Raw genomic sequence first — 57671 nt, 5'->3', positions numbered from 1 at the left:
GTGAGGCGTCGCTCGTCGACCGTATGGAGGACGCTTTGGACGGTGAGATCAACCGTCGCCAGGAATTGCTGCGTGATGCCGGCAATTTGGCGAACATCACCGAATACGAGGATCTGCGCGTCAACGGGGGTCGGGGCGACCTCAAGCCGTTGCCGTCGCTTGTCGTGGTGGTGGATGAGTTCTCGGAGCTGATGAAGGCGAAGCCGGACATCGTGCAGTCGTTCGTGCGCATCGGCGCGGTGGGCCGTTCGCTCGGCATCCATCTGCTCATCGCGTCGCAGCGTCTTGAGCAGGGCAAGCTGCGTGGCCTTGACGAGCATCTGTCCTACCGCATCGGTCTGAAGACGTTCTCGGCGAGCGAGTCGCGCGCCGTGCTCGGTGTGACGGACGCCTTCGAGCTGCCGAGCCTGCCGGGCATCGGCTATCTCAAGAAGCCGGACGGTACGATGTCGCGGTTCCGTGCGTCGTATGTATCAGGTGTACCGGATGGGCTTGGTGGGGATATGACGACGTTCCAGTACGCCGTCGAGCAGATGCGCGGCAAGGGCACGCCGGCACATCAGGTATGGCTGCCGCCGCTGGTTACGCCGAACACGCTCAATGAGTTCATGCCGGATCTGCAGGTCGTTGAGGGTCTGGGATTGATTTCGCCGAGTTGGCGTAAGCGAGGAACGTTGCTGGCTCCATGTGCGCTTGAGGATCGCCCGCGTGAACAGCGACGCGACGTCATGGCTGTTGACTTCTCCGGTGCGGGCGGCCATATGGCCGTTGTCGGCGGTCCGTTGAGCGGCAAGAGCATGATGCTGCGCACGATCGTCATGTCGTTGGCGCTGTCGCATACGCCATTGGAGACGCAGTTCTTCATCGTCGACTGTGGTGGCGGCACCTTCACGGCCTTCACTGATCTGGAACATGTCAGCGGCGTCGCTTCCGGCAATGAGGAGGAGCGCGTTCGGCGCACCCTTGCGCAGATCGGTGGCATCATCGACCTGCGCGAGCGGTTCTTCAAGCAGCAGCGGATCGACAGTATGGATACATATCGGCGCCTGCGTGACGCCGGGAAGATCGATGACGGCTATGGTGACGTGTTCCTCGTCATCGACGGTTGGGGCAACTTCCGCGCCGACTACGAGGAACTCGAACCAAAGGTGCAGCAGATCGTGGCGCGCGGCCTCACCTATGGCGTGCATGTGCTGCTCAGCGCGAACCGTTGGATGGAGATCCGTGCGAACATCGCCGATCTGATTGGCACGAAGCTTGAACTGCGGCTGGGTGAGCCGAGCGATTCGCAGATCGATAGGAAAGTGGCCTCGACAGTGCCGAAGGATATGCCCGGTCGTGGCGTGAGCGTCGACCGGCTGCACATGATGGCCGCATTGCCTCGCATCGATGGCGATGATGATCCGAAGACCGTGTCGAACGGAATCGCCGATCTCATCGCGAAGGTGCATGACGCGTGGAATGGTCGGCAGGGCCCCAAGCTCATGTTGTTGCCGACCAAATTGGACTACACCTCCTACATCGAACGAATCGTGGGCATGGAGAACGCCGACAGGGCATTGTCTCGTGGCGTCATGACCATTGGCGTGGACGAGAACAATCTTGCTCCCGTTTTGTTCAACTTCAATGCTGAACCCCATTGCTACTTGTTAGGCGAATCGAAGTCAGGTAAGTCTTCGTTCCTGCGCCTGATGATTCATGAAATCGAGCGGAGCTATCCGGATGGCAAGGCGAAGATCTTCATGGTCGATTACCGACGGGCGAATCTTGCCCAGATTCCAGATTCCCATCTGGGCGCGTATCTGACGAACGCGGAAATGGCCCAAAAGAGTTTTGAGGATTTGGCGGCCTTCCTCAAGACGCGCATGCCCGGCCCGGATCTGACGGCGGAACAGCTGCGGAACCGTTCCTGGTGGACGGGATCGGAAGTGTATGTGCTCGTGGACGACTACGATCTGGTCTCCACGTCATCAGGCAATCCGCTGCGCCCGCTCGTGCCATTCCTCGCGCAGGCGGCCGATGTGGGTCTGCATGTGATCCTCACCCGCCGCACCGGCGGCGCGAGCCGTGCGATGTATGACCCGGTCATTCAGGCGTGTCAGGATCTGGGCATGCCGGGCATCCTACTTTCCGGTGACCCGAACGAGGGGCAGCTGATCGGTCGCGTCAAGCCGAAGCGCGCCGTTCCGGGACGCGCACAGGTCGTCACACGAGACGAGGGGCTCTTCGTCGCACAGCTCGCCTACACGCCGTTGCGTGACTGAAAACGGCACGTGCGGGATTGTGAATTGAACAGAAACTAGCTAAGGCGAAGAGAAGGAATCGGATTATGGTGGATGAGGGTGATGGCATGCTGCGTGCGGCGTGGTGGCGTCGTGGTTTGGTGGCGGTGTGCGCCTTTGTGGCGGCTGTTGTGTTGGTGTTGGTGCCGTGTGTGCAGGCGTCGGCTGGTGAGGCTGGTTTGTGGTACATCGACGATACGGGTGTGCGTGATGCGTGGGCTCAGGGGATTACGGGCAAGGGTGTGAAGATCGCGGTGCTGGATTCGGATGTGGTATCGGATTATCCGGCGTTGGCGGATGCGGACATGTCCTACAGGCTCGTTCTGCCGAATAGCGCCACGAGATGCCATGCGGACTCGGATTTGGTTGTGGTGTTGACGGTGGAAGATCCATCGAAAAAGAGTTCGTCAGGCATTCTGTCGACGCATGGCACGGAAGCGGCGGCCATGATCGTGGGGTCGGGCAAGGGCTATGACGGCAATCCGGGCATGGTGGGCGTGGCCCCGGACGCGAGCGTCACTTCGTATCCTGTTGGCATCTCCAGATCGAGTTCCTCACTAAACGATGCAACCTGTGTGACCGATACTAATCGTGCGATAAAGCTGAAGGATGTGTTATCGGCGGCGGTTGATGATGGTGCGCGTGTGGTGAACATGTCATTTACTTCAATGCAGGATCCGGATGTGGACACGTATGTCAAGGCGTTGCGCAAGGGCGTGATCATCGTGAACGCGAGGTCGAACACGACTTTGCCGGGTGCCGATGATCTGGTGGGCGAGCCGATGGATATGACGTATTTCCCCGGCACGGTGACGGTGAGCGCTGTGGGTCCGGAAGGCAAGTTGAGCGAAGGGCCGTCGGATACGAAGGACGGCAACGTGTCGCTGGTGGCTCCGGGTGTGGACGTCGCCATTCCCGACTGGTCCGATCCCAAGGAGTTGGATGCGAACGGTAGGGGTAATTCGTTGGGGGCGTCGATGGTGGCGGGGTATGTGGCGTTGGCGATGCAGAAGTGGCCTGATGCGACGGGTAATCAGATTCTGCAGGCGTTGGTGCGTTCGACGAAGGATAATGCGTGGGGTGCGGGCAAGCTTGATCCGGAGCACAGGTACGGGTATGGGCAGCCTGATGTGGCGAAGCTGTTGTCGACGGATCCGTCGCAGTATCCGGACATCAACCCTCTGTTGGAGGCGGCGGTGACCAACAGCGACGCGCATGAGGAGACGCAGGGCATGTACACCGACCGCACCGACCCCATCTGGAAGAAGACGTTGTGGGCGGATACGCAGCCGTTCCCCGACAAGATCAATGTGCAGCGTGATGCGGTGAAGGTCGGTGTGGAGTATGAGCGTCAGAAGACGGCGTGGGCGAAGGTGGAGCAGTGCCGCAAGGACGGCGGTGCGGATTGCATGCAGTATTCGGCGACGGCGACGGCGGATGAGGCGGATGAGTTCGTGCCCAAGGAGGTCAAGCCGGGCTCGTTCACCGAGGACGACTATCTGCATGATTCTGATGAGAGTGATGGGGCGCAGGGGGCTTCCTCGGATGCGTCCGCGTCATCGCAGACTCCAGCACAATCGGTATGGGAATGGGCGTTGATCATCGTGGCGTTCGTGCTGGGACTGTTGTCCATCATTTTGATGGTCGTCTATCGTGGCGGCAGAACCGGCCGGTGACGGAGCGGAAAAGTTGGGAGCAATGGCAAGGGTGAAGCGTATGTGCTTGCGGATGCGTGCCGTGTGTGTTGCGGTGTTGGCGGTGGCGTTGGTGGTGACGCCGTCGGTGTGGGCGGTGGAGTTGGATAAGGGTGATTTGTACGGACATCTTCGCCTATAACTTCGAAGCGCTGGAGCATTCAAGCATCTACGAGCTGCAGGTGGGTAAAAACGTTGCCGGCACGGGAGATCAAGTTGAAGGAGAAGAGGCCAGCCTTGCTGGCCGGCGAGTGAAGCATGCCGTCGTCCTACTGATCATCATCGGCGCGTTTTGTCTTTACTGCATTCCCTCAATCCGAGAAGCCGTTCTATTGGATTGCCATTGTCGTAGGTTTTTTCGTGCTGATGCTCATCTACCGCTATGCTGACTGCTACGCGCAGGCCAAGTATGAGAACAAGGGGCACTTGTCGGCGGTGACAATGAGCTGGTTGAAGGGCTCTGCCATTTCGCTGACCGTGATATGCGTTCCGTCAACATTTATTTGATACGATAGCCTCCATTTCATATCTATACAGAAAGGCCGGATACGTATGGCACCGCAATTTCGCAACGATGACCGTCCGCATGGCGGTAGCGAGCCGCAACAGCCGAGTCGTCCAATCCCGCCAAGCCAGTTCCATACGCAGCAGCCGCAACCAGCTCAACCAGCGCATTCAGGTATGCCGCAGCCAGCGCCGCAACCATATCCCAACCAGTCCCAGAACGGACCGCAGCCTAACCAATACAACAACTGGTACGGCCAACACAACCAATACAGCCAGCGCGGCCCGCAAAACCCGTACCTGACAACGCTGTACCCAGCCGCACCCGCCCCAACACCGACGGCAGCCGCAATCCAGACTCAACCCAAGCGCAAGTTCGGCTGGATTATCGCGGTCATCGCCGCCGTGCTGGCCGTCGTTCTGGCCGTCACGGTGACGCTCGTCCTCAGGCGCAACGACTCTGCGCCGTCTGCAAAAGACTCTGCGCCGTCTGCAAAAGATATTGAGGAGATCTACGGCACCACGCTGACCTCGGAGCATTACGATCTGCAAAAACCCATGCTGAACGTGGCCAACAGCAAGGACTTCACAATGCACGTCACAAGCAAGGCCATTGACGGCGTCGCCAAATCCACAACGATCAACGGCTGCTCGTTTTTCTGCGTCTACACCGATCCAACGCTGAGCATGCCCGCAATGGTGAGCCACACCTTTGACCGGAAGCATGAGACGCTGCGCATGCACGGCGTGAGCCAGCCGGACGGCTCAACCGATTCGTGGCTGTCGAGCGACGTGTCAATGAACCTCGGCTTCTCCGGATTCCCGGCATATTGGCTCGTGCAATGGCGCGACGAGAACGGCGGCAAGCTCGCCAAGCCGCGCGTCACCTATTTCACGGTCAAGGACAGCCAGCGCGCCGACGTCGCCACGCCGCAGAACCTCGTCCTCGCCGTCGAAGAGGATGGTGTGCTGCGCATCTCATGGGACAAAGTGTCCGGCGCCAAAGGGTACCGACTGCATGTCTTCCAGCAAAACACCGCCCATGACCTCATGCTGGACAAGGTCCTTGTTGACACAGACAAGACCTCCATCCGGATGGATGAGTTCGACGACATCAAGAAATGCGGCGGACTGGGCCAGAAGGAGTGCACGGTGGATGACAGATCCTCAACGCGCAACGGATCTCTAGGCTCGCTCGTGTCCCAGAGCGAGGACGGCGCCATGCATTGCAAGGCTTCCAAGGAGCTCGATCTTGACGAGGCTTACTGCAGTGACTACGACCTCAAGGAGCTCTACGGTGGAGACCAGGAGCTGGCGGACAAATTCATGACGCAGTTCGACCCCCAGATGGATGTGTCAAATGGCTGGATCGGTGTCACTGCCCTCGATGACGACAACCACGAGTCCTATGTTGCCGCCAAGTCTTTGGAGCCGCTGAAATCCAGCATCGTCATTGGCGAGGCTACATGGACGAACCGCAAGATTGACAGCATAGTGAAGATCGGCACGCCGTGGGGCACATTGAACGATGAGACCAAGCGTATGCGTGCCAAATACTACGTCACCATGCTTGACGGCTATGTGCATGAGATCTACGAGGATTGCAGCCAGGACACGCTCAAGGACAGTAGCTTGCAGGAATACGAGTGCAAGGTTCCTGGCACATGGTTCACCAATCTTCGCTTCTTCCAGGACGAGGGGGATTACCACCAGTACTCCCAGCAGGTCGCTGCGTTCAAGCGCAGCGAGCCCAAGACCGGCCTGGCCAACAGCGCATTGGTCAAAGCCGTAGGCGAGGCCAAGGCCATCGACAGCAAGCCGCTTGGCCAGAACGGCGTGGAGAAGTACAAACCTTTCGGCTCGACCCCTTATGTGCGCTATGTGGCCGAGAACATGCTGGCCATGCACGAGAGTATCGATGTCAGCGAATACGCCTCGTCGCCATCTGCGCCAACCATTGATATGGTCGTGGAAGAGGCCCTCGGCCAAAACGCCTATCTGTACGCTATGCGAGGCGCTGGCGCCGACGGCATGCGTTTTGACTGCCGAAACGACGGCGATCGCTCTGTGCTTGTCGTTGAATACGCAGAAAACGCGAAAACGCGACGCGACGAGCTATACACCGCCGTCATGGACGCGGCCGAAGAGATCAACGCGGACAATGATGCCGATCGCGTCAAACAGATCGAGAACCTCTTGGCGGCAAGGGCCGAATACGATTACGAGGCTTTCGACGACTCGAAACAGCTCGGCTACGTCGAAGCGGTCACGCGCCATCCAAGGTCCTGGGGCGGTGGCGTGCTGCTCGACGGCAAAGGCGTGTGCGCGTCATATGCGACCTGCTTTGACGCCATAGCCGATCAGGTGGGGCTGACATCGCTGACGGTGATCGGCTTCGTCGAGTCAAAAGACGCGATGTCTCATATGTGGAACCGCGTGCAGATCGACGGCACCTGGATGGATACCGACCCCACTTGGGATGATGATGGCGATCATGCGGGAAGCGCGTACCAGCTCAAACGAGCCAACGGTCTGGATTTACACGACACGTTCGCAAGCGGAGGATGGATGCTCGCAAGCAGTATGGCGGCATATGGCGGCTCTGGCGAGTGACCACGGCACAACCGCTCGCCGAATCCCGCAACCCCATTTGTTCACCTCTGGCTATTTCCATCACACAACCATGAAGGTGCCCAAGAAGCAATGATTGCGCTGCTTTCGAACACTGTGGATATCGACGCGAAGCGGGAGGAACCTGAGTATGCGGAGGCGGTCGAGTTTATCGAAAGCCTTGATGATCAATCATCCGCGCCCCATACAGGGACGCGATGACCAACAGGCGATTCACATACATGATGCAATCGAACACAGTAGCGAAGCAGAAGTAAGGGGTTTCCATGACCTATCCGCCGCAATACCCGTATCCGGGCTCCGGAGAACAAGGACCGAAACGCGGACCTCGGATTCCGCGTGGCCGGAGTCGGTCGGCGCGTCAAACTGCCGCCAAACCCGCATTAGGGACGCCTACGAAGATCGTCGTCGCGATTTTGGCGGCTGTCATCGCCGTGCTGTCGGTCATGGCCGTCATGACGACGGTCGATCTGTGGTCGAAGGCGATCAGCAATGAGACAGCCTACGGCACGCAGCTGAGCGCCGACCACTATGATCTGCAACATCCGCTGATCGATCTCGATCCCAAACAGGAATTCACGATGACGGTGAGCCCTACGGTCGATCGGCAGCTTCGTGAGCGTTCCGACGCATGGGGATGCACGTTCCTGTGCGTCTACGCCGATGCCGACCTCACGCTTCCCGTCAACCTCAAGCACAAGATGCGTACCATGAGTAGCACGTCTTCGCGCCATAATCGCGGTAAGTCCAGAACATATGATCTGGTCGTCAACGGCAATGAGATAGGCGGATGGGGCGGTTACGGGCAGTACTGGCTCGTGCAATGGAAGGACGGTGACGGCGAAGCGCTTGCCAAGCCGAAGGTGACGTACTTCACCGTGGAAGACAAGCGCGGCGCCGCATTGGACAAGCCTCGCAATCCCATATTGTCGGTCGGCGAGGACGGCATCGTGACCGTCTCATGGGATGCGGTCGACGGCGCGAAGGCGTACCGCGTGCAGCGAATCACATACAATCCCATCCACGACATCTACGAGACGGCTTCGCTCGCCGATACCGATGCGACGTCGCTGCGCATGGACTCCTACGACACAGACGGACCGTGTGGGGAGGACGGGCAGCCGCAATGCGACGCCGAAGAACAGGCGCGAGACATGAACGATAGCCTTGACGGTCTGGTCGAGCAAAGCGAGGACGAGGCGACGGAATGCGCCGACGCCGACGCGGATACCTCGGAATACCTCACGTGTCTGAGCTGGAGCATACCCAATGGATATTCCAGAGAGCAGATGGATCAGTTGCAGCGGCAGTTCGACCCGGCGATGGACGTGTCCCGAGGCTGGATCGGCGTCATGGCGCTTGACGAGCAGAAGCATGAATCGCCGCTCAGCATCGTCTCGTTGGATTCGGTCGCGGCCGATGTGCCCATCGACGAGGCGACGTACGCCAACGTGGCCGCCAAGGCCGTGCTCTCACAACGAAACGTCGCCAGAAGCTCATTGGACGAAGAGACGCAACGGGCGGCCGCAACATACCATGTGACGATGCTGAACGGGCGTACGAAGGCGATTTACAAGGAATGCCGGCAGAAGGACCCGGAACGCTACGACGAGGCGATCGCGGCGGCGATCGGCATCCAGGCGACATGCACGGTGCCGGGCACGAAATACACGACGGAGGAATGGTTCCAAAGCGTCAAGGACCTCGAGCATTATCAGGACAAAGTCGCCGCATGGAACAGGACCCAGACCTCGACGCTGCTGCAACCGGCCATCGCGAGGACGTCGGAGGCTGCCGGCGCCGTGGACAGCCGGCCCATCGGCGGCAACGGCGTGGAACAATACAAACCCTTCGGCTCGTCGGAGTACGCGCGTTACATCGCCGAGAACCTGCTCGCGATGCATACGAACATCGACATCACGCAATACGCCGACGTCCGCAGCGCGCCGGGCTGGACGGACGTCGTCGAGGAGGTGCTTGTCCAGAACCCGTATCTGAGGGTCATGGCCGGCGCCGACCTCAGCGGCATCGCGTTCGCACAGACGGATCAGGACGGCAGCCAGATCCTGCATGTGCACTACGACCCGCAGGCGCAATCCAGACGTGACGCCTTCCATACGCGTGTCATGCAGGCGGCCGCCGAGATCACCGCCGGTCCCACGAGTGAAGGCGCAGCGCAGATCGAAGCGTATCTGGCGCGGCATGCGGCGCCGGACGCCGACGCCTCGGCCGCATACATGTCCGGCGCGAGCCTTGCGAGTCTCGCCAAGGACCATCCCGACGCATGGACCGATGGCGCCCTGACGACAGGCAAAGGCACGGACAGCTCATATGCGCTGTGCTTCGACGCGATCGCCGACCAGATCGGCCTGTCCTCCGTCCTCGTGACCGGATGGATGGCGGGCGGTCCGCACATCTGGAACCGTGTGCTGCTGGACGGTCAGTGGCGGGACATCGACGCCGCTCGTGACGACGCCGGCGATCATGCGACGGACACCTACCGGTTGAAGGACGCGAACACGCTCGACGGCCATACGACCGATACGCGTTGGCTGCTGCACGCATCCATCGACTCCTGCGGAGGCACCGGCAGCAAGCTGGAGGGCGATGACTACCAAACCGCGTTCGCCGACCTCTATGACGCCGCGAAGCCGCCGCAGCACACCTCCGGGCCGTCCTGGACCGTGCCGTCGCTGCCGCCGCGTCTCGCTCTGGAGATCATGGCGATCGCATACCTCGCGTTCACGATCCGCTTCATCCTCGAACGCCGCAAGGGCGGCGCTGCGGCCAGGCAGGCGTTCCGCAGACGCATGGTGGCGCTGGCTTTGGCCGCCATATGCTTCTCGGTGGGGTTCTGCAAGTACGGCGACATGAGCAATACGCGCGGCATCGTCGCGCTGCTCGTCGCGCTGGCCGTCCCGCCGCTGGCGGCCTTGTGGTCGAAACCCGATGCTGAGGACGACGATCGCCACACCTTGAGGCGCATGCGGCGCCGTGGATGATTCCGTCCTGACGGCGCGAGCCGCCGGGACGGAATCATTGCCCCCGCCACCCGAGGCGTCCTCAACCGCATGCCTTTCGCCGCCCACGGCAAACGCCGAGGGCGCAGCGGGCGGGTGCAGTAGAATCGTGCACGTATGGTCCGGTCGCGGATAATCGGCCGGATCGGTGGTCTGATGCATATCAAGTGAGGATGAATATGCCACGTATGTTTGGAACCGACGGTGTCCGCGGCCTTGCCAATCGTGATCTGACGGCGCAGCTCGCGCTCGACCTGGGGGACGCGGCCGTGCGCGTGCTCGGCGACGACTCCCCGAAACCCGACCAGAAGGCGGGACGCCGGCGCGCATTGATCGGCCGCGACACGCGCGTCTCCGGCGACTTCCTTTCGAACGCGCTCGCCGCGGGCATGTCCGCAGGCGGCTTCGACGTCATCGACGCGGGCATCATCCCGACGCCGGGCGTCGCGTATCTGACGAGCGTGCTCAACGTCGAGATGGGCGCCGTCATCTCCGCCTCGCACAACCCGATGCCGGACAACGGCATCAAGTTCTTCGCGCGCGGCGGCTTCAAGCTGCCCGACGCGAAGGAGGACGAGATCGAAGCCGTGCTCGGCCAGGACTGGGAACGGCCCACCGGCGCCGGAGTCGGCCGCGTCAGCCACGACTCGAACACGGCGACGAACATGTACATCGACCATCTCGTCGCCACCGTCGCGCCGATCGTCGACGGCACGCAGACGAAGCCGCTCAAGGGACTCAAAGTCGTCGCCGACTGCGCGAACGGCGCGACCTCGGTCGTCGCCCCGGAGGCGCTGCGCCGCGCCGGCGCCGACGTCATCGTCATCAACGCGTCCCCCGACGGCTACAACATCAACAAGAACGCCGGATCGACGCACCCCGAGCAGCTGCAGGCGATGGTCAAGGCCTCCAACGCCGACCTCGGCGTCGCGTTCGACGGCGACGCCGACCGCTGCCTCGCCGTAGACGAGGACGGCACGCTCGTCAACGGCGACCAGATCATGGGCATCCTCGCACGCGCCAAGCAGCGCGAAGGCAAACTCAACCACGACACGCTCGTCGTGACGGTGATGAGCAACCTCGGCCTCAAACTCGCGCTCAAGGAGATGGGCATCCGCACCGTGCAGACGAACGTCGGCGACCGCTACGTGCTCGAGGAGATGCTGCGCGGCGACTACAGCCTCGGAGGCGAACAGTCCGGCCACGTCATCAACCGCGAGTTCGCGACGACCGGCGACGGCACGCTGACCGCGCTGACGCTGTGCAAGGAGATCGTCGATTCGGGACGCTCCCTCAAGAGCCTCGCCGCCGACTTCCCGCAGCTGCCGCAGCAGCTCATCAACGTGCCGAACGTCGACAAGATGGCCGCGAAGACGAACCAGGCGGTCCTCGACGCCATCGCGCGCGAGGAGGCCCTGCTCGGCGACGCCGGCCGTGTGCTGCTGCGCCCGTCGGGCACCGAGCCGCTCGTGCGCGTCATGGCGGAGGCCGCGACCCAGGAGCAGGCGGACGAGGTCACCGCGCGCCTCGCGCAGGTCGTCGCCGACGAACTCGCGCTGTGAACCGGCGTACGCATCATCATCGGAACCCGAAAGAGGAGGACAATGTTCGGAACGAACAAGCGCGTGGACATCGCGCTCAACAGGGACGTGGAACGACTGCTTAAGTCGGCGGAACACGGCGTGCTGCCGATCGTCGAGGCGGGCGAACCCGTCCTGCGCGCGCAGTGCGTGCGCTACGACGGCCAGCTGAGCAGGCACACGTTGACGAAGCTCATCGAGACGATGCGCACGACGATGCTCGACGCGCCCGGCGTCGGCCTCGCGGCGACGCAGATCGGCCTCAACCTCGCGCTCGCCGTCGTCGAGGACCATGCGGACGCCGACGACGATCCGCGTGAGATCGCCGAATTCCCGTTCCATGCGATCATCAACCCGTCGTACACGCCGGTCGGGGAGGAGACGCGCTCGTTCTACGAAGGCTGCCTGAGCGTCGAAGGCTACCAGGCGGTGCGCAGGCGCTGGCTCGACATCATCGCCCGCTGGCACGACGAGGACGGCAAGCCGCACGAGGAGCGGCTGCACGGCTGGCCGGCGCGCATCTTCCAGCATGAGACCGACCATCTGAGCGGCGAGCTGTACATCGACAAGGCCGAGATCCGCAGCCTGACGACGACCGAGAACCTCGAGGACTTCTGGTGCGAGGACCCGGTGCCCAGCGAAGCGGCGAAGGTGCTCGGATTCGACCTGTGAGCGCTTGCGCCCCGACGCTTGGACGGCGGCCTCCACACGCGACGCGAGTGGAGGCCGCCGTCCGACACGGCGCATAATTGGTGGCGATGACGCCGCCGCAACCGTTTTCCGGTGCCGGAATTATTTCGAAAGCGGAATATTTTTTCAAATAAGCTCGAAAAACTCCGTTTTTCCGTCTTTTGCGCATGTCGACGGAAGAAAATGTTATGCCCTGATGAAAACACCGCCGCCCGTCACGACCGCGAACCTAACGTATGCCTTAACGCACAACGAAAGGACGGCGATCAATCATGACGGAGCTTACCGACGCGCAACGCGCGGCGCTTGCCAAGGCCGAGCGGAAGGACATCAACGGCTGGCATTACATCACGGTGCAGGGGGAGCCGTACGAGATCGGATTCGAACACGGCTACCTGCTCGTAGACGAATTCAAGGACGCGATCCGCGTCTACACCCATATGACGCTCGAGACGATGGGCATGGATTATTCGTTCTTCGTCGAACAGGCCGTCAAGCTGCACAAGGACAAGATCCCGCAGGAGTACCTCGAGGAGATGCAGGGGATGGCGGACGGCTTCACCGCCGGCGGCTTCCCGACGACGCTCGACGACGTGATCGGCTGGAACGCATGGATGGAGCTGACCGGCTACTGGTGGCCGCAGGTCGCCGCGCAGTATTCGAACAACCCGCCGATGGGCCCGAAGGGCTCGCACTGCACCGGGTTCGTCGCCACCGGCTCCGCCACCGTGGACGGACGCCCGGTCATCGCGCATGAAAGCTTCGACGACTTCTGGAGCGGCCAGTACTTCAACGTCTGCGAAATGATCAAGCCAGCGCACGGCTATGCGATGAAGATGCAGACGATCCCCGGCTACATCAGCTCGATGACCGATTTCTACGTGACCTCCGCGGGCCTCGGCATCACCGAGACGACGCTCGCGGGCTTCGTCGGCTACGACGTGGACGGCATCCCCGAATACGTGCGGTCGCGCAAGGCCTCTCAATACGCGAAGACGATCGACGAATGGGTCGAGATCGAGAACGACGGCAACAACGGCGGCTACACGAACATCTGGATGCTCGTGGACGCCAACACGAACGAGATCGCGCGCTACGAGCAGGGACTCAAGCACCAGGAGCTGCTGCGCACGAAGGACGGCTGGTTCTACGGCTGCAACGCCGCGCACAATCCGCGCATCCGCAACCTCGAATGCGTCGACAACGGCTACAACGACCCGCGCCAGCAGACCGGCGGCCGCCGCACGCGCCTCGAACGGCTGATGCCCGAGGTCGCCGGACATATCGACGACGACATGGCCAAGAAGATCCTCGCCGACAAGTTCGACCCGTATCTGGGATACGAGTGCGCGAGCTCGCGCGACATCTGCGCGCATTACGACGTCGATCCGCAGTACTACGCCGACGATCCGCATGGCGTGTGGAACGTGCCGTTCTTCCCGGGCGGTTCGTGCGACGGCAAATGCGCGGACGGCGAGGACATCGCGAACATGAGGATGTGGGGCATCTTCGGGCGCGCGGACGGCGAGCCCTTCGACGCGGACGCGTTCATGGCGCAGCATCCGCAGTGGAACTGGCAGCAGGGCTATCTCAAGAGCCGCCCGAGCCAGCCCTGGACTTTGTTCGAGTAAGGAAACCAAGGAAAAGGTTAGCAGAAAGGATCCATCATGGAACTAACCAAGGAAGATCTGTCGAAGATGGCAGAGGCCTACAGAAAGGACGCCGCCCAGCAGATCGCCGAGCAGGCCGTCAAGAACAACGGCATCCATGCCTCGAGCGAGTGCGAGAACGTCGTCGTCACCAAGAACAACTTCGTGTTCTCGGTGGACGTGGACGACGAAGCCGTCGCCAACCAGCGCCAGTCCGGCCGCTGCTGGATGTATTCGGCGCTCAATTTCCTGCGCTTCCACATGGAGAAGAAGCTCAAGCTGCCGAAGGGCAGCTTCCAGCTGTCCCAGGCCTACAACTTCTTCTACGACAAGCTCGAGAAGGCCAACTTCTTCATGGAGAACATGGTCAAGTACGCCGGCAGCGACCTTGACGACCGCCGCATCGACTTCCTGCTCGCCACGCCGCAGCAGGACGGCGGCGACTTCGACCCGATCGTCGCGCTCGTCGAGAAGTACGGCGTCGTGCCCGAGGAGGCGATGCCGGAGACGGCCGTCACGAAGAACTCCTCCGAACTGGACTCGCTGCTCAACCGCATGCTGCGCGAGGACGCGTACACGCTGCGCACGATGGTCGCCGAAGGCAAGTCGGACGCCGACCTCGACGCCGCGCGCCGGCGGATGCTCTCCGACATCTACCGCGTGCTGTGCGTGAGCTTCGGCGAACCGCCGAAGACGATCGACTTCGTCTACCGCGACACCGACAAGCACTACCATGCGGACCGCGGCCTGACCCCGCTCGAGTTCTACAAGAAGTACCTGGGCGACGTCAAGTTCGAGGACTGCATCGGCGTCATCAACCTGCCGGTTGAGGGCATGGAATACAACCGGTCCTATGAGATCGACATGACCGGCGAGGTGCTCGGCTCCAAGCGCCGCTGCCGCTACGTCAACGTGCCGATCGACGTGATGAAGCAGGCCGTGATCAGGCAGCTCAAGGCCGGCGAACCGGTGTGGTTCGGCTGCGACGTGCTGCAGGACTCCGACTTCCAGAAGGGCATCATGGCCCTCAACCTCTACGACGTGCAGAAGATGATGGGCCTCGAGTTCAAGCTCGACAAGGGGCAGCGCTTCCAGTACGACCAGAGCATGCCGACCCACGCGATGATGATCGCCGGCGTCGACCTGGACGCGGACGGCAACCCGCTGCGCTGGAAGGTCGAGAACTCGTGGGGCACCACCGCGCACAACAAGCCGGTCGGCCATGAAGGCTACTTCATCATGGACGACTCGTGGTTCACCGAATACAACTACGAGGTCGCCATCCGCCGCGAATACCTGCCGGACGACGTCGTGAAGGCCTACGACAGCGAGCCGCGGATCCTGCCGTACTGGAACACCTTCAATCCGGAACCGTGATGCCTCGAGGCCTACACGGGTCCCGTCCATAACCGATGGCGCATCGCCGCCGCCCGGCCCCGGCCGGGCGGCGCGGCGCATGGACGTAAGTCAGGGAAAAACATGAGTGATAACACGAAATCCAAATCGGGCGCCGTAGTCAAGGGCGCCAAGGGAGGCGCCGGCAACCTTACGACGCTGGCGCTGATCATGATGAACGTCACCGTGATCGCCGGTCTCGCCAACGACGTGCAGCAGTCGTTCTACGGGCTCTCCTCAGTAACCTTATTCCTGCTCGGCGGTCTGCTGTTCTTCCTGCCGACGGGCCTTGTGGCGGCCGAGCTCGCATCCGGCTGGAGCCAGCGCGGCGGCATCTTCCGCTGGGTCGGCGAAGGCATCGGCGTGTTCCCGGCGATCGCCTGCCTGCTGATCCTGTGGTTCCAGACCACCTTCACCTTCGGCTCCGGCATCCCGTCGATGTCCGCGACGATCGGCTTCTTCACGACGAAGTACGACTGGGCCGTCGACTTCGCGAAGAACTCGCACACCTGGAAGGTGACGCTGCCGATCATGATCGGCTGGCTCGCCTACTACTGGTTCTGCTGCTTCCTCGCGACGAAGGGCGTCAAGACCTTCAGCAAGATCGCCCAGTACGGCGTCATCCTCGGCACCTTCCTGCCGCTCGGCGTCATGACGATCCTCGCCGTCGTGTGGCTGTGCCAGGGGCATGCCCCCGCCATCGACATGGCGCCGAGCGCGCTGGTGCCCAAGTGGGAGGGCATGTCGACCCTCGCGTTGGCCGCGGGTGTCTTCTTCTCCTTCGCCGGCATCGACATGAACGCCGCCCACATCAAGGACCTGAAGAAGCCGAACAAGCAGTTCCCGCTCGCGATCTTCGTCTCGATGATCCTCGCGCTGCTCATCTTCATCGTCGGCACGCTGATCATCGCGATGGTGATTCCGAACAAGCAGATCAACCTGCTGTACACGCTGTTCGCCACCTACCGCGCGCTCGGCGCGACGATTGGCTTCCCGGACCTCTATCTGGTGTTCTGCTGGCTCGGCATGCTCAACAGCTTCGCCGCGCTGATCACGAACCTCGCCGGGCCGTCCTACATGCTCGGCCAGGCCGGACGCTCCGGCTTCCTGCCGAAGTTCCTGCAGAACAACAACAAGCACGGCATGCCGAGCCGCCTGATGTACACGCAGATGGCGCTGATGACGGTCATCGCGTTCATCGTGTTCCTGCTGCCGAACGTCGAGGGCTTCGTCGCGCTCATCACGCAGGCGATCACGATCCTGTACCTGGCCTACTACGTGCTCATGTTCATCGCGTTCCTGCGCCTGCGCTACCAGCAGCCGAACCGTCCGCGCGGCTTCAGGGTCCCCGGCGGCATGGCCGGCGCATGGATCGTGGCGGGCATCGGCATCATCGCATCGGTCTTCGGCATCGTGCTCGCGTTCTACCCGCCGGCGCAGCTGAAGGCCGAGGTCGGCTCCGGCGCCACCTACGATCTGATCATCATCGGCCTGCTCGCCTTCGTGTTCATCGCCTGCGTGCTCATCTACCGCGCGTCGCGCAAGCATGACTGGGCCGATCCGACGAACCAGTTCGCCCCCTTCACCTGGCAGATCGAAGGCCTGAAGAAGCCGGCGAAGGCGCTGTCCAACATCCCGACCGCGCTGCTGTCCGAAGGCCAGAACCCGATGGGCCTGCCGATCAAGAAGCATTACGACAAGGACGAGATGATGACGGACCTGCCCACCGGCAAGGATCCCAATCAGGGCGAGGCGGCCGCCGCGCTGCTCAAGCAGCAGGGCATCACCGAACCGTCCGAGCCGGCCAAGGTCGCATTGGTCGGCGACCCGACCGTCGGCGTCAAGACGGTGTCCTACGAAGCGCAGCCCGTGCACACGAACGTCGCCGGCGACATGATCCCGAAGCCCGCGGCGGCCGACGTCGCCGCGGCGCCGGTGCCCGCCGACGCGGCCGCCGACGCGCGCCGCGCCCAGACCGAGGCGCAGGTGGCCAGCCGAAACGCCCGGGAGTACCACGACGAAGCCGTGGCGCTCGCCAACGAGGCGAAGGACGATGCGACGCTGTCGCACGACGCCCACGCCGTCCAGGTGGACGAGGCCGAAGCGCATGAGGCGCAGGACGCGGTCAAGCCCATCGATTCAGTCGACGCCGCCCAGGCGGCCGATCCGACCAAGCCGGCCTCCGGCACCTCGCAGCCCAAGCGCTGAGAGACGCCGCGGCGCATGGCGTATGCGGCCGGCATCGCGGCCGGCCGCATACGCCGCCAATATCCGTCGGCGCAGGCGCGGATCCCGCCGCGCATGCGCCGCATCCCAAAGGAGCATTGTCATGGCAGAAGCCAATGAAACCAAGAGCGAAACAACGCAGACCGACCAGAAGAAGCCGCTTGAGCCGCTTCCGGCCACGGCCAGCAAGGACTACGTCTGGAAGGGTCCGGACGGCGCGTCGATCAACTACACGGCCACCGCGGAGATGATCCCGGTGCGCGCCGAGGACGGCACGATGATCGGCCACATGTTCATGTTCTCGCAGGTCTCGAACGACGAGGACAAGTCCGACCGCCCGGTCACGTTCCTGTGGAACGGCGGCCCCGGTGGCGCGTCCTACATGGTCAACATCGGCGGCATGGGCGCCAAGCGCGTCAAGACGGACGGCATGGCGCACCTCACCGGCGTCGGCGAGGTCGAGGACAATCCGTATTCGCTGCTGCCGAGCTCGGACCTCGTGTTCATCGACGCGTTCGGCACCGGCTACTCGCATGTCGACCCGAACTACGATGCGAAGAAGGTGTGGGGGGTCGATGGCGACGCCGACGCGTTCACGCGCGGCATCATCGCATGGCTCACCAAGTACGGCCGCATGAACAGCCCGCACTACCTGTACGGCGAATCCTACGGCACGATGCGCAACGCCGTCGTCTACCGCATGCTCGGCGAGCACGGCGTGGGCGTCGCCGGCGTGACCGAACAGTCGACGATCCTCGACTACGAGCCGACGCTCTCCGGCGAGGACGACTACTATATGGGCATGTTCCCGGTGTACGCGGCCACCGCCAACTACTTCAAGAAGGCCGGCGTGGGCGTCGACCAGTACGAGTGGTACGACAAGGCCTTCGACTACGCGAACGACACGCTCGCGCGCGCCCTGACGCTCGCCGACGCGCTGCCGGCGGACGAGATGAAGAGGATCGCCGGCGAGATGAGCGGGTTCATCGGCCTGCCGGCCGACTTCATCGAGGAAAAGGGCCTGCGCATCGAGCTCGACACGTTCCGCAAGAACCTGCTCAAGGACGAAGGAGAGACGACCGGCCGCTACGACACCCGCTTCACCACCTACGGCTACCAGGACGTGCAGGGCGACAACGAGTTCTTCGCCGGCGAGGATCCGTCCTACGACGCGATCAACGCCGCCTACCTCGACGTCTACATGAAGATGCTCGGGGACATGGGCTTCAAGGGCTACGAGAACTACGAGGGCCTGTCGCTCAAGGTCAACTCGAGCTGGAACTGGACGCACCAGGCGCCGGGCACGATGGGCTCGCCCCAGGTGCCGAACGTGGCCTACGACCTGGCGACCGCTCTGCGCCGCAACCCGACGAGCCGCATCTGCGTGCTCGGCGGCATCCACGACGCCGCGACGCCGTACTGGAACGTGCGCCACGACATCAACAAGCTGTTCCTGCCGCAGGCGCTCAAGGACCGCATCGAATACCATCTGCATTCGAACGGCCACATGCTCTACTGCGACGAGGTGGCGCTCGCCGCGGCCGGCCCCGAGCTCAAGGCCTTCTACGACAAGCGCCATGAGGATCAGGCCGCGCAGTGAGGCCTGAGCGCTTCCCCATGACGGGTCCCTTGTGCCGGCCGGCGCGGTGAACGCGTCCGGTCGAATATGAAGCCGGTGCCGACGCCTGATGGCGTCGGCACCGGCTTCATCGTATCGAGGGCGCCCCAAGGGTGCCTTCGCCGCCGACCCGTCACAGGATCTCGGCGAGGTCGGGCCACGCGTCGGGGAAGTCGTCGAGATAACGCATCGCCTCGTCGCGCAGCCCCTGCATGACGAGCAGCCGCTCGTAGACGCGGTTGCGCACGGCGTGCGTCCCCTCGTGGCGGTAGATCTCGACGATGCGCGCCACCTGGTCGCGCCATTCGCGGTTCGTGCTGACATGCCGCAGATTCGTCAACGCCGGCATCTCGTCCTCGTCGAAGGAGGACAGCACCCGTTCGCGGTACAGGTCGCGCAGCCGCGGACGGTCGTCGAGGGCCTGCAGCGCCACCTCCTCAAGCGACTCCCAGTCGTAGGGGACGAGTTCGTCGGGGAACATGACGAGGAACGGGGCGCTGCGGTCGGCGACCATCGTCGACGTGAACTCGAGCAGCTCGTTCCAGCGGCGCACATGGATCAGCCGGGCCGCGTACGCGTCACCGAGCGGCGACGTCGTCGCATGCTCGCGCAGCAGCGCGTCCGCGCCGTCCACGTCGCCGCCCATGCGCATCAGGTCGTGCCGCAGCAGCAGCACCGCCTGACGGAAACGGTAGTGCGCGTGCAGCTCCATGTCCTGACGGTCGGGTTGCGAATCCGACCGGCTCGCCTCGTATAGGTCGTTGGCGAGTCCGGACAGGTCGGCGAGCTCGAAGGCGTACTCGTCGTCGATCATCGAACGGAAGCGCGCGTCCTCGTCGGCCGTCTCCCCGTAGCGTCGCGCCATCTCGTCCATGCTGGCGAGCGCCGTGTCGAGCGTCTCGTACGCGTGCACGCAGGTGTCGTCGTAGCGGGCGAAGGACAGGCAGCAGGACAGCAGTTCGATCATCGGCATCGGGTTGAGGCGGAAATCCTCGTTGCATGCGACGTCCGTGACCATGCGCAGCGCCTGCGCGCCGACGCCCGGGTCGGCGTGGCGTGCGACGGCGTCGAGGTAGATGCGCGTGATCTGCAGCAGTTCCTTGAGGTATTCGAGCCCCTCCTGGTTGCGGTCCTCGCACATGCCCAGGAAACGCGCGGTCAGTTCGATCGCGCGGCACAGGTTGCGCGTGCCGTCGAGCCAGCGGCTGCTGGCGGTCGCGTTCGCGACGACCGCGTCGACGCCGGCGAGCGCCTGTGATTCGAGACGGAAGGACGGCATGTCGGCGCGCGGCACCTCGACGCCGTCGGCGTCGCATCGCGCGCCCGGCGCGGCGGCGGCGACGCCGTCGAGGTACCACCGCATCGGGCGTTCGATGATCTGCTCGGCCTCGTCGGCGGGCGCCACCGGGACGTCGGCGCGCAACGCGTCGTCATGGCGCGCGCAGGTGCTGATCGCCGGGTCCCACAGGAAGGTGGGGCCGTCGAATTCGTCGGCGAACCCCCATTCGTGGTCGATGAATTCCCGCATCTGCGCGAGCTCACGGTATTTGAGCAGCCCGGAGCGTTCGGCTCGCATCGTCATGGTGTTCCCTCCGCCTGCCAAGGTCGCGTTTCGTGTACACGCGATAACGGCTGCGCGTGCTTGCGCGCGGATGCGCACAAGGTCACGCTAGCAGCTTCCCGACGATCGCTCGGTGGATTTTCTACATTGTGTACCCGGGCATCTCATTATTCGTCGTGGGCGGGCGGACGCGCCTCAGCGGGGGTCGGGCTCGAAGGGGTAGCGCAGCCCCCACTGCGCGCGCAGCGTATCGGTGAGCGCGAGCATGCGCAGCGTGTCGGCGTGCAGCATCTCGATGCAGTCGCGGCGGCCGGCGCGGATCGCGCGTACGGCGGCGGCGACCTCGTATTCGTATCCGGTCAGCTGCGCCGGCACGTCGATGTGGTCGAGGAGCGTGTGGTCGGCGGCGTAGACGTCGACGGCGCTGACGTTGTTGATGTTCTCGCAGTCGATGTAGCCGTTCGTGCCGCGGATGTGGCCGGCGCGCTCGGACGCGCACATCATCGACGACGTCGCGTTCGCCATCGTGCCGTCGTCGAAGTACAGCGTCGTCGCGTTCTGCGCGTCGACGCCGGTCGGCAGCGGCGTCATCGACGTGACGATCTTCGTGATCTCGCGGTCGCCGACGACCATGTCGATGAAGTTGAGCGGGTAGACGCCGACGTCGAGCAGCGCGCCGCCGGCCAGATTCGGGTCGGTCAGACGCTTCTTGTGCGTCATCGGATAGCTCAGGTCAGCGGCGACCGACGTGATCGCTCCGATCCTGCCGGAGGTGACGGCGCGGTCGATGACCAGACGCGACGGCATGAAGCGCGTCCACATCGCCTCGCCGCAGAAGCGGTTCGTCGCCGACGAGACGTCGAGCATGCGCTGGGCCTCGTCGACGTTGACGGCGAAGGGCTTCTCGACGAGCACGTGCTTGCCGGCGCGCATGCAGGCGATCGCCTGTTCGGCGTGCAGCGGGTGCGGCGTGGCGATGTAGACGAGGTCGACGTCCGGGTCGGCGAGCATGCCGCGGTAGGAGCCGAAGGAGGTGCGCAGCCCGAACTGCTGCGCGAAGGCGCGCGCCTTCGCCGCCGAACGCGACGCGACCGCGTACGGCGTGACGAGCGAGGCGTAGCGCGCGTCGGCGGACATCATCGTCAGGGTGCGCGCCATCGACTGCGCGATGCGGCCGGCGCCGAGGATCGCCACGTTGAGCGGACGCGAGGCGTCGCCGGTTTCGGTCTCGGCCGTGTGCGCCGTCGCGGCGGACGCGGTAGGCGCCTCGGTCGCCGGCGTGTGCTCGGGACGGGTGCTCGGGATGTTCTGGGTGTTCGGGGCGGGCGGGGTCGGTTCGTCGTGGGTCGTGTCGGTCATGTCGGGTCCTTTTGGGTCGGTGTCGGCGGCCTGCGCCGCCGTGTGGCGCCACAGCGTCGCCATCGTGCGGCGAACGCGCATGGTGTCGCCGCGTCGCGTCGCTGCGGAAGGCCGCGGTCGTCGTATCGTTCCGCTTTCTACGCTAGCGTGTCGGCGGCGGGACGGCCATGTTGCCTGCGAGCGAACCGGTGCGCGCTTGCGCACAAAACGGCATATCGACCAACGAGATGGCCTCCCGTTCGCGTATTGCTGAGGCCGCGCGCCGCGGATGGACGGTCCGGGCGCAGGATCGGCGCGACGGCCACGCGCACGGATCCCGCTAGGATGGCGGTGTGGGCGACATGACGGCATCGACGGCGAAGAGGACAGCGGCGAAGAAGGACACGGCGGCGACAAAGGGCGTGGCGCCATCGGCATCGACGGAGCAGGACGCGGCGGCATCGGCGCCGCCGGCGTCGCGATCGGACGCCCCGGAACGCCGGCGACGTGCGGCGAAGGAGCAGACGAAATACGCGAAGGGGACGCGCAGCTACACGATGTCGCGCATCCGCGGCAAGGACACGTCGATCGAACGCATCGTGCGCAGCTACCTGTTCGCCCGCGGCATGCGCTTTCGCAAGAACGACAGGCGCTATCCGGGCCATCCGGACGTCGTGCTGCCGAAATACCGCGCGATCGTGTTCATCAACGGCTGCTTCTGGCACATGCACGAAGGCTGCGGCGGCCATACGGTGCCGAAGACGAACACGGCGTTCTGGCGCGCGAAGCTGGAACGCAACCGCGAGCGCGACCGGCGCCAGCACGACGAGCTGCGGCGCATGGGCTGGCGGGTCATCGACGTGTGGGAGTGCGAACTGGGCAAGGCGACGCGCGCAAGCCGGCTCGAACGTCTCGTCGAACAGATCGTCGACGGCGGCCGCGACGGGCAGGCGCCGCCCGACGCGGTGTGCGGGAGTGGTGGCACAATGAAGGCGGTGGAGCACGCGCCGGACGCCCGCACGTCCCCGACGCGGCGCACCGGCGACGGCAAGGAGACGACATGACGGACGAAGCGCGCGAAGACGACACGGCGCACGAGACGACGATGCGGCACGCGGCGCGGGACGCCGCGGCCGACGGGGACGGACGGCGCACGGCGGACGCGCACGACCCGCGCACGACGGGCGAAGCGGCGCGGCCGCTGCCGAAGCTGTCGAAACGCGCGCGCGAGGTGCATCCGTTCCGCGCGATGCGGATCGGCGAGCGCGCGAACGTCATGATCGCCGCCGGCGACGACGTCATCAAACTCAACGTCGGCCAGCCCGACTACGGCGCGCCCGAGCCGGTGCGTCTGGCGATGCGCGACCTGTACGACGGCCATCCGCTGCCGTACGCGGAATCGCGAGGACTGCCGCAGCTGCGCGAGAGAATCGCGCGGTTCTACGCGAAACAGCACGACGTGAACGTCGACCCGGCGCGCATCGTCATCACCGAAGGCGGCTCGTCGGCGCTGCTGCTCGCGGCCGCGCTCACCGTCGACGACGGCGACGAGGTGATCATCGCCGACCCCTCGTATCCGACGAACCGCGAACTCGTGCGCTCCTTCGGCGGCGTCGTCGTCGACGTGCCGACGAGCGCGGCGACGCGCTTCCATCTGACGCCGCGACTGCTCGACGACCACTGGTCGAAGCGCACGACGGCCGTCATGGTGACGTCGCCGTCGAACCCGACCGGCACGACGATCGAACGGGACACGCTGCGCGCCGTATGCGACTACGCGGCCGAACGCGGCGCATGGCGCATCGTCGACGAAACCTACCTCGACCTCGCCGACGTCGAACCCGACGGCGGCCGCGTGCCCTCGGTGCTCGCCATCGACCCGGACGCGATCGTCTGCAGCAGCTTCTCGAAATACTTCGGCATGACCGGCTGGCGGCTCGGCTGGCTCGTCGTGCCCGACGGCGTCGTCGACGCCGTCGACAGGCTCGCGGCGAACTTCTTCCTCAGCGCGCACACGCCGACGCAGATGGCGGCGATGGCATGCTTCGACGACGAGGCGCTCGCCATCAGCGAACAGCGCAGGCTCGAACTGCTCGAACGGCGCCGCATCGTCGTCGATGGGCTCGCCGATCTGGGACTGCCGGTCGACGTCGAGCCCAACGGCGCCTTCTACGCCTACTTCGACGTGAGCCCGACGGGACTGACGGCCACCGGGTTCTGCGAGCGCGCGCTCACCGAGGCGCACGTCGCGCTGACGCCGGGCGCCGACTTCGGCGAGGCGACCGCGGACACCCATGTGCGGCTGTCGTACGCGGCGTCGCGCGACGCGCTGCGCGAAGGGCTCAGGCGACTCAAGACGTTCGTCGGCGCGCTGCGCGCACGGTGACGGACGCCGCCGGCCGACGCCGGACCGCGCCGGCCGGCGGGAGGACCCGAAACCAGAAAGACTTCCAGCAAAAAGAGGACGTATGGCAAATTCGAAAACGCATTCCACCCGACTCGGCGTGCTCGACATCGGCTCGAACACCGTGCACATGCTCATCGTCGACGCCGCCGTCGGCTCACGGCCCGAACCGGAGGCGAGCACGAAGACGACGGTGCGGCTCATGGACTTCCTCAAAGAGGACGGCTCGATCCGAAAATCCGGCGTCGAGACGCTGCTCAACGCAGTCGACGAATCGATGCAGCTCGCCGAACGCTACCAGATCTCGCAGCTGCTCGCGCTCGCGACGTCGGCGATCCACGACGCGGCGAACGGCAACAAGATCCTGCACCGGATCGAGGAGATCGTCGGGCAGCGCATCACCGTGCTCTCCGGCGACGACGAGGCGCGGCTCACGTTCCTCGCCGCGCGCCGCTGGTACGGGTGGGACGCCGGTCGGCTGCTCGTCATCGACATCGGCGGCGGCTCGCTCGAGGTGGCGCTCGGCTCCGAGGAGGAGCCGTCGGTCGCGACGAGCGCGCGCATCGGCGCCGGCATCATCACACGCGACTACCTTCCCGGCGGCATGGCGACGCCGAAGGAGCTCGAATCAGCGCGCAAGAAGGTGCGCAAACGCATCGCCGAGCTCGTCGGCGCGATCCCGGCCGAAGACTACACGAGCCACGCGGTGGGCACGTCGAAGGCGATCCGTTCGCTCGCGCGGCTCGCCGGGTCGGTCATCCACCAGCCGGGACGCGAGGACGCGTTGTCGGTGGAACGCGAACAGCTCGAGGATTGGCTGCCGCGGCTGGCGAGCATCGAGCCGGCGCAGCGCGCCGCGTTGCCGGGCATCACGCAGGACCGCGCCGGGTCGATCGTCGGCGCGGGCATCGTGGCCGTCGAGATCATGGACGCTCTCGGCATCAACGAGATCGAAGTATGCCCGTGGGCGCTGCGCGAAGGCGCGATCCTGCGGTGGCTCGACCAGTACGGCCGCACGCGCATCGGTTTCTGACCGCGGCCGGCGCGCGGCGGCTTCAGACGGGCGGAGGTTGCAGACGGGCGGACCAGTCGGCGGGGTCGGTGGGTCTGGGGGGTCGGTAAATCGGTCAGGGTCGGACGGATCGGTCAAGTCGGCGGGTCGGTCGGGCCAGTCAGGATTGACGGTGGTCGGAGTCGGCGGGTCTGAGCGGCGTGTGCGTGCGTCAGTTCGTCAGTGCGGCGAGTTCGTTCTTCGCCTTGTGCAGCTTGGCGTAGATCTCGTTGCGCTGGGCGGGCGACTTCGCGCGCGCATGGTCGGCGGACAGCTTCGCGACGTCCGCCTCGAGCTGGCGGATCCGTTCGGCGCGGGCGATGCGCGCGTCCAGGCCGGCGCAGTCGACGGAGCCGAGGATGATCTGCGAGCACAGCGACGCCCACAGCTCGTCCATCGTCGCGCCGTTGACGTCGAGGAAGGACTCGCCGCACGGCTCCCACGCGCCGTGGAAGACGCGGAAGGTCGGTGTGTGGCCGGCGCGGCCCGGCAATGCGCGGCGCACCGCGAACTGGCATTCCTCACGCGTCGTGCCCTCATGCTCCACAGTGCGCACGACGGCGAAGACGATTCCCGACTTGCGTTGCGACGCGATGAGCTCGACGACGTCGTCCGGCGTCTCGCGCACGCCGTCGGCGAGCTTGAGGCCGAGGACGAGGATTTCCGGCATGCGCGCGCTCGCCTCCAGGCCGGTGTTCGACGGGCGCAGCAGCGCGAGCATCGTGATCGCGTCGACGGCGTGCACCAGATGCTGCTTCGTCTTCGCGGACAGGGGAGCGGACGCCTTCGCGGCGAACAGTCCCTTCGGCAGGACGCCTTTGGCCGCCGGGAACGCGGTGGCGGGGGAGAGGCCGAGCGTCTCGGCGGTCAGGGAGCCACATGCGGCCATCGTCATCGTGGGCCTTCTTTCGTAACGGATGATACGTAACGGATGCTGCCATCCACTGTACCGTCGTGCGGGCGCGGCGGCCCGCGGCATCTCATGTTCGAAGCGCGTCCGCGAACACTCATCGCCCGCGATCATCGGGGGTGTGGGGCGCATCGGTCGTGTTCGCTGATATCGTCGTCTGCGATCGTGGCGAGCAAGAGACGTACCAATCATGTTCGCTAACATCATCGTTTGCATCATGTCGGGTGCGAGATGTGCCGGGGGCACGTTCACTGGCGCAGTCATCCGCGATCGTCATGACCACATTGTGCATCGGTGTTCGGTGGAGTCGACGAGGATCGGGTCGGAGATGACGAAGCCGCGTCGGCGAATGGGCCGACGCGGCTGATGGTGCCCCAGACGCGATTCGAACGCGCGACACCCGCTTTAGGAGAGCGGTGCTCTATCCACTGAGCTACCAGGGCGAACAACCCGACATTATACACACCATCGTGCATCCGGCACAACCGCGCGCCGCACGCGCATCTGGGGAAAATCAACCGTGCGGACGATACGCACGCGTCCTGCGCTCCATTAGTGTGGAACACGTCATCGGCGCGGCACCTTGCGGATGCGCAAACAATCGCAGGGTGTCCCGAAGCGCATACGATGGAGCGTCGCGCGTGACGGACGCGCATCGGCGAGTCCGACGGGACGCGCGAGGCCGGCGGACACGTACGCGCCCGACGGGCACACGCATCCACCGGACGCGGACGCATACACGCACGATTCGCATGCGCTTGCATACGAATGCAGACAGAATGGAACAGAAGGAGACGCATGGCACGGCATACCCATCCGGTTCTGGCGGCGCTCGCGGCGATCCTCGCGATCGTCGCATTGCTCGGCTGCGCGGCGCGGTTGCTGCCCGAGGACATGCAATCGTTGCCGTACGTGCCGTATGTGATTTCGCTGTCGCCGTGGTTCGCGCTCGTCGCGCTCGTCTCGTTCGTCCTCGCCTGCATCTCGCGGCGCTGGTTCACGGCGGTCGTCGCCTGCGCGTGCATCGGGCTGCAGGTGTGGTGGCAGCTGCCGTACTTCCGCGGCGACCTTCCACTCAGCGGCGCCGCGATGGCCGCCGTCGCACAGGTCAAGCCGTCCACAGACGACGCGTACGCACGCGTCATGACCTGCAACGTCTACAAAGGTCAGGCGAACGCGCAGGACATCGTCGATGCCGTGCGCGACCAGCGCGTCGAGGTGCTCGCGCTGCAGGAGACGACGGAACCTTTCCTCAAGGAGCTCGCGAACGCCGGAATCTACGACTATCTGCCGCATTCGACGGTCGGATCGGCGGACCATTACTACGGCAACGCGTTGTTCTCGGCGGCGCCGCTCGACGCTCCGACGGACGCCGAGTTCGATTCGAGCGCGTCCGACATGCCCGCCGGCACCGTCCTCTTCGACGGCGGCCGCCTTCCCGTCCGCTTCGTCAGCGTGCACACGACGTCGCCGAGCGCGAGCACATGGGATCTGTGGCGCCGATCGCTCAATGAGATGGACGCGCTGCGATCGCGTACCGACGTGCATTACGTGCTCATGGGCGATTTCAACGCGACGACCGACCACGCCCCGTTCCGCCGTCTCCTCGGCGAACGTTTCCAGGACGCGTCGATGACGAGCGGCCACGGCCTCGTCTTCACCTGGCCGTCGAACATGCGTTTCGTGCCCGCCGGCGTCGGCATCGACCACATCGTCACCGAGCGCGACGTGCGCGTCGGGCAGATCAAGACGATCCGTATCCCCGGCGCCGACCACGACGCGCTGCTCGCTACGCTCGAGTTCGCGCAGTAGCCGCGCGCGGCGCATGTGCGCCGGACGACGTCGGGCATCCGCAAAGCGCATGCGGCGTCTTTTCCACGAATCCCACCGCGCGGAAACGCAGCCCCGTGATCGCGGCGCCGATCCTCCCCGCGAAAATGCAACGGGGCGCACGCGACCGCGTCGTATGCACCCCGTCTGGCCTGCGCCTTCAATGCGCCTGGCGTCCGCCGCCGCAGCGCGCCGGCCGCTTACTGCAAATTCGACTGCGTGCCCGCCGTCGCCGCGGTCTGCGCCTGCTGCGCCTGCGCGGCGTCGAGCTTCGCGCGCACCGTGTTGAGCAGCGACTGCGCGCGCTGGGCGAGCGCCTCGCCGATCTCCCACTGGCGCATCGACTCGTCGAGGCTCAGGCCGCCGTTCTCGAGCGCGCGCACGGCCTGCATGAGCTTGTCGCGCGCCTCCTCGTACGGCATGTTCGCGATGACGTCGCGTTCCTGCGCCGTCAGGCTCGACGCGATCTGCGGCTGCTCGGCCGCAGTGTCCTCGGTCGTCTCGGTCGTCTCCGTCGCGGTGACTTCGATGGTTTCCTCCGTCATGGCTGCTCCTTTGTGGTGGTTGTGTGCCGGTTGATGGCTGTTGTATCGATTGCGTTATGTGTTTGCGCGTGTGTCGCGCGGGGCCTACGGTTCGACGATCTTCGTCGTCTGCGCGACGACGGCGCCGCGGCGCAACGTGACGGTGATCTCATCGCCGGCCTTGAGCTTCGCCGCGTCGTCGACGACGTGCCCGTCGGCGGTCTGCAGCACCGCATAGCCGCGGTCGAGCGTCGACTGCGGGCTCAGCGCGCGCAGCGTCGCCTCGAGTTTCTCGACGCGCAGCTGCTCGTCGTCGACGATCCGCGTCAGGCCGATGCGCATCGTGCGCACGGCGTCGTCGATCTGCCGCTGATACGGGTCGAGCATCGTCTGCGGATGCGTCAGGCTCGGACGGTTCGCGTAGCCTTCGACGAGCCGTGTCTCGTTGTCGACCATCGCGCCGATGCGCATGCGCATCGTGCCGATCGCGTTCGCGATGAGCTGCTGCTGCTCGCGCACGTCGGGCACGACGCGCTTGGCGGCGTCGGTCGGCGTCGACGCGCGCACGTCGGCGGCCAGGTCGATGAGCGTCCAGTCGTCCTCATGGCCGATCGCGGAGACGATCGGCGTCACGCATGCGGCGGTCGCGCGCACGACGCCTTCGTCGGAGAATCCGATCAGATCCTCGAAGCTGCCGCCGCCGCGCGCGACGATGATGACATCGACGTTCGGGTCGGCGTCGAGCCTGCGGATCGCCTCGACGACCTCGGGCGGGCATTGCGGGCCCTGCACGTGCACGTGCTGCACGGTGAAGTCGACGGTCGGCCAGCGCAGCATGACGTTCGTGATGACGTCGCCCTCCGCCCTCGCCTGCGGCGCGCAGATCAGGCCGATGTTCTTCGGGAACTCGGGCAGCGGCACCTTGTTCGAGGCGTCGAAGAGCCCTTCGCCCTTGAGTTTGCGGCGCAGCTCGTCGATCTGCTCCTTGAGGTCGCCGACGCCGACCTTGCGGATGTCGTCGCCGCGCAGGCTCAGCCGCGTCTGCTTGACCCACAGGTCGGCCTTGCCGTGCACGACGACGCGGTCGCCCTGCTTGAAGCCGCGCGCCATCTGCGCGAACGCGCCGAAGCCGTTCACCGAGATCGAGACGTCCTCGAAGTTGTCGCGCAGCGTGATGTACACGGACGTCGCGCGGCGCGCGTTGATCTCGACGATCTGCCCTTCGATCCACACCGTCGGCCAGCGGTCGATCACGTCGTGCCATTTGCGGCTCAGCAGGTTGACCGGCCACGGGTTCTCCGGGGTCGTGTCGCGCGCGTACTTCGGCAGCTGGTCGAGCGGGCGCGGGCCGCCGGCGGCGCCGTCCGCGCCTGTCCATGGGGTGCCTGAAGGCTGTGTTCCCATGCCATATCCGTTGTTCCAAGACATGGTTCTAGGTTCCATCAGCGAAGGGACATCGTGCTCGCACCGCACGGCGTGTCAGGGCTGATTCCGCCGCCTCGGTGGCGTTTCACGGCGGGTGCGGCAACGGTGTCGCTATGATGATTTCCGCTCAGCGAACACCGCGCCGAGTGACGAAGACCACACCGTCGGGACGCATCGCGGATTTTCGGCGTCGTATCAACGAAAGTTCCATATCTAGTGATTGCATGCCATCTGTCGCACTACATATAGCGGCGCGTCGCCCGAAGGAAAAGCGTACAGTCTTATCAGTCAGCAAGACGTCCGGCATGGTGCGGACGCACGAAACGAGCCGGCCCCGCCGGCCCCGAAACAAGGAGCAGCGAATGGAAGCAGAGGTTCTGGAGGCGCCGATGACGCAGCCGAAGACCGCGGCGAAGGTACTCGTCGAGAAGCGCGATGGCCGTATCGTCGATTTCGATCCGGTCAACATCATCATCGCTGTCAAGTCCGCATTCGCCGACCTGAACAAGGAAGTCGGTCCCGAAGAGGAGCGCATGATCTCCGACATCGCCGATCAGGTGGAGGGCGAGATCAAGGAACGCTACAACGGTCCGGCGCGTATCGAGGACATCCAGAACCTCGTCGAGCATGCGCTCATCGACGACCACCTCTACGAGGTCGCGCGCACCTACACGACCTACCGTCTCAACAAGGACATCCAGCGCGCGAAGGCCACCGACATCAACGAAGCCGTCAAGCGCCTCGTCAACAAGGACGAGTCGCTCGTGCGAGAGAACGCGAACAAGGACTCGAACGTCTACGCGACGCAGCGCGACCTGCTCGCGGGCGCCGTCTCGAAGGCGTCGGCGTTCTCGATGCTGCCGGACGCCGTCGCCAACGCCCACATGAAGGGCGACATCCACTTCCATGACGCCGACTATTCGCCGTTCACGTCGATGAACAACTGCTCGCTGCCCGACTTCGGCGACATGCTGCGTCACGGTTTCGCGCTCGGCAACGCGATGATGGACTCGCCGAAGTCGATCGGCACGGCGGCCACGCAGATCACGCAGATCATCAAGGACATCGCGGGCGCGCAGTACGGCGGCCAGACAGTCAACCGCGCCGACGAGATGCTCGAGGAGTACGCGAAGCGCGACTATGCGAAGAACCTCAACATGGCGCAGGCGCTCATCCCCGATTCGATGCCGATCGAGGTCGCCGAGGACATGGTCCGCGGACTCAAGGCGCAGGAGCCCGACTGGCTGCACTTCGAGAACCGCGAGCCGCTGCCGGCCGACACCGCCTTCGACGAGGAGCTGCCGGAGATCGACCAGCTGCGCGAGATCTACGCGAAGATCATGACGCGCAAGGCCATCTACGACGCGATGCAGACGATGGAGTACCAGATCAATTCGAACCGCGTCTCCAACGGCCAGACGCCGTTCGTCACCGTCGGCTTCGGCCTCGGCACGAGCTGGTTCGCCCGCGAGATCCAGCGCGCGATTCTGCTCAACCGCATCCGCGGCCTCGGCAAGGACCGCCACACGGCCATCTTCCCGAAGCTCGTCTTCACGATCAAGCACGGCATCAACGCCGATCCGGGCGATCCGAACTACGACCTTAAGCAGCTCGCGCTCGAATGCTCGACGAAGCGCATGTATCCGGACGTCGTGTTCTACGAGAACATCGTCAAGATCACCGGTTCGTTCAAGGCACCGATGGGCTGCCGCTCGTTCCTGCAGGGCTGGATCGACCCGGAGACCGGCGAGGACGTCGAGGACGGCCGCATGAACCTGGGCGTCGTCACCGTCAACGTGCCGCGCATCGCGCTCGAATCGCACGGCGACGTCGAACGCTTCTGGAAGCTGTTCGACGAGCGCATGGAGACCGCCCATCAGGCGCTGCAGTTCCGCATCATGCGCTGCAAGCAGGCGACGCCGGTCAACGCGCCGACGCTGTTCCGCTACGGCGCCTTCGGGCGCCTCGACGCGAACGACAACGTCGACCAGCTCTTCCGCAACGAACGCGCCACGGTGTCGCTCGGCTACATCGGCCTGTATGAGGCGACGTCCGTCTTCTACGGCAAGCACTGGATGCGCGACCACGGCTGGGATCCGCAGGGCAAGGAGTTCGCGCTCGAGATCGTGCGCCGCATGAACCAGCTGTGCAAGGACTGGTCGGCCGCCGAAGGCTACCACTATTCGGTGTACTCGACGCCGGCCGAATCGCTCACCGACCGCTTCAACCGCATGGACCGCGCGAAGTTCGGCGAGATCGAAGGCGTCACCGACCACGACTTCTACACGAACTCGTTCCACTACCCGGTGTGGCTGCAGCCGACGCCGATGGAGAAGCTCGACTACGAGAAGGACTTCCCGTACTACGCTTCCGGCGGTTTCATCAACTATTGCGAGTTCCCGTGCCTGCAGGCCAACCCGAAGGCGCTCGAGGCGGTGTGGGACTACGCGTACAACATCGGCATCGGCTACCTCGGCACGAACACGCCGATCGACCACTGCTTCGAATGCGGCTTCCAGGGCGACTTCGAGCCGACCGAGGAGGGCTTCAAGTGCCCCGAGTGCGGCAACTCCGACCCGGACAAGTGCAACGTGACGAAGCGCACCTGCGGATACCTCGGCAACCCGGTGCAGCGCCCGATGGTGCACGGCCGCCACGAGGAGATCGCGCACCGCGTCAAGCACATGGCCGGCGAGACCGGACACGTCACGCTCGCCGGCGGCGAAACGCGTGAATGGTTCGAAGAGGTCAAGTGAGCCGTTGACGGTCATGCGCGGCCGATGAATCGGCGCGGATGACCGGCGAACAGGCTCGGACGGACACATGGGGCGGTCGTATGGCCGCCCCATTTTCGCGATATGCGATCACGGATCGGCAGACGGTGCGCGGCAGGCGCATAGGGGAGGACGGACATGACCCAGGAATGGCGTAGGACGGAAGGCACGACAAGCGCGGAGGGGTCGGCGAGCGTCGTCGAATCATCGAACGAGGCGATGACGGACGTGTCGGATTCGCCTCTCGCCGTCGCGCAGCCGGTGAAGAAGATGCCGCGGTTGCACGACTTCGCCGCCGGGGAAAGCGGACGCGGGCCGGGAATCCCGACGCCGTTGTCGAACAATCCGAAGGCGGGGCAGTGGACGAGCGCGCGGATGAGCCACAACATGATCGCCGACTACAAGCGGTTCCTGATGACCGACGGCGAGGGCATCCGCTGCTCGCTGTACGTCTCGGGCTGCCCGTTCCACTGCGAGCAGTGCTACAACGCCTCGATTTGGGATTTCCAGGCCGGCCACGAATACAACGACCGGCTCGAGGCGCAGATCATGGACGACCTTGCGCAGAGCTTCGTGCAGGGCATCACGTTCCTCGGCGGCGAGCCGCTGCTCAATACCGGCGTGCTGCTGCCGCTCGCGCGCAGGATCCGCAAGCGCTTCGGGCATACGAAAGACATCTGGTGCTGGACCGGATACACGTGGGAGGAGCTGATGCGCGACGGCGAAAGCGCCGACAAGATGGAGCTGCTGCGCGAGATTGACATCCTCGTCGACGGTCGGTATCTCAAGGACCGGCACGATTCGCTGCTGCAGTTCCGCGGCTCGTCGAACCAGCGCATCATCGACGTGCCCGCCTCGCTCGAGCGCGGCGAGGTCGTCATCTGGGGCAAACTGCATGACCAAGAGCGCTTCATCCCCGAGATTTACGGCCACGAGCGCGCCGCCGGCGAAGGCGACGCCAGCTGAGCGGGGCGACGCGAGCTGAGCGCGGTAGGGCGAGCTGAGGTGGGGCTGGACGCATCCCGCGCAGCGTACCTGTGCGCGGCACGCGACGCCAGTGGCCGCGCTGGCGCCCGGTATCGCGTATGCGTGCGCGGTATGTGACGCCGGTGGCTGTGCTGGCGTTCCGTCGGACGTACCCGTGCGCGGTACGTGACGCCGGTACGCGGCATGGAGTCCCGTACCGCGTATGCATGCGCTGGAGGCGTCCCAAACATGGCACCCGGCGTCCGGCGACGCGTACGCATGCGCGGTAGGTGACGCCGGTGGCCGTGCGGGCGTCCCGTCGGGCTTACCTGTGCGCGGTACGTGACGCCGGTACGCGGCATGGCGTCCTGCACCGCGTATGCATGTGCTGGAGGCGTCCCAAACATGGCACCCGGCGTCCGGCGACGCGTACGCATGCGCGATTGGGGACGCGGAAGGCCCTGTCAGTGTCCCATTGGGCGTATGCATGCGCGGTAGGTGACGTTGGTGTGCGGCGCGGGACAGTGGAATGTTTCCGGCGCCGCACATGCATAGTGAATTTTGCAATCTACTGCAGGAAGCTGCCGTCGAGATACTTGTCGATTGGGACCGATTCGATCAGCGTGTCATTCTTGTCGAGCAGCTTCACGGTGAATCCGAGGTTGGATATGCCGGTCATCTGCCGGAAGTCGTTGAGCGCCTTCCTGACGTAGTCTTTGACGATTATGTTGGTGTAGGCGTTGAGATCCCGCTCGGTGAATGTGCGGCAACGGCTGCTGTTCTCGGTGAAGCACACCATCCATGTGTTAGATGACGAGTTGTTTTTGTCATAGATGACCGACGGGAATTTCACGGTGATGACCACCGTATTGCCTTCGGCCTGCGCGGAGGCGCGAAAATTATAGTTGTTGGCTGCGCTGATGCCTTCAGCGGCCATCGAGAACAGATTGACGACACCTTCGAGGTTCTTCTTGTTGCCGTTCTGGGTGGGCTTCGCCGCGAGCATCCAGATCAGCAGGACGGTTTCGATGACGCACACCACCGCCACGATGACCGCCCAGAGGGGTTGGCGTTGATGCTGCGCAGTGGCGGTGCGCACGGAAGGGACGGGGGGCACCCGGGGCGCTGCGGGCAACGGCCGGGACGATGGCGGTGTCGCCGGCGTGGGTGGCATGGCCGGCGACACCGCTGCTGTTGGAACCATGGGCGCGGTCGGCGCGCTCGGCGTATGGTTGGGTTTGCTGAGTGCGCTTCCGCACGATGTGCAGAACTGGGCGGTGGCGCTGTTTTTGGCGCCGCAATGTGTGCAGAACATTATCTTCCCTTCTCTCTTCGTCTGTCAGTGTGCATGCATGTGCATACATAAAAACATCCTCGCGCTTGCGGGGAGCACGCGGTATCGGGGGTTGGTGCTCATGGTGGTAGGGATCATCCCCGCGCTTGCGGGGAGCGCTATGCGCGTACAGAGGGGCGCGCGTACGTGCACGCGCGCGTACGTGCGTACATGCAAGCGCACATGACGCCCGGCATGTCCACGTCACGCCCGACGCGCCCCGTGCGCGCCGCTGAGCTCGAATCTGTAAACCCCGATTCGAGCCCTAGGGATGGCCATAGACCGCGCAGCCTAGTGTGAACGCTGCGGCCGATGGATGCGGTACCACCTAGGGCAGGTAGATAGGGATACAAACGAACAGCTCTAAGCTCTCAGAGCGCGGGACAACTGAATACTGGATTTACGGCCTCGCTAGTACCATTGATAGCAAAGGAGGTGAGAAAAATGGGACTAGCCGAGCTGCGAAAAGCAAAAAAACTGACGCAGCGCGAACTCGCTGAGAGGGCGAGCGTGCCGCATGTGAGTATAGCCAATATCGAGCGGGGGGGGGGCTCGCGCCCCTAGCGATATGACGTTAGGCACTGCCGTGCGGTTAGCTGACGCGCTCAAGCTCAAGGACTTGCGGAAACTCTTGGAGCCGTGAGGCTCTGGCGCCAGCGGGGTTTGGCCCTACCGGATCATAACCGGACTGGCGCGCGCTGCCGCCACTGTGGTGGCGGCCGGTTGCCCATGCCGTTCATGGGCGTGTATGGCATGGCTGCCGGGTATGAAAAATGCCCGGCATGTGCAAGATGCCGGGCATTGAGTTACCTGAGCGGCTAACGCCGGAAAGGGTAACTATGCTTTCACCTACTGATGGATGATAGCACAGATCACGGAAGAGAGGTTATCTCTAACCGTGAGTATGTGTGGGAAACGCCAGACGAAGGCACGTTCGTCCTGCGGCTGGATAAGCCTAAGATAACATATAAAAAATAGTCAGCGCGACTGCTCGGTCCATACGCCGAGCGATCGTGTCGTCGGCGCTACTGCGCTTTCATAGCCTGCGAGTCGATCCAGTTGCTGACGGTGGAGATCGCCTCGTCGAGCGTCACCTTGGCAGCCTTGTAGATCTTCGAATCCGTGATCGGCGACAGGTCGAGCTTTTCGGCCGCGTCGATTGCCGACTGCAAGCCATCGCTGATTCTCTTGCCCGTCTCGGAGGATCCGTACTGCTGCTTGACCGACGCGAGCAGCCCCCTCGCATGTTCGAGCGAATCCTTGAAGCCTTTCTTCGCCGCGGACGTATCGTCGTCTGCGTCGTCGTCTGCGTCGTCGTCTGCGTCGTCGGCTGCGTCGTCGGTCATCGCACTGCTTGATTCGTCGGCACCGGAGCCGCTGAGCCACTCCATCATCTTCTTCTTCCAGTCGCCGCTGCCGAGCAGGCCGCGCTGCTCTTCCTGCTGCTTCGTGATTGCACTGACCGACTTGTTGAGCGAATCGGTCGTGTTGTTGACGGTGTCGGCCACGAGATTGAGCTGCGTGATCGTCGCGTTCGTCGCGCATCCTTCGGTCGAGATGGTCTGTTCAGCGGCGCCCGCGGCGTCGGCGACCGCGTCGATCATGCCGTTGACGCCGAGCGCGTCGAGCACCCACTGCTGCGTCGACGACAGGTTCTTCGTCGTGTCGACGAGCTTCTTGCGCGCGTCGCTGAAATCGCTGACCGCCGTGCGGCACCGCAGCAGCGCCTCGGCGTGCTTGTTGCTGTAGACGATCGCGCCGCACACGCCGGCGATGAGCGCGACGACGACCACGATCGCCGTGACGATCGGCCACTTCCTGTGCGGCTTCTTCGAGTTTGCGTCCCCGTTCGCCCCGTTGCCGCTATCGTCCCCATTGTCAGCGGACGGCGGTTCCGCCGGCGGGAAACTGACGGGGGCGGGTTCGGCCGGACGCGGTGGTAGCGCCACCGTGGCGGGACCTTCGCTGATCTGCTCCTCGACGTCGATGCGCGTCGTCGGCATCGTCTGCGGCATCGGCGTCGTCGGCGCGTGCGCGCTTGAGTCTGACGGCGTCGGCGTTGGCTCGGCCGTTGCGGGGAATGCGGCGGTGTCGGCGGCCATCGACGATTCCGGATCGGTCGGTTCGTATCTGCGTTCGGACATGGGCACCCCCGTTTGCTGGCCTGCAATCTTGTCTCTATGCGCGCCGTGCCCCCGACATCTCCACGTCAGACAGCGTTCTTGCGTCTGCTGCCCCTATATGCGCGCTGCACGGCTTCGCGATACCGGCGATTCTAGCAGTGTGCGGCAACCCGGCCGCAGCCTTGTCTTCACCGCCGGATGCGCCGCGCAGTGCGTATGCATGCGCGGTGCGCGACGTTGGCGTGGGATCTCGTGTCCTGTCGTGCGCACATGTGTGCGGTGCGCGACGTTAGCGTGGGACCGCGCGTCGCGTTGCGCGTATGCATGCGCGGCATAGGGCGATGGTGTGCGGTTGTGCGGTCTGCGGCGCGCACTTGTGCGCGGTGTGCGACGCTGGTGCAGGGCTGTGCGTCTTGTGGCGCGTATGCATGCGCGGCGCGCGACGCTGGCGCAGGGTCTCGTGTCCCGTTGTGCGCACATGTGCGCGGTGTGCGACGCTGGTGCAGGGCTGTGCGTCTTGTGGCGCGTATGCATGCGCGGCGCGCGACGCTGGCGCAGGGTCTCGTGTCCCGTTGTGCGCACATGTGCGCAGTGTGCGATGTTGGCGGGGGACTGTGCGTCGCGTTGCGCGTATGTATGCGCGGCATAGGGCGATGCCGCTGAGTTGTGCGTCGCGCTACGCGTATGCGTGCGCAGCGCATGACGCCTGGATGTTGCGTAGAGCGCACTCATGCGCGACGTGGAACGTTTACCATACGCCGCGTATATGCGTGCGCTGTGCTGAAGGCGGCATTGTGGCCTACGCGGACGTCAACGCCGATGCCTACTCCTACAGCGGCGCTGACACCGGCGCCGTCGGCGCCAGACTGCAGATCTATACGTATCCTGCGTCCGCGTTCATGGCTATCCCCAGCGTTGTGGATAATCATGCCGCGTGTATCAACAGTGTGGATTGTTGATGATGTGGATAACAGTTCGTGTCGTCCACATTTCGGGACTGAGCCGGCCTTCCGGTCACAAGTGCCCGTTGTGCTTGCCTGGCCGATCCGCTTCAACGTAGATTCATCCGCATGAAGACGAACAAGGAGATTGAACGACTGCTCGACGAAGCGCAGCATGAGGGCCGTTGCATAATGAATGCGACTGCCGCGCAACGGCGTGCGTTGGGTCGGCGCGTGCAATGCGGCGAAGTGGTGCGCCCCATGCCCGGTCTGTATGCGCGGAGCGCGTACTGGAATCAGCTTGACTCCGCGGAGAGGAAACGCCATGTCATACGTTGCTTGGGGAGACGGCATCCGCATTGGGTGTTCGGAGGCATTGCAGCGGTAAGCATGCATGGCGTCGACCATGAACGGGAGGCGGACGAAAGCGGCATCGTCGTGATTTCCGACAAGCATCGCTCCCAGACTATGTCGGCGCATGTCGTCCATCGTTATGAGCGGAATTGCCCGTACGTCGTCATCGATGGAGTCCGTGTGCTGCCCCCTGAGCGTGCAATCGCCGAATCGATGCGCGACTATGGCTTCATCAATGCGGTGGTCGTGGCGAGCTGCGCGCTACGCAACGGCATGACGAAGGAACGGATCGGCCATGAGCTGCGTACGGTCGGCGGTTGTGGCGCTGACGCGTGGCATGCGCTTGAAGTCGCGGATGGTGGATGCGAGAACGGCGGCGAGGCTCGGTCGATTGCCGTGTTCGACCTGCTCGGCGTCGTCCCGCCGTTCACGCAGCGGGAGTTCGTCGATCCGCAAACGGGTAGAACGAAGCGCACGGATTTCGCATGGCGCATGGCGGATGGCGGCTGGCTGGTTGGCGAGCTCGATGGGCGCGACAAATATGTGGATCCTTCCATGACGGGAGGCAGATCCGTCGAGGAGATCGTGGACGCCGAGCGCGAGCGTGAGCGTGCGCTGGAACGGGCGGGCGTGAAGGGCATTGTACGATTCCGGATCCGCGATACCTACCATCCGCAGCAGTTCGCACACAAGTTGCGTGCGGCGGGCGTTCCTTTTGTGATTCGGTGAATGGACGTGTGCGCAGCGTGTGACGCTGGTGTGCGATTGCACGACTTGCGGCGCGTATGGCTACGCACTGTGGGACGCCGATGTGTGGTTGTGCGTTGCGGGATGCGTACGGGTGCGCGGAGCGGGATGTGTGGGTGTGGCTGTGCGACTTGTGGCGCGTATGCGTGCGCGGTGCGGGACGCTGATATGCGGTGGTGCATCGCGGGATGCGTGCGGCTGCGCGGTACGGGACGTTGGGGTGGGCTGTGCGTCCTGCTGTGCGTATGCGTGCGCGGTGCGGGACGCTGGGATGGGGGTGTGCGTCCTGCTGTGCGCAGGGGTGCGTGCGACAAGACGTTGGGGTGGGCTGTGCGTCCTGTGGTGCGTATGGGTGCGCGCAGTGGGACGTTGGGGTGTGGCTGTGCGACTTGTGGCGCGTATGCGTGCGTGCGACGGGACGCTGGGATGGGGGTGTGCGTCGTGCAGCGCGTATGGGTGCGCGCGATGCGACGCGCTGGGGTACGGGGATGCTGGTGGCCGGCGCCGTAAACGTACCGAGGCATGACTATGCTGTAATGATTGCCGTATGAGGGTTTCTCAGGGAAACGAAACCCGACATATCGGGCGCAAATGGTGGAGTCACGCCATTGCCGGACGCCGCGAGCGAATGCCGCGAGCGAATAACGAATGAGGTAGTGATGGTTCATCCGGAGGAGCAGATGCCGATCGACGACGTGACGACGGGGGAGTGCGAGTCGATGGCACAAGCCGATAGTCTGCGGTCCGGGATGTCCCCTCAATCCAGGTCCGCCGCGTCGGGCATGGGTGCTGCGGCATCCGTGTCCGTTGCATCCGCTGTTTCCGCGCCCGTTGCAGCGTCTGGCTCTCCTGCAACGACTGCGGCATCTGCATCTTGTGCGTCAGCTAGGCCGGCTGCGCCAGCTGCAGCAACAGGATCTGCTGCGGCATCCGCGCCCGCGGCGCGTCGCAGCCGTCCGCTGCGCATCGGACTCGACATCGGTTCGACGACCGTCAAGGCCGTCGTCCTTGACGATTCGGATGCACTCGATGCGCCGCTGTTCGCCGACTACCGCCGCCACCATGCGAACGTGCGCGCCACGATGCAGGGGCTGCTCGAGGACATCGAACGCAGCCTCGCCGAGCAGGGCCGCGCCGGCGAGCCCGTGCGCCTCGCGATCACCGGATCTGGCGGCCTCGCGCTCGCTGACGCGATCCATGTGCCGTTCGTGCAGGAGGTGATCGCCGAGACGCGTGCGATCGACGAGCAGATTCCGCAGGCCGACGTCATCATCGAACTCGGCGGCGAGGACGCGAAGATCACGTATCTCAAACCGACGCCCGAACAGCGGATGAACGGGTCGTGCGCCGGCGGCACGGGCGCGTTCATCGACCAGATGTCGACGCTGCTGGACACCGACGCGGCCGGCCTCAACGAGATGGCGAAACGCTACGGGAACCTGTATCCGATCGCGTCGCGCTGCGGCGTCTTCGCGAAGACCGACCTGCAGCCGCTCATCAACGACGGCGCCGCCAAGCCCGACCTGGCCGCGTCGATCTTCACGGCCGTCGCGACGCAGACGATCGCCGGCCTCGCTGCCGGCCGTCCGATCCACGGCACCGTCGTCTTCCTCGGCGGCCCGCTGTTCTTCATGTCGGAGCTGCGCGAGGCGTTCCGCCGTGCGCTTGACGGCAAGGTCGACGAATTCGTCACGCCCAAGGACGCCCACCTGTACGTCGCGTACGGCGCGGCGCTCACCGCCGGCGAACCCGACCAGATCGAACATGCCGACGACTATCCGCCGCGCACGCTCGACGCGATCATCGCCGCGCTCGCCGACCTGAGCAACCTGGGCGCGAACACGGCGACGATGCCGCCGCTGTTCGCGAGCGCGCAGGACCGCGAGGCCTTCGACGCCCGCCATCATCGCGAACATGTGCACGTCGGCACGCTCGACGGCGCGCACGGCCCGCATTTTCTCGGCATCGACGCCGGCTCGACGACGATCAAGGCGACGCTCGTCAACGACGACCGCGAAATCGTCTGGAGCTCGTACGCGACGAACGACGGCTCGCCGCTGACCGCTGCGATCGACATCGTCCGTCGCATCCAGCATGAGCTGCCCGAGGACGCGTGGATCGCGCGCAGCTGCGCGACCGGCTACGGCGAAGGCCTGATCACGACCGGACTGCACCTGGACGAGGGCGTCGTCGAGACGATGGCGCACTACCGCGGCGCCGAGATGACGTGCCCGGGCGTCACCGCCGTCATCGACATCGGCGGCCAGGACATGAAATACCTTGCGATCGACGACGGCGTCATCGATTCGATCGCCGTCAACGAGGCGTGCTCGTCCGGCTGCGGCTCGTTCCTGCAGACCTTCGCGCAGTCGATGGGGCTTTCGATCGAGGAGTTCACGAAGGCCGCGCTCGAGTCCACGGCCCCGGTCGACCTCGGCTCGCGCTGCACCGTGTTCATGAACTCGTCGGTCAAGCAGGCGCAGAAGGAGGGGGCGGGCATCGAGGACATCGCCGCCGGCCTGTGCTATTCGGTCGTGCGCAACGCGCTGTACAAGGTCATCAAGCTGCGCGATTCGGGCGAGCTGGGCGACAACGTCGTCGTGCAGGGCGGCACCTTCCTCAACGACGCCGTGCTGCGCGCCTTCGAACTGCTCACCGAACGCGAGGTGACGCGGCCGAACATCGCCGGCCTGATGGGCGCGTACGGCGCGGCGCTCACCGCGCGCATGCACTACGACGACGTCGCCGACGACACGGACGGCGACACCGCCGACGCCGGCACGCACGTGGCGCGCATCGACGGCGTGGACCACACCGTCTCGAGCATCCTCACCGGCGACGCGCTCGACGAACTGTCGATGACGACCGAACGCGACGTGTGCAAGCTGTGCCAGAACCACTGCAAGCTGACGATCACGACGTTCCACGACGGCTCGCGCTACGTGACCGGCAACCGCTGCGAACGCGGCGGCGACGCGAAACGCAAACGCAGCGACCGGCCGAACCTCTACGACTACAAGTACAAGCGCGCCTTTGCGTACCGCCGGCTCACCGACAAGAAGGCGACGCGCGGCGAGATCGGCATCCCGCGCGTGCTCAACATGTACGAGAACTACCCGTTCTGGTTCACCCTGCTCACGTCGCTCGGCTTCAAGGTCGTCATCTCCGGGCGAAGCAACCACGAACTGTTCGAGACCGGCATCGAATCGATCGCGTCCGAGAACATCTGCTACCCGGCGAAACTCGTCCACGGCCACATCACATGGCTGCTCAACAAAGGCATCAAGACGATCTTCTACCCGTGCGTGAGCTTCGAGGACGACCTCGTGCCCGAATCGGACAACCATTTCAACTGTCCGATCGTCGCCAACTACCCGGTCGTCGTCGACGCGAACATGCCGCGGCTGCGCGAGGACGGCGTGCGGTTCATGAAACCCTACTTCAACCTGTCCAAGCACGACCTCATGGTCGACCGCATCGTCGAGGAGTTCGCCTGGGCGGGCGTCACGCGCGACGAGGTCGAACTGGCCGTCGCCGCCGCCTACGCCGAAGACAAGGTGTTCAAACACGACGTGCAGCAGGAGGGGCTGCGCGCGCTCGCCTACATGAAGGAGCACGACTGCCGCGGCATCGTGCTCGCCGGGCGCCCCTACCACGTCGACCCCGAAATCAACCACGGCATCCCCGAGACGATCTGCTCGCTCGGCATGGTTGTCCTCTCCGAAGACTCCGTCAGCTGGCTGAACCCCGAAGACAAGCCCCGCCTGACCGCATACCTCGCCGACGGCGAAGCCGACCCGCATGCGCACAACGCCGACGGCTTCCGCCACGTCGACGACCGCAAGGTCACAAAACTGCCGCTGCGCGTCATGAACCAGTGGGCCTACCATGCGCGCCTGTACAAGGCCGCCGACTTCGTCGCGCACTGGCCGGGTCTCGAACTCGTGCAGCTCAACTCCTTCGGCTGCGGCCTCGACGCGATCACGACCGACCAGGTCGCCGAGATCCTCGCCGACAAAGCCGACGTGTACACGATGCTCAAAATCGACGAAGTGAGCAACCTCGGCGCCGCCAAGATACGACTGCGCTCGCTCAAAGCCGCCGTCGAGGAACGCGAAGGGCGCCGCGACGCGCGCGGGACCGCCGCCGACACAGACATCGCACGTTCGACGACGGCGACGACGGCGACGACGACATCGACGACGGCGTCCACACGGCTGACATCGACGTTCCGCAAAACCGGCACGATGGCGCCGACGCCCGGACGCCAGGCGATGCTCGACGCGATTATGGGCGCACGCGGCGCCGACGGCGCCAAGCATGCGCGCGCACAGAAGGCCACGATGAGCAACTACGCGCAGCACGTGCCGTTCACGAAGGCGATGCGCAAGACGCACACGATCGTCGCGCCGCAGATGAGCCCCATCCACTTCAGCCTCGTCGAAGCCGCCGTACGCGCCAGCGGCTACAAATTCGACGTGCTCACGCACGCCGACAAGACCGATGTGGAGACCGGACTCAAATACGTGAACAACGACGCTTGCTACCCGGCGATCATGACGGTCGGCCAGCTCGTCGAAGCCATCAAGTCGGGACGCTACGACCCGGACACGACGGCGCTCGCGATCTCGCAGACCGGCGGCATGTGCAGGGCGACGAACTACTACGGCCTGATCCGCAAGGCGCTGATCGACGCCGGATATCCGCAGATCCCTGTGCTCGCGATCTCGACGCAGGGATTCGTCGACAACCCCGGCTTCACGCCGACGGTGCCGCTGCTGCACCGGGCGGCGAAGGCGCTCATCATCGGCGACCTGCTGATGAAATGCCTCTACCGTGTGCGGCCGTACGAACAGCGGCCGGGCAGCGCGAACCGGCTGTACGAACGCTGGAACACGATCGTGCGCGAGACGCTGCTCAACCACGGCAACTCGCGGACAGCGAAGATGCTCTACGGGCGCGGGCACTGGACGTACGCGGCGCTCGTCAAGGGCATCGTGCGCGGCTTCGACGCGCTGCCGCTGCGCGACGTGCCGCGCAAGGTGCGCGTCGGCGTCGTCGGCGAGATCCTCGTCAAATACCATCCGGACGCGAACAACCACGTCGTCGACGTCATCGAATCGCAGGACTGCGAAGCCGTCGTGCCGGGCATCATCGACTTCATGACGATGCGCCCGTACATCAACGAATGGAACGCGCACAACATCGGCCTGGGGCGCAACAAGGCGCTGATGGGCGCGTTCAAGGGCGTCATCCACGCCTACATGAAACCGGTGCACGACGCGCTCGACGCCAGCGGCGGCAAGTTCGAGAAGGACCTGCCGATGGGCGAGCTCGTGAAGAAGGCGGCGACCGTCACGTCGATCGGCGTGCAGGCCGGCGAAGGATGGCTCCTGAGCGGCGAGATCGTCGAGCTCATCGAATCCGGCTGCCCGAACGTCATCTGCGCGCAGCCCTTCGCCTGCCTGCCGAACCATGTGACCGGACGCGGCATGTTCGGCAAGATCCGCAGGATGTACCCGGAGGCGAACATCGTGTCGATCGACTACGATCCGGGCGCGAGCGAGGCGAACCAGCTCAACAGGATCAAGCTGATGATCGCGGCGGCGAAGAAAGCCGCGCGTCGCTGACGCGCGGCCGTCTTCGCCGCTCCGCGGCGGCGGACGGGTCGATGAAACCGTGTGCGTGGGCGGATGGACGACGGCGTTGGTCACAATGCTCGGCGATTTGTATAGATTATCAGGAAGTTTTAGAACATCGACGCCGTGTCCCGAGCCGCGCACGTTACTATGGGCTCTTATGACAACACTACGAGTCTCATACGCGCATTCGCTTGTCGAGCCGAATTCGAGGCATGTGCGCAGTCTTGTCCGTTTCTTCGAACAGGGATGCTCCGCGCCCGGTACCGGAGGCTTCGGCGTGGAGATCGAGCATCTGCCGGTGCGCAACGCCGACGACACGGCCGTCACCTACGGCGAGCCGAACGGTGTGGAGGAGTTGCTGCGGCGTCTGCGGCCTTACTACGACGCCGATCAGGAATACTGGCAGGGCGACCATCTGGTCGGATTGGGGCGTGAGGGGCTCGCCGTATCGCTGGAACCCGGCGGCCAGATCGAAACGTCGATCGGTGTCCTGCGCAAGCCGGAGGAACTGCGCGCGTTGTATGGTCGGTTCATCGAAGAGGCGCAGCCGATCCTCGACGAACTCGGATTCCGCCTCGTCAACTACGGGTACCAGCCGAAGACGTCGTACGCCGACATCCCGCTCAACCCGAAACGACGCTACGCGGCGATGAACGAGTATCTGGGGCGCGTCGGCCAGTTCGGTCCGTGCATGATGCGCGCGTCGGCGTCGACGCAGGTGAGCATCGACTACACGAGCGAACGCGACGCGATCGACAAGATGCGGCTCGGCACCGCGATCGGCCCGATTCTCGCATGGTTCTTCCGCAACACCCCGTATTTCGAAGGCGAACGCAACCCATGGCCGCTGTGCCGTCAGCGGATGTGGGACTACCTCGACGTGCAGCGCACGAACGTGACGCCGGGACTCTACGACGAACGATTCGGCTGGGAGGACTACGCGGCGGATGTGCTCAGCACGCCGCTCATGTTCGCCGACCTGACGCACACGCCCGAATACAAAGGACGCCCCGAACATGAGCTCGAGTTCGCGGCGTTCTATTCGAACGCGGCCGACGTCTACCCGGACCGCGAGCTCAACGACTACGAAATCAACCATGTGCTCTCGACGCATTTCAACGACGTGCGCCTGAAGAACTTCATCGAGATGCGGCACTGGGATTCACTGCCGGTGGAGCGCGCCGAGCGACTCACGCAGATCGTCGGCGACCTGTTCTACGATCCGGAGCGCCTCGGGCGTCTTGAATCGTATTTCAGCGGACTGACCGGCGAGGACGTGCACGCCGCGAAGGCCGTGCTGCAGTCGCGCGGGGGAGATGCGAAGCCGTACGACCAGCCGATGGAGTACTGGGCGGAGGTCTTGGGCGTGGGCGATGCGCTCGCCGATGTGCCGGGGGATGCGAAATGGCCGGAGGTGCGGCAGGGGTAGAGGGGGCTTATCCTAAAAAGGTCCTGCAAGCGCGGGAGTGAGCCGCCTGTATAGCGATGCTTCGAGCATGCCCCGCATGTGCGGGGATTGGCGAAAAGGACGGAGCATCTCCGTGAGGATGGTATAGTTCCTCTCTGGTGCAGACGGTATACGACGTAGACTCCGACTGTTGCCCGAGCGAATGGGGCGATGCTGAGCATCTGGCGAGACGGCAACTGTTCGCGCATCTCAAGGAAAGCGAAGGGAAAGCGCAGCAGTATAGGATCTTCAAGCCATATGAGGCGTCGTCGTCATTCTCCCTCGACGACTGGTTGAAGATGTGCATGCCGGATCCGGATATGTCTGCTGTTCGCGCTAGATTGGCCGATGTTCTACGGAGGAAGGACTTTCGGTACGATGGGCAGAGGCACGATGGTGCGCACGCCACCAAGGGACAGGGAAGGGGACGACCATGTCGGATCAGTACAATCAGTGGAACGGCCAGTCGGGACAGCCTCAGCAGCCGCAGGTCGCGCAGCAGGGGCCAATGTACCCGGAAGCGCAATACCCGCAGAATAACGGCTACGGATTGGATGGTCAGCAGCCGTATGGTTCGAATGGCTATGGACAGGCGCCGATGCAGTCGAAATCAAAGGGTGTGGCTGTGTGGGTGACGATTGTGATCGCGGTGATCGCGCTACTGGCGGGTGGCGGAGCCGGTTTTGCAATCGGACGTGCCACTGCGCCGGCCAAGGAAGACGATTCGGTTGCCGCCGAGCAGACGAATGCCGATGCGCAGAACAAGAACAATGAGAGCGCAAACGGCGCCGATGGCAAGGACTCCAGCGCAGATTCCGATCTCGCAGGCTCGGATTCGAAGAGTGGTGGCGGTTCCAGCGATCAGAGCAAGGTCGGGGGAGACAAATACTCACCTGAAACCTACAATATGCAGATCTCGGGCACCAAGGTGCAGGAGGATGGCTACGGCCATCAGGTGATCATCGTTGCGGTCGATTGGGAAAACAATTCGGATGAGGATAAAAGCTTCATGACCACCTTCGCGAACGTGGACGCTTATCAGAACGGAAAGACTCTGAATATGGGAATGCTGTCCTTGGATGCCCCGATGTATGAGAAAGTAAGCAACTCCATGACGGAGAAGATTCAGCCAGGGGTCAAAACCACGTATTACGAAGTGTTCACACTCAAGGGCGATTCTCCTGTGACCGTTAAGCTTTTCGGCGGTGTTCCCCAAGAGGTCGTCGAGGAAAAGACCGTCAACGTCAAGTGACGCGTGATCAAGTGGCGTTCCGCCGACGAACCACTCTTCGCTCAATGCATGTGATTGCTTGCACGAACCCGGCGTCTATGTGAACCGTGTCAGCGGCGACCCATTGCGCTTCTCCGCTGACCAATTCGATTCCGGTTGCGGCTAACCGTCGTTCAGCGCACTGATCAGACGGGATGCGGTGTGCTGACTCAGGACGCGAGCCACTGATTCGCCCGCTGACGTCGCGTGTTGCGTATGTATGCGCGCTCTGTGACGCGGATCAGGCTTGTACCGCCCCATGCTGCGTATGCATGCGCTAGGCAAGACGCGAATTCGGCCGCCGGTGTCCCGTGCTGCGTATCTGTGCGCGCTGTGTGACGCAGCCTGACTCGGTGGCGTCCTGCGTGGCGTATGTATGCGCGCGGTGTGACGTGAATCCGCCCGTAGGCGTCCCGCGCCGCGCATACGTACGCAGTACGTGCCCCCGCGCTCACGCCCGTGCCGGCACCCACACTCGCGCCCCGCGCTTCCGCATACCGCGCTCCGCATTTGTTCACCGGTGGCTATTTCCGGTTCCCTGACGCCTCCCGCGGCACGAAGATGGTAGGCAGCAAGACGGATTGCGGCGGCGTATGGCCGTCTCAGCCCGTGCCTGAACCACCAAGGAGGAAACATGGCAGACAAGCCAACCATTGCATTTGTTGAGACCTCGCTCACCGACGGTTCGTTCGAGGCGGACCTCGCCAAGGAGATCATGAGCATCGTCGGCGACCGCGCCGAAGCGATCACCATCGACTACGAGGATCTGCCGCTCGCCGGCGAAGCCCCGGAGTACCCGCTGCCGGAGGCCGCGCTCGCCGTGCGTGACAAGCTTGGCAACGCGGACGCCGTCTGGGTTGTCGTCTCCGAGTACAAGAAGACGATTCCGGATTCGCTGCGCAACCTCTTCGACTGGCTGTCGCTGCCGTCCACGAAGGACGAGGAGGGGGAGAACGTGCTCAACCAGAAGCCGGTCGCGATCTTCGGCGTCGGCGGCTTCGAGGAGCTGCATCCGCGCATCATGGTCGGCGATCTGCTTGAGGATGCCGGCATGCGTCTCTTCCCGGTCGAGGTCGGACTGTCCGTTCCGGCTGAGGCTGTGCAGACCGGCGACTGGGCGATGACCTCCGCCGATCAGGAGGCGCTGCGCACGCAGGCCGAGGGCTTCCTGACCTTCATCTCCGAAAACAAAGTGAAGTGAACCTCCCGTCCGCGCAGTGCCGCGGATGACTGGTTCTGATGGCGACCCGCGCATCTCTCGACGAGCTGCGCGGGTCGTTCCATGTCCGCGTCCTGTTGCGTCGACTCCATCGACGATTCCGCCCGCGAACATGCCGTTTTCCGTCTGTTTCATCGACCATGTCGACCGAGCGGCTCGCAAAAGAGCTGTTTTCCGTCCCGTTCCGTCGACTCCGTCGTCGTCCCGTCCCCCCGTGTGCCATTCCGTCCCGCCGCCCGCCAGTTCATCCCGCGGATGCGCCCACTATCCCTCTCATCGAACCCTCGACCCTCTCCTCGTTACGCTGTGAGCATACAACAATTGCATCTGCAACAGTTGTATGCCGGACGTTCTAGACTGACCGGGTGGCGTACCGATGCGTGCGGCCCTGTGGCGCGCACGGCAACGGTCGTCCGCACCGTCGGCGATCGGCGCAAGGAAGGAGACGGATCGTGGTCATCGGGAACACGGACGACGGGCGCGCGGAGACGTGCCTCAAGCCGAGTCTGGAGATCCGCGCCGTGCATCATCTCATCGGCCGGTACTGGAACGTCGTCACGCCGCCGGAGTCCACAGGGTCGGGCACGAACATGCCGATCATCCTGTATCTGCACGACCACCGCAACGAGGACGTGTTCCAATACGACATCGAGCGCGCGTTCTCGATCACGCGTTCCACGGCGTCGCGCGTGCTCGCGCTGATGGAGAAGAAAGGGCTCATCACCCGCACGAGCGTCCAGTGGGACGCACGCGTGCGCAAGATCGAGCTCACGCCTGAGGCCGACGGCATCGTCGAAGAGCTGCAGCGTCGTTCGAGGCAGCTCGAACGCACGTTGTTCGACGGCTTCTCCGACGATGAGCAGCGCCGTTTCCTCGCCGATCTCGAGCGGATGAAGGCCAATCTGTATGCCTCCGGTCTGGTCGGCAAGGAGGCTCCGGGATGCGCGTCCGCGCAGTCGCAGGCCGACGGTGAGCGCCGCGAGGACGACGACGACCGACGGGGCGTCGGCGATCGCGTGCCCGCGCCCGTGCCGCCCACCGGTCCGCGACGTCCCTCCGATCCGGACGGACCGATCCAGCCGCCCCAATCATCCCAACCACATCAATCCCAGTCACCTAAGAAGAAAGGAGCAAAGCAGTGAGCGCAACCACCTCCACGGCCGACGCCGGCACGAAGCGGCCGGACGCACGACCGGCCTCGTCGCGGCCGTCGCAACCGTCGCAGCCGCCGAGCAAGAAGCATGTGATACGCACGCTCGGCAAGTCGCTGCGGGAATACAAGAAGGCGAGCCTCCTCTCGCCGCTGTTCGTCATCGTCGAGGCCATCATCGAGATCCTGATCCCGTCGGTCATCGCCGTGCTCATCGACAAGGGCATCACCGGCAAGTCGATGCCGGACATCTGGAAATACGGCCTGATCCTGATCGGCTGCGCGGCCGTCTCGCTATGCGCGGGCTTCCTGTCCGGCAGGTTTGCGGCGATCGCGTCCTCCGGCTTCGCGAAGAACCTGCGGCATGACGAGTTCGAGAAGGTGCAGGAGTTCAGCTTCGCGAACATCGACCGTTTCTCGACCGGTTCGATCATCACGAGGCTGACGACCGACGTGACGAACGTGCAGAACGCCTACCAGATGCTGATCCGCGTCGGCATGCGCGCGCCCGTCATGCTCATCGTCGCCTGGATCTTCGCGTTCCGCATCAGCCCGCAGATCTCGATGGTGTTCCTCGCGTGCATCCCGGTGCTCGCGGTCGGCCTGTTCGGCCTGGTCATCGTCGTGCACCCGATCTTCGAACGCGTCTTCCACACCTACGACGAGCTCAACAACGTCGTCGACGAGAACCTGCAGGGCATCCGCGTCGTCAAGTCCTTCAACCGCGAGGACTTCGAGGACAGGAAGTTCGGCCGCATCTCGCTCAAGATCTATGAGCAGTTCTGCAAGGCCGAGAAGCTGCTGTCGATCAACTCGCCGCTGTTCAACGTCTGCATGTACGCGTCGCTGATCACGATCGCGTGGATCGGAGCCCGCCAGATCGTCGCTTCCGGCAACAACGCCGCGCTCGGCCTGACGACCGGCGACCTGACCGCGCTCGTCACCTATGCGATGCAGATCATGATGGCGATGATGATGCTGTCGATGATCTTCGTCATGGTCATCATCTCCCGTGCGTCCGCCGAACGCATCTGCGGCGTCCTGACCGAGGAGAGCACGATCCGTGAGGGGAACGAGCCGGTCACGGCCGTCGCCGACGGCTCGATCGACTTCGATCATGTGAGCTTCCGCTATTCCGAGCATTCGGAGCGCCCGGTGCTCGACGACATCGACCTGCACATCCGCTCCGGGCAGACGATCGGCATCGTCGGCGGCACCGGCTCGGCGAAGTCGTCGCTCGTGCAGCTCATCCCGCGTCTGTACGACGTCACGTCCGGCGCGCTCAAGGTCGGCGGCGTCGACGTGCGCGACTACGAGCTCGAGTCGCTGCGCGACGAGGTCGCGATGGTGCTGCAGAAGAACGTGCTGTTCGCCGGCACGATCGCCGAGAACCTGCGCTGGGGCAACCCGTACGCGACCGACGAGGAGCTGCGCCACGCCTGCGAGCTCGCGCAGGCCGACGGCTTCATCCAGGAGTTCCCCGACAAATACGACACCTACATCGAGCAGGGCGGCACGAACGTCTCCGGCGGCCAGCGCCAGCGTCTGTGCATCGCCCGCGCGCTGCTCAAGAAGCCGAAGATCCTGATCCTCGACGATTCGACGTCGGCCGTGGACACGAAGACCGACCAGCTGATCCGCGAGGCGTTCCACCACGAGATCCCGAACACGACGAAGATCATCATCGCGCAGCGCGTGGCGTCGGTCGAGGAGTCGGACCTGATCGTCGTCATGCATGAAGGTCGCATCCTCGACCAGGGCACGAACGACGAGCTGCTCGCACGCTGCGAGGAGTACCGCAGCATCTACGAGTCGCAGACGCAGCAGCACACGCAGCGCGACCTCGACAAGGAGGCGCAGGACCTGCACGAGGAGGAGGCGGAGGCCAGCGGCTACCGCACCGACTACGACGAGGACACGTCGACCGCCGACATCATCGCGCGGCAACGGGAACGCGAACGGGTGCGCGAGGAGCATATCCGCAACGACATCGAACAGATCAAGGGAGGTGAGGAACGATGAGCGCAGCAGCAGCGACGACGGCGCGCACGGCGGTAACCGACAAGGAGACCCTCAACGACGACGCGCGCATGCCGAACGCGAACGGCATGCAGGGCATGCCGCGCGAAAAGGCGAAAAAGGGTACGCTCAGGCGATTGCTCAAGTACGTGTTCGCCTACCGGGCGCGCATGGTCTTCATCATCATCGCGATCATCGTGTCCGCGATCGCGCAGGCCGGATCGGCACTGTTCCTGCAAGCGCTGATTGACCACTATATCATGCCGCTCGTCGGCGAAAGCCATCCGGCGTGGGCGCCGCTTATCGAGGCGTTGCTGTTCATGGGCGTCCTCTACGCGCTCGGCACCGTCAGCGCATGGCTGTACTCGTATCTGCTCGTCGGCGTCGAACAGGGCGTCATGAAGCAGATCCGCGACGAAATGTTCGGGCGCATGCAGACACTGCCGATCTCCTACTTCGACACGCATGAGCACGGCGACGTCATGAGCCGCTACACGAACGACACCGACACGCTGCGCCAGGCGATCAGCCAGTCGCTTCCGCAGATGTTCGCCTCCGGCGTCTCGGCGTTCGCGGCGCTCGTCTCGATGCTGTACCTGTCGATTCCCTACACGGTCTTCGTGCTCGTCTTCACGGCGCTGCTGATGCTGCTGATCCGCGTGATCGTCAGCCGCTCCGGCCGCTATTTCGTCGTGCAGCAGCAGGAGCTCGGCGACGTGAACGCCTTCGTCGAGGAATCGGTCAACGGGCAGAAGGTCATCAAGGTCTTCAACCACGAGGACGCGACGCAGGCGGACTTCAACGAGCGCAACGAACGGCTCTACCAGGCGAGCACGAGCGCGAACACCTACGGCAACGTGCTGATGCCGGTCGTCGGCAACATGGGCTATCTGCTTTATGTGCTTTCGGCGATCTTCGGCGGTATGGCGGCGCTCGGCGGCTGGGGCAACCTCAGCTTCTCGGGCGCGACCTTCACGATCGGCACGATCATCTCGCTGCTGACGTTGTCGAGGTCCTTCGTCAACCCGATCGGTCAGGTCTCGCAGCAGATGACGATGGTCATGATGGCGCTGGCGGGCGCGTCGCGCATCTTCGCGCTGATGGACGAGCCTTCGGAGAAGGACAACGGCACGGTGACGCTCGTCAACGTCGAGCTCGGCTCGGACGGCCGCACGATGACGGAGACGTCGAGGAAGACCGGCCATTGGGCGTGGAAGCGCGAGGCGAGCGACGACGGCACGCGTTCGCGCGAGGCCGCGAAGCAGCTCAGCGACCGCGCCTACGAGGTGTGGCAGAAGGCGCATGAGCAGGCGGTGACGTCCCCGGACGGCAGGTTGACGCTGCTGCGCGGCGACGTGCGCTTCACCGATGTGACCTTCGGCTACGACCCGAAGAAGCCGGTGCTGCACGACATCACGTGGTTCGCCAAGCCGGGCCAGAAGATCGCGCTCGTCGGCGCGACCGGTGCCGGCAAGACGACGATCACGAACCTGATCAACCGTTTCTACGACATCCAGGAGGGCATGATCCTCTACGACGGCATCAATGTCCAGGGCATCAGGAAGCCGGATCTGCGCCGTTCGCTCGGCATCGTGCTGCAGGACGTGAACCTGTTCACCGGCACGGTGATGGACAACATCCGCTACGGCAAGCTCGACGCGACCGATGAGGAGTGCATCGCCGCGGCGAAGCTCGTCAACGCCGATTCGTTCATCCGCATGCTGCCGGACGGGTACCGGACGGTGCTGTCGGGCGACGGCTCGGGCCTGTCGCAGGGGCAGCGCCAGCTGATCTCGATCGCGCGCGCCGCCGTGGCGGATCCGCCTGCGCTCATCCTCGACGAGGCGACGTCGTCGATCGACACGCGCACCGAGGAGGTCGTGCAGGCCGGCATGGACAACCTGATGCGGGGACGCACGGTGTTCGTCATCGCACACCGCCTGTCCACGGTCAGGAACTCGGATGTCATCATGGTGCTCGACCACGGCCGCATCATCGAGCGCGGCTCGCATGACGAGCTGATGGCCGAGAAGGGTGAGTACTACCAGCTGTACACCGGTTCGCTCGAGCTCGAGTGAGCCTTGGCGCACAACCGCTTCGACGAAGGCGGCCGTGCCCGTGCGATGCGCGGGCGCGGCCGCCTTTTTGCCGGCCGGGTGCGGAGTCTCGCTTCCCTCTCGGCTCAGTGCGGGCGACGCGCGGGCGCGGCCGCGTAGGATGGTGCGGTATGCATGGGAACGAAGCGCGTATCATCCGGCAGATCAACCACGTCGAATCCGAGAACGAACACGGAGACGGGGATTGGAAGATCGTCTCGAAGCCGCTCGGGCTCGAAGGCGTGGGCAACATCCGCGACATGGGCGGCATCCCGACGCAGGACGGGCGCCGGATCCGTCCCGGCATGCTGCTGCGCTCGGCGAATCTGCACAAGGCGGCCGACGCCGACCTCGCGACGCTCGACCGGCTCGGCGTACGCAACGTCATCGATCTGCGCACGCATCAGGAACGCCATATGGAGGAGGACCGGCTGCTGCCCGGTTGGCGCTACCTGCCGATCCCGGTCTTCGACGAGGGCGCGGAGCTCGGCAAGCAGCTCAGGGGTCTCATCGCCGATCCGGGCATGTTCATCGAAAGCCTGTATCCGCAGATGGCCGCCTCGTCGATGGCGGTCGACTGCTGGAGGGAATGCTTCGGCCATCTGCTCGACGATGACGGCGGCACGCTGTGGCACTGCACGCAGGGCAAGGACCGCACCGGCGTGCTCGCCGCGCTTGTCCTCGCCTCGCTCGGCGTCGACGAGGCGCTCATCGTCGACGACTACCTCGAAACGAACCGTTTCATGCCGCACGTCTCGTCGAAGCTCGGGCGCAAGCTCGAAGCGCTCCTCGGTGCGCGCTTCGACGGCGACGTCAACCAGTTCCTGACGGCGGCCCCCGCCTACATCCACGCGTTCATCGGCGCGACGGCGCGCTACGGCGGCCTCGTCGGCTTCCTGCGCATGAAGGTGGGGCTGACCGCCGCCGATTTCGCGAGGCTGCGCGAACGCTACACCTGCGAGGACCGCTCCGCGCCGCAGGGCTGACGGCGCAAAAGGGGATGCCGATTCGCCTAACTGCGCAATCGCGCGGAAGAGGCGCCGAACGTGCTGTAATGGAAGACAGCAATATCCAACCATGGAACGAAGGACGGTTACCATGACCGACATGACCGAGCAGATGAAGAAGAACTTCGAGGAGATCAAGGAACGCATCGACGAGCACAAGGACGACTTCGAGGCCATCCAGAACTCCGTCTCGCAGCTGAGCGACAAGCTCAAGGACGCCAAGGAGGGCTGGGAGTCGGCGCGCGCCGAGAAGGGCGACAAGAACGAGATCGCCAAGGACGAGGAGACCCACCAGACCCACTGATTCATCATCGAACCGCCGGCTGCGCTTCGGCCGGCGGACCTTTGCATGGGGTAGGACAGGGCGCGTCGCACGGTGTTCCGTGCGACGCGCCCTGTCGTATGTCAGCCGTGGGCTGAAAACACGGCGTGGCGTGCGCACCCGCTTGTTAGCGTAACGCATATACGGCCGCACGGGCATCGGGGAAGCGGTGCGCCGTGCCGTCGCCATCCGCACGCCGGCAGGGAAAACGGCGGTGATGGGGCGGCCGCGCCATGCAGGCGGGGCGGGGCGGGTGAAGAGAAGCGAGGATGATGATGAAGAAGTGGGTATCGACCGTCATGACGCTCGTGGCATGTGCGGCGCTGCTCGCCGGTTGTGGCGTCGCGGCGCAGATGGAACCGCAGGCGAGCGGCGACGCGGCGATCACGATGGCGCCGAGCGGCGAGGGCGCCGCGGCGCCGGACGTGCCGGGGAACGCGGCGGACGTCGGGGAAGTGGAGACGACGACGGTCCCGCCTCTGCATGTGGAGGGGGCGAGGCTGCTCGACCCGGCCGGCAAGCCGGTCCAGCTGCGCGGCGCCTCGACACACGGCATCGCATGGTATCCGCAGTACGTGAACGCCGACCTGTTCGCGAACCTCAGCCGCGACTGGGGCATCAACGCGGTGCGCATCGCGATGTACTGCGCGGAAAGCGGCGGCTACTGCACCGACGGCGACAAGGAGCAGCTCAAGAAGACGGTGCGCGACGGCATCGACGCGGCCGTCAAGGACGACATGTACGTCATCGTCGACTGGCATACGCTGTCGGACAACGACCCGAACATGCACATCGACGAGGCGAAGGAGTTCTTCGGCGAGATCGCCGAGGAGTACGCCGGCGTGCCGAACGTGCTGTATGAGATCTGCAACGAGCCCAACGGAGGCACGACGTGGGCGCAGGTCAAGCGCTACGCCGAGCAGGTGATCCCGGTCGTGCGCTCGCACGCGCGGGACGCCGTCGTGCTCGTCGGCACGCCGGACTGGTGCCAGGGCATCGAGGCGGCGACGGCCGATCCGCTCGACGCCGACAACGTCATGTACACCGTGCATTTCTATGCGGCCGAGCATGGGCAGTGGCTGCGCGACAGGGTCGTGGCCGCCGTCAAGGCGGGCACGCCGGTGTTCGTCAGCGAATTCGGCGCGACGGACGCGGACGGCGACGGCGCCGTGGACGTCAAGGCCGCCGAGGCCTGGCTTGACATGCTCGACGGGTACGGCGTCTCGTACATCATCTGGAATCTGTCCGACAAGCATGAGGGCGGCGCGCTGTTCGCGACGAACGAGGCGCGCGACCCGATCGAATCCGACCTGTCGGCCGAAGGCCAATGGTACCGGCGGTATCTGCGCGGGTATCGGTAGACGGCCGATGCGCGGCGCTGCGGCGATGACGGTGAACGGCCTTCGACGCCCACGTGGCCACCTTGGTTACTGAAGCGCTTATGTATTTGGAATTATTGGGAAAAGATGCTTTCGCTGCGCGCGTCGGAAGCTGAATCCTCCTATGATGGACGGTACCGTCGTCGAAGACGGAACCATCAACAGTAAGGAGCCCCATATGGCAGACGAAGAAAAGAAAGAGGGCCTCGAGGCTCTGGACGCCGCACAGATCAACGAACTCAAGGAAATCGTCGTCGAGACCGACCATCCGCATGTCGACCCGGTGAGCGGCGAGTCGGACGGCAACGCCGACGATGGCTTCGACAAGCACGTCGAGGACGACGAGGACGCCAAGGAGATCAAGGAAGAGAAGAAGGAACGCACCGGCGCCGAGGAATCGCTGCTGTTCAACACGGCGAACACGTGGGAGAACATGGACGAGGTGCCTAGGTGACATCGTGAACGGTACGACCGTAACGACCACCCTCGCACAATCGTTGGTATTCCAACCTTTTGTGTACCATGTGCATAGCAGGTGGGGGGCACATGC

General features: G+C 64.5%; 36 protein-coding genes and 1 tRNA gene (1 of these 37 running past the window's edge). 29 read left to right on the top strand and 8 right to left on the bottom strand.

Going from position 1 to position 57671, the window contains the following annotated elements:
* The 10 genes from eccCb to D2E22_RS06740 form a co-directional block, all read left to right on the top strand.
* Nucleotides 1-2264, top strand: partial view of a type VII secretion protein EccCb gene (eccCb, locus tag D2E22_RS06785; RefSeq protein WP_241218275.1) — the 3' portion only. It extends 1603 nt beyond the left edge of the window; 2264 of the gene's 3867 nt are visible here — the last part of the coding sequence; the start codon falls outside the window, past its left edge; the stop codon is at nucleotides 2262-2264.
* A 65-nt stretch (nucleotides 2265-2329) separates the two neighbouring features.
* The gene (locus D2E22_RS06780) at nucleotides 2330-3958 is read left to right on the top strand and encodes a S8 family serine peptidase (RefSeq protein ID WP_126032344.1); all 1629 of its coding nucleotides are present in this window, start codon (nucleotides 2330-2332) and stop codon (nucleotides 3956-3958) included.
* Between the two features lie 570 nt (nucleotides 3959-4528).
* Nucleotides 4529-7093: a proline-rich domain-containing protein gene (locus tag D2E22_RS06775; RefSeq protein WP_126032343.1), complete on the top strand. Its 2565-nt coding sequence runs from the start codon at nucleotides 4529-4531 to the stop codon at nucleotides 7091-7093.
* Nucleotides 7094-7527: 434 nt separating this feature from the next.
* Entirely contained in the window at nucleotides 7528-10113 is a 2586-nt protein-coding gene (locus tag D2E22_RS06770; protein WP_126032342.1) for a transglutaminase-like domain-containing protein, read from the top strand.
* A 197-nt stretch (nucleotides 10114-10310) separates the two neighbouring features.
* Nucleotides 10311-11693, top strand: coding sequence for a phosphoglucosamine mutase (glmM, locus tag D2E22_RS06765; protein WP_126032341.1), 1383 nt, complete (start codon nucleotides 10311-10313; stop codon nucleotides 11691-11693).
* Nucleotides 11694-11735: 42 nt separating this feature from the next.
* Nucleotides 11736-12383 (top strand): peptide deformylase, encoded by a 648-nt coding sequence (locus D2E22_RS06760; RefSeq protein ID WP_126032340.1) that lies wholly within the window; start codon nucleotides 11736-11738, stop codon nucleotides 12381-12383.
* Nucleotides 12384-12673: 290 nt separating this feature from the next.
* Nucleotides 12674-14032, top strand: coding sequence for a C45 family autoproteolytic acyltransferase/hydrolase (locus tag D2E22_RS06755; protein ID WP_126032339.1), 1359 nt, complete (start codon nucleotides 12674-12676; stop codon nucleotides 14030-14032).
* 36 nt (nucleotides 14033-14068) lie between these two features.
* Nucleotides 14069-15427 (top strand): C1 family peptidase, encoded by a 1359-nt coding sequence (locus D2E22_RS06750; protein WP_126032338.1) that lies wholly within the window; start codon nucleotides 14069-14071, stop codon nucleotides 15425-15427.
* Nucleotides 15428-15529: 102 nt separating this feature from the next.
* The gene (locus D2E22_RS06745) at nucleotides 15530-17653 is read left to right on the top strand and encodes an APC family permease (RefSeq protein WP_126032337.1); all 2124 of its coding nucleotides are present in this window, start codon (nucleotides 15530-15532) and stop codon (nucleotides 17651-17653) included.
* A gap of 121 nt (nucleotides 17654-17774) precedes the next feature.
* The gene (locus D2E22_RS06740) at nucleotides 17775-19271 is read left to right on the top strand and encodes a S10 family peptidase (protein ID WP_126032336.1); all 1497 of its coding nucleotides are present in this window, start codon (nucleotides 17775-17777) and stop codon (nucleotides 19269-19271) included.
* 151 nt (nucleotides 19272-19422) lie between these two features.
* On the opposite strand, the gene D2E22_RS06735 is transcribed toward D2E22_RS06740, so the two are convergent.
* Both D2E22_RS06735 and D2E22_RS06730 read right to left on the bottom strand, forming a co-directional pair.
* Nucleotides 19423-20871: a hypothetical protein gene (locus D2E22_RS06735; RefSeq protein WP_126032335.1), complete on the bottom strand. Its 1449-nt coding sequence runs from the start codon at nucleotides 20869-20871 to the stop codon at nucleotides 19423-19425.
* A gap of 174 nt (nucleotides 20872-21045) precedes the next feature.
* Nucleotides 21046-22209, bottom strand: a complete 1164-nt coding sequence (locus D2E22_RS06730) for a Gfo/Idh/MocA family oxidoreductase (protein ID WP_126032334.1) — start codon at nucleotides 22207-22209, stop codon at nucleotides 21046-21048.
* Nucleotides 22210-22745: 536 nt separating this feature from the next.
* Between D2E22_RS06730 and D2E22_RS06725 the strand changes: the two genes are divergently transcribed.
* The 3 genes from D2E22_RS06725 (at nucleotide 22746) to D2E22_RS06715 (ending at nucleotide 25625) form a co-directional block, all read left to right on the top strand.
* Entirely contained in the window at nucleotides 22746-23252 is a 507-nt protein-coding gene (locus D2E22_RS06725) for a very short patch repair endonuclease (RefSeq protein ID WP_241218294.1), read from the top strand.
* A gap of 185 nt (nucleotides 23253-23437) precedes the next feature.
* Nucleotides 23438-24574 carry a pyridoxal phosphate-dependent aminotransferase gene (locus D2E22_RS06720; RefSeq protein WP_126032434.1) on the top strand — a complete coding sequence of 379 codons (1137 nt, stop codon included), beginning with the start codon at nucleotides 23438-23440 and terminating at the stop codon, nucleotides 24572-24574.
* Nucleotides 24575-24656: 82 nt separating this feature from the next.
* Nucleotides 24657-25625, top strand: coding sequence for a Ppx/GppA phosphatase family protein (locus D2E22_RS06715; RefSeq protein ID WP_126032333.1), 969 nt, complete (start codon nucleotides 24657-24659; stop codon nucleotides 25623-25625).
* Between the two features lie 190 nt (nucleotides 25626-25815).
* On the opposite strand, the gene D2E22_RS06710 is transcribed toward D2E22_RS06715, so the two are convergent.
* Together D2E22_RS06710 and D2E22_RS06705 are read right to left on the bottom strand one after the other, a co-directional pair.
* Entirely contained in the window at nucleotides 25816-26538 is a 723-nt protein-coding gene (locus tag D2E22_RS06710; protein WP_126032332.1) for a DUF4391 domain-containing protein, read from the bottom strand.
* A gap of 382 nt (nucleotides 26539-26920) precedes the next feature.
* Nucleotides 26921-26996: transfer RNA gene (locus D2E22_RS06705), tRNA-Arg, on the bottom strand.
* 355 nt (nucleotides 26997-27351) lie between these two features.
* Between D2E22_RS06705 and D2E22_RS06700 the strand changes: the two genes are divergently transcribed.
* Nucleotides 27352-28365, top strand: coding sequence for an endonuclease/exonuclease/phosphatase family protein (locus tag D2E22_RS06700; RefSeq protein WP_126032331.1), 1014 nt, complete (start codon nucleotides 27352-27354; stop codon nucleotides 28363-28365).
* Nucleotides 28366-28583: 218 nt separating this feature from the next.
* Here the strand turns inward: D2E22_RS06700 and D2E22_RS06695 are convergent, their stop codons facing one another.
* Together D2E22_RS06695 and xseA are read right to left on the bottom strand one after the other, a co-directional pair.
* Nucleotides 28584-28928 carry an exodeoxyribonuclease VII small subunit gene (locus D2E22_RS06695; RefSeq protein ID WP_126032330.1) on the bottom strand — a complete coding sequence of 115 codons (345 nt, stop codon included), beginning with the start codon at nucleotides 28926-28928 and terminating at the stop codon, nucleotides 28584-28586.
* 84 nt (nucleotides 28929-29012) lie between these two features.
* The gene (gene xseA, locus D2E22_RS06690; RefSeq protein ID WP_126032329.1) at nucleotides 29013-30335 is read right to left on the bottom strand and encodes an exodeoxyribonuclease VII large subunit; all 1323 of its coding nucleotides are present in this window, start codon (nucleotides 30333-30335) and stop codon (nucleotides 29013-29015) included.
* A 359-nt stretch (nucleotides 30336-30694) separates the two neighbouring features.
* On the opposite strand from xseA, the gene nrdD reads away from it, so the two are divergent.
* A complete protein-coding gene (gene nrdD, locus D2E22_RS06685) occupies nucleotides 30695-33088 on the top strand; it encodes an anaerobic ribonucleoside-triphosphate reductase (protein ID WP_126032328.1) in 2394 nt (797 codons plus the stop codon).
* Between the two features lie 288 nt (nucleotides 33089-33376).
* Nucleotides 33377-34072, top strand: a complete 696-nt coding sequence (nrdG, locus tag D2E22_RS06680; RefSeq protein WP_126032433.1) for an anaerobic ribonucleoside-triphosphate reductase activating protein — start codon at nucleotides 33377-33379, stop codon at nucleotides 34070-34072.
* Nucleotides 34073-34640: 568 nt separating this feature from the next.
* Here nrdG and D2E22_RS06675 read toward each other — a convergent pair.
* Nucleotides 34641-35387, bottom strand: coding sequence for a zinc ribbon domain-containing protein (locus D2E22_RS06675; protein WP_126032327.1), 747 nt, complete (start codon nucleotides 35385-35387; stop codon nucleotides 34641-34643).
* Between the two features lie 462 nt (nucleotides 35388-35849).
* On the opposite strand from D2E22_RS06675, the gene D2E22_RS11010 reads away from it, so the two are divergent.
* Nucleotides 35850-35969, top strand: a complete 120-nt coding sequence (locus tag D2E22_RS11010) for a helix-turn-helix domain-containing protein (RefSeq protein ID WP_126032326.1) — start codon at nucleotides 35850-35852, stop codon at nucleotides 35967-35969.
* A gap of 461 nt (nucleotides 35970-36430) precedes the next feature.
* Here D2E22_RS11010 and D2E22_RS06665 read toward each other — a convergent pair whose 3' ends face one another.
* Complete coding sequence (locus D2E22_RS06665; RefSeq protein WP_241218273.1) at nucleotides 36431-37549, bottom strand: hypothetical protein; 1119 nt, start codon at nucleotides 37547-37549, stop codon at nucleotides 36431-36433.
* A gap of 1049 nt (nucleotides 37550-38598) precedes the next feature.
* On the opposite strand from D2E22_RS06665, the gene D2E22_RS06660 reads away from it, so the two are divergent.
* The 12 genes from D2E22_RS06660 (at nucleotide 38599) to D2E22_RS06600 (ending at nucleotide 57575) form a co-directional block, all read left to right on the top strand.
* Nucleotides 38599-39552 (top strand): hypothetical protein, encoded by a 954-nt coding sequence (locus D2E22_RS06660; RefSeq protein WP_126032325.1) that lies wholly within the window; start codon nucleotides 38599-38601, stop codon nucleotides 39550-39552.
* A gap of 977 nt (nucleotides 39553-40529) precedes the next feature.
* Nucleotides 40530-45200, top strand: coding sequence for an acyl-CoA dehydratase activase-related protein (locus D2E22_RS06655; RefSeq protein WP_241218292.1), 4671 nt, complete (start codon nucleotides 40530-40532; stop codon nucleotides 45198-45200).
* Nucleotides 45201-45369: 169 nt separating this feature from the next.
* Nucleotides 45370-46641: a glutamate-cysteine ligase family protein gene (locus D2E22_RS06650; protein WP_126032324.1), complete on the top strand. Its 1272-nt coding sequence runs from the start codon at nucleotides 45370-45372 to the stop codon at nucleotides 46639-46641.
* Nucleotides 46642-47092: 451 nt separating this feature from the next.
* Nucleotides 47093-47911 (top strand): DUF5067 domain-containing protein, encoded by an 819-nt coding sequence (locus D2E22_RS06645; protein WP_126032323.1) that lies wholly within the window; start codon nucleotides 47093-47095, stop codon nucleotides 47909-47911.
* A gap of 652 nt (nucleotides 47912-48563) precedes the next feature.
* Entirely contained in the window at nucleotides 48564-49130 is a 567-nt protein-coding gene (locus tag D2E22_RS06635; RefSeq protein WP_126032322.1) for an NADPH-dependent FMN reductase, read from the top strand.
* 470 nt (nucleotides 49131-49600) lie between these two features.
* Complete coding sequence (locus D2E22_RS06630) at nucleotides 49601-50290, top strand: MarR family winged helix-turn-helix transcriptional regulator (RefSeq protein WP_241218272.1); 690 nt, start codon at nucleotides 49601-49603, stop codon at nucleotides 50288-50290.
* Between the two features lie 101 nt (nucleotides 50291-50391).
* Nucleotides 50392-52320: an ABC transporter ATP-binding protein gene (locus tag D2E22_RS06625; protein WP_126032429.1), complete on the top strand. Its 1929-nt coding sequence runs from the start codon at nucleotides 50392-50394 to the stop codon at nucleotides 52318-52320.
* A 68-nt stretch (nucleotides 52321-52388) separates the two neighbouring features.
* Nucleotides 52389-54395 (top strand): ABC transporter ATP-binding protein, encoded by a 2007-nt coding sequence (locus D2E22_RS06620; RefSeq protein WP_206431393.1) that lies wholly within the window; start codon nucleotides 52389-52391, stop codon nucleotides 54393-54395.
* 149 nt (nucleotides 54396-54544) lie between these two features.
* Nucleotides 54545-55399: a tyrosine-protein phosphatase gene (locus D2E22_RS06615; protein ID WP_126032320.1), complete on the top strand. Its 855-nt coding sequence runs from the start codon at nucleotides 54545-54547 to the stop codon at nucleotides 55397-55399.
* A gap of 112 nt (nucleotides 55400-55511) precedes the next feature.
* Nucleotides 55512-55724 (top strand): hypothetical protein, encoded by a 213-nt coding sequence (locus D2E22_RS06610; protein ID WP_126032319.1) that lies wholly within the window; start codon nucleotides 55512-55514, stop codon nucleotides 55722-55724.
* 287 nt (nucleotides 55725-56011) lie between these two features.
* On the top strand, nucleotides 56012-57103 hold the full coding sequence (locus D2E22_RS06605; RefSeq protein WP_126032318.1) for a glycoside hydrolase family 5 protein: 1092 nt from the start codon (nucleotides 56012-56014) through the stop codon (nucleotides 57101-57103).
* Nucleotides 57104-57299: 196 nt separating this feature from the next.
* Nucleotides 57300-57575 carry a hypothetical protein gene (locus D2E22_RS06600; RefSeq protein WP_126032317.1) on the top strand — a complete coding sequence of 92 codons (276 nt, stop codon included), beginning with the start codon at nucleotides 57300-57302 and terminating at the stop codon, nucleotides 57573-57575.
* The last annotated feature ends 96 nt before the right edge of the window (nucleotides 57576-57671 follow it).

Origin of the sequence: Bifidobacterium castoris (assembly GCF_003952025.1) — a bacterium.
In the GTDB taxonomy this organism is placed as follows: domain Bacteria; phylum Actinomycetota; class Actinomycetes; order Actinomycetales; family Bifidobacteriaceae; genus Bifidobacterium; species Bifidobacterium castoris.
This window is presented reverse-complemented; position numbering and strand designations above follow the sequence as displayed.

Excerpts from the sequence above, each read along its gene's own strand:
- D2E22_RS06695 (WP_126032330.1), bottom strand. The coding sequence starts at position 28,928 with ATGACGGAGGAAACCATCGAAGTCACCGCGACGGAGACGACCGAGACG.
- nrdG (WP_126032433.1), top strand. The coding sequence starts at position 33,377 with ATGCCGCGGTTGCACGACTTCGCCGCCGGGGAAAGCGGACGCGGGCCG.
- D2E22_RS06775 (WP_126032343.1), top strand. The coding sequence starts at position 4,529 with ATGGCACCGCAATTTCGCAACGATGACCGTCCGCATGGCGGTAGCGAG.
- D2E22_RS06725 (WP_241218294.1), top strand. The coding sequence starts at position 22,746 with ATGTCGCGCATCCGCGGCAAGGACACGTCGATCGAACGCATCGTGCGC.
- D2E22_RS06735 (WP_126032335.1), bottom strand. The coding sequence starts at position 20,871 with ATGACGATGCGAGCCGAACGCTCCGGGCTGCTCAAATACCGTGAGCTC.
- D2E22_RS06660 (WP_126032325.1), top strand. The coding sequence starts at position 38,599 with ATGAAGACGAACAAGGAGATTGAACGACTGCTCGACGAAGCGCAGCAT.
- D2E22_RS06620 (WP_206431393.1), top strand. The coding sequence starts at position 52,389 with ATGCCGAACGCGAACGGCATGCAGGGCATGCCGCGCGAAAAGGCGAAA.
- D2E22_RS06720 (WP_126032434.1), top strand. The coding sequence starts at position 23,438 with ATGCGGATCGGCGAGCGCGCGAACGTCATGATCGCCGCCGGCGACGAC.
- D2E22_RS11010 (WP_126032326.1), top strand. The coding sequence starts at position 35,850 with ATGGGACTAGCCGAGCTGCGAAAAGCAAAAAAACTGACGCAGCGCGAA.
- D2E22_RS06730 (WP_126032334.1), bottom strand. The coding sequence starts at position 22,209 with ATGACCGACACGACCCACGACGAACCGACCCCGCCCGCCCCGAACACC.
- D2E22_RS06710 (WP_126032332.1), bottom strand. The coding sequence starts at position 26,538 with ATGACGATGGCCGCATGTGGCTCCCTGACCGCCGAGACGCTCGGCCTC.
- D2E22_RS06760 (WP_126032340.1), top strand. The coding sequence starts at position 11,736 with ATGTTCGGAACGAACAAGCGCGTGGACATCGCGCTCAACAGGGACGTG.
- D2E22_RS06750 (WP_126032338.1), top strand. The coding sequence starts at position 14,069 with ATGGAACTAACCAAGGAAGATCTGTCGAAGATGGCAGAGGCCTACAGA.
- nrdD (WP_126032328.1), top strand. The coding sequence starts at position 30,695 with ATGGAAGCAGAGGTTCTGGAGGCGCCGATGACGCAGCCGAAGACCGCG.
- glmM (WP_126032341.1), top strand. The coding sequence starts at position 10,311 with ATGCCACGTATGTTTGGAACCGACGGTGTCCGCGGCCTTGCCAATCGT.
- D2E22_RS06650 (WP_126032324.1), top strand. The coding sequence starts at position 45,370 with ATGACAACACTACGAGTCTCATACGCGCATTCGCTTGTCGAGCCGAAT.
- D2E22_RS06755 (WP_126032339.1), top strand. The coding sequence starts at position 12,674 with ATGACGGAGCTTACCGACGCGCAACGCGCGGCGCTTGCCAAGGCCGAG.
- D2E22_RS06740 (WP_126032336.1), top strand. The coding sequence starts at position 17,775 with ATGGCAGAAGCCAATGAAACCAAGAGCGAAACAACGCAGACCGACCAG.
- D2E22_RS06615 (WP_126032320.1), top strand. The coding sequence starts at position 54,545 with ATGCATGGGAACGAAGCGCGTATCATCCGGCAGATCAACCACGTCGAA.
- D2E22_RS06645 (WP_126032323.1), top strand. The coding sequence starts at position 47,093 with ATGTCGGATCAGTACAATCAGTGGAACGGCCAGTCGGGACAGCCTCAG.
- D2E22_RS06600 (WP_126032317.1), top strand. The coding sequence starts at position 57,300 with ATGGCAGACGAAGAAAAGAAAGAGGGCCTCGAGGCTCTGGACGCCGCA.
- D2E22_RS06665 (WP_241218273.1), bottom strand. The coding sequence starts at position 37,549 with ATGTCCGAACGCAGATACGAACCGACCGATCCGGAATCGTCGATGGCC.
- D2E22_RS06715 (WP_126032333.1), top strand. The coding sequence starts at position 24,657 with ATGGCAAATTCGAAAACGCATTCCACCCGACTCGGCGTGCTCGACATC.
- D2E22_RS06780 (WP_126032344.1), top strand. The coding sequence starts at position 2,330 with ATGGTGGATGAGGGTGATGGCATGCTGCGTGCGGCGTGGTGGCGTCGT.
- D2E22_RS06610 (WP_126032319.1), top strand. The coding sequence starts at position 55,512 with ATGACCGACATGACCGAGCAGATGAAGAAGAACTTCGAGGAGATCAAG.
- D2E22_RS06675 (WP_126032327.1), bottom strand. The coding sequence starts at position 35,387 with ATGTTCTGCACACATTGCGGCGCCAAAAACAGCGCCACCGCCCAGTTC.
- xseA (WP_126032329.1), bottom strand. The coding sequence starts at position 30,335 with ATGTCTTGGAACAACGGATATGGCATGGGAACACAGCCTTCAGGCACC.
- D2E22_RS06745 (WP_126032337.1), top strand. The coding sequence starts at position 15,530 with ATGAGTGATAACACGAAATCCAAATCGGGCGCCGTAGTCAAGGGCGCC.
- D2E22_RS06635 (WP_126032322.1), top strand. The coding sequence starts at position 48,564 with ATGGCAGACAAGCCAACCATTGCATTTGTTGAGACCTCGCTCACCGAC.
- D2E22_RS06700 (WP_126032331.1), top strand. The coding sequence starts at position 27,352 with ATGGCACGGCATACCCATCCGGTTCTGGCGGCGCTCGCGGCGATCCTC.
- D2E22_RS06605 (WP_126032318.1), top strand. The coding sequence starts at position 56,012 with ATGATGATGAAGAAGTGGGTATCGACCGTCATGACGCTCGTGGCATGT.